The organism is Kitasatospora sp. NPDC049285 (assembly GCF_040678815.1).
GTDB lineage: Bacteria > Actinomycetota > Actinomycetes > Streptomycetales > Streptomycetaceae > Kitasatospora.
This window is the reverse complement of the sequence record NZ_JBFAQR010000054.1, coordinates 1-51,650: the sequence shown is the minus strand read 5'-3', so window position 1 is coordinate 51,650 and position 51,650 is coordinate 1. Positions and strand designations below refer to the sequence as shown.

Below are 51,650 nucleotides of genomic sequence, written 5' to 3'. Positions count from 1 at the left end.
CGGTGCGTCGAACTGCTCGACCTGGGGCACCTGTTGGACACCCCGGTGCGGCAGCTCTCGCTCGGCCAGCGGATGCGCGGCGACCTGGCCGCGGCGCTGCTGCACGACCCGAACGTGCTCTACCTCGACGAGCCGACCATCGGGCTCGACGTGGTCAGCAAGGCCAAGGTCCGGGAGTTCCTGCGCCAGGTCAACCGCGAGCAGCGCACCACGGTGCTGCTCACCACCCACGACCTCACCGACATCGAGCAGTTGTGCGGCCGGGTGATGGTGATCGACCACGGGCGGCTGGTGCTCGACGGCCCGCTGGAGCTGCTGCACGCCACGGGGGAGAGCGAGCGCACCCTGGTGGTCGACCTCGCGGAGGCCCGCCCGCCGATCGACCTGCCGGGCGTCCGGGTCGACCGGGTCGAGGGCCCGCGCCAGTGGCTGGCCTTCCCGGCCCGGCAGAGCGCCGCACCGATCGTCGCCGCGGTCGCCGAACGGTACCCGCTGGTCGACCTGTCGGTGCGCGAACCCGCGATCGAGGACGTCATCGCCCGCATCTACGCCGGCGCCGAGACCACCCGCACCGGCTGAGCCACCCGCCCGGGCCGCCCGACCGCACCCCGGGACCTGTGGGCGCCGGCCGGGCGCCGCGTCCGACGGGTCCTCGGGCGGGAGTGATTCGCCGGGGTGCGGGCCGGGGGTGGGGGGCGTGTGCCAGGCTGGCGGGGTGAGCGTGCAGGAGACGGGTTCAGGGGTCCGGTTCACCGCTGCGGACGAGGTGAAGCGGCGCGGGGTGCGGCGGATGAAGACCATCGCCACGGGGCTGCTCGGGCTGGCCACCGTGGTGTTCGGGCTGGCCACCTGGGCCGACGCGGCGGGGGCCGGGTCCTGGGCGGGGTACGTGGCGGCGGCGGCCGAGGCGGGCATGGTCGGCGCGCTGGCGGACTGGTTCGCCGTCACCGCGCTGTTCCGCCGGCCGTTCGGGCTGCCGATCCCGCACACCGCGATCATCCCGACCAAGAAGGACGCCTTCGGGCGCTCGCTCGGCGACTTCGTCGGCGACAACTTCCTGTCCGCGCCCGTGGTGCGGACCCGGCTCGGGGCGATCGGCATCGCCCGGCGGCTCGGCGAGTGGCTGGCCACCCCCGGCAGCGCCGAGCGGGTCACCCACGAGGCGGCGGCCGCGCTGCGCGGCCTGCTCGCGGTGCTGCGCGACGAGGACGTGCAGGCGGTGGTCGCCGAGGCGATCACCCGGCGGGCCGCCGCCACCTCGGTCGCCGAACCGGCCGGCCGGCTGCTCGGCCGGATCGTCGCCGACGGCGGCCACAAGGGCGTGGTGGACCTGGTCGCGGTGCGGGCCCACGACTGGCTGGTCGAGCACCACGCCGAGGTGGTCGCCCGGGTCACCGCCAAGACCCCCGGCTGGACGCCGAGGTTCATCGACCAGCAGGTCGGCGAACGGGTCTACAAGGAGCTGCTGCGCTTCGTCACCGACGTCCGCGACGACCCCGTGCACCCCGCCCGCGGCGCCATCGACAACTTCCTCGCCGACTTCGCCGAGGAGCTCCAGCACGACCCCGAGACCATCGCCCGGGTCGAGCACGCCAAGGCCGACCTGCTGGCCCGCCCCGAGGTGCAGGAGCTGATCGCCTCGTCCTGGGCCGCCGTGCGCACCCTGGTGCTGAACGCCGCCGAGGACGAGGACAGCGAGCTGCGCCGGCGGATCACCGAGGGCCTGCGCTCGTTCGGCCGCCGGCTGGCCACCGACCCGAAACTGCAGGCGAAGACCGACGGCTGGCTGCAGGACGCCGCCGAGTACGTGGTCTCCACCTACCGGGAGGAGATCACCTCGCTGATCTCCGACACCGTGGCCGGCTGGGACGCCGACGACGCCTCCCGCAAGATCGAGGCCAACGTCGGCCGCGACCTCCAGTTCATCCGGATCAACGGCACCGTGGTCGGCGCGCTCGCCGGGCTGGTCATCCACACCGTGGCCGTGGCGCTGGGCGGGTGACGCGGAGTCGGTCCGCGCCGCGGGTTAGCATGCGAGGTCTGTCCGGATCTGGGTGAGAAGAACGGGAGCCGTCACCGTGGCCGAGGGTGTCCAGGGGATCGAGGCGTTCATCGCGGGAATGCCGAAGGCGGAGCTGCACGTGCACCACGTCGGCTCGGCCTCGCCGCGCGTGGTGGCGGAGCTCGCCGCCCGCCACGAGGGGCGCAGCAAGGTCCCGGTGGACCCGCAGGCGCTCGCGGAGTACTTCACCTTCACCGACTTCGCGCACTTCATCGAGGTCTACCTGAGCGTGGTGGACCTGATCCGCGACGCCGAGGACGTCCGGACGCTGACCTACGGCGTCGCCGAGGACATGGCCCGGCAGAACATCCGCTACGCCGAACTGACCGTCACCCCGTACTCCTCGGTCAGCCGCGGCATCCCGGACGTCGCCTTCATGGAGGCGATCGAGGACGCCCGGCGCTCCGCCGAGAAGGACTTCGGCGTGGTGCTGCGCTGGTGCTTCGACATCCCCGGCGAGGCCGGGCTGGCGTCCGCGGAGGAGACCGCCCGCCTCGCCCTCGACCTGGCGCCGGAGGGCCTGGTCTCGTTCGGCCTCGGCGGCCCCGAGATCGGCGTGCCGCGCCCGCAGTTCAAGCCGTACTTCGACCGGGCCCGGGCGGCCGGCCTGCACAGCGTGCCGCACGCCGGCGAGTCCACCGGCCCGGAGACGGTGTGGGACGCGATCCGGGTGCTCGGCGCGGAGCGGATCGGCCACGGCACCCAGTCGGTCAAGGACCCGGCGCTGGTCGACTACCTCGGCGAGCACCGCATCCCGTTGGAGGTCTGCCCGACCTCCAACCTGGCCACCCGGGTGGTCGAGCGGATCGAGGAGCACCCGATCCGTCAGATGGTCGACGCCGGACTGGTCGTCACCGTCAACAGCGACGACCCGCCGATGTTCGGCACCGACCTGAACACCGAGTACGCGGTCGCCGCGAAGCTGCTCGGCCTGGACGCGGCGGGCGTCGCCGCGCTGGCCCGCAACGCCGTCGAGTCGTCCTTCCTGGACGTGTCCGGAAAGCGTCGGCTGACCGCCGAGATCGATGCCCACCTGGCCGCCTGGCAGGGCTGAACCCCAGGACGGAAACCGGTTGTTGGGGCTCGTACGGGTTCTTGTAGTCTGACGCCGCCATCAAGGCGATTTTCAGACTTCAAGACCTGGGGGGTCGGTGCTCCACCGCCGTCTCGTTGCGACCGCCGCGGCTCTCGCCGCCGGCTTCGCCTTTCTGCCGGGCCAGGCGTACGCCGCCGACCCGGCTCCGAACGCCGTACCCAACGCCGCGCAGGCTCCCGCCCAGGACGGGTGGGAGCTGCCCGGCGCCAAGACCTTCACCAGCCCCGCGAGCAACTCCTACCGCGTGCAGGGCCAGGCCGTCGCGGCCCGGCCCGCCGCGGTGCCGTCCTCCGGCCGGACGATCTACGTCCTCACCCACTACGGCTGCACCACGGACACCGGGACCGGCACCCAGGCGGCGCCGTTCTGCACCGTGCAGCGTGGCGTGGACGCGGCCGTCTCCGGTGACACGATCCAGGTCGACGGGAAGGACGAGGGGGCGACCCCGCCGGACGACATGGAGGCGGTGGTCGTCCACACCTCCGGCCTGACCATCACCGCAGGCACCAACCGCCCGCGGATGATGTCGTACAACGCGGCAGCGGGTAAGCCGGTCCTGACCCTGGACGGGGTCAGCGACGTGACGGTCCGTGGCCTGATGCTCATGGGTGGCAACGCTCCGGCCCTGGTGGTCCAGGGCTCCAGCCGGATCACCGTTGATTCCACCCATCTCTACGGGTCCGGTGCCAACGCCCTGACCATCGACGGCGCGTCCAGTTCGGTCGCCGTGACCAGGACGTACACCTCGATCTCCTACCCGCTCGCCGGTAACGCGGCGATCTCCGTGGCCGCCGGGGCGAAGGACGTGACCCTGGCCGGCAACCTGGTCGCCGGCTTCAGCACGGCCCGGAACAACTCGGGCTACGAGCAGACCGCTGGCATCGCCGCCACCGGGGTGCAGGGCCTGACCATCACCGGCAACACCGTCCAGCGCGGGTGCCTTGCGGGGATCGCCGTGGACGGCGCCTCGACGGCCGTGTCCATCCAGAACAACCTGCTGAACGAGTCGGCCGGCGTGGCGGCCTGCGACTCGGGCCAGGGCACCGTGACGGTCTCCGCAGAGTCCGCCTCGGCGACCACCACCGACTACAACGACTTCTACTCCGCGGACGCCTCGGGTGCCGGGCCCTACCGCTGGGCCGGCACCGCGTACCCGACCGTCGCCGCCTTCCGGGCCGCGCAGGCCCAGGGCGCTCACGACACCGTCGAGACGGTCGCCCCGCAGGCGGTCAACAGCGGCTGGGACGGGGACGTCGGCTACGCCTTGCAGACCGGCGCCGCCGCGATCGGCACCGCCAACCAGTCCGCGCCCGGTGCGCTGGCCACCGACTACTTCGGCCACGGCCCGATGGCCGACCGGGGCGCGGTGAGGTTCCAGAGCAACAACCCCGGCTTCGCGATGGCGCTGACCGCGAAGAACACCAGCGCGTACGGCGTCTCGCTGACCGTGGACGTGACCACTCAGCCCGTGGCCCAGGAGATCTGGATCCAGTGGGGCGATGGCAAGGCCGACAATCTCAGCTTCTACGGGAACCAGCCGGTGAAGGCGACGCCGGCCCATATCTACGACAAGCTCGGCGACTACACCATCACCGTGACCGACTACGACAAGGTCGGGAACACCATCGCCAACACGGTGAAGGTCTCCACGCTCGGCTCGCTGTTCACCGCGTACGGCCCGCAGCGGCTGCTCGACACCCGTGACGGCACCGGTGCGCCCAAGGGACAGGTCGCTCCGTACGGGACGGTCAAGCTCAAGGTCGGCGGCACCGGCACCATCCCGGCGAACGCGACCGCCGCGGTCCTCAACCTGACGGTCACCAACCCGGCGGCGGACGGCCACGTCACCGCCTACCCGGACGGCGGCCAGCAGCCGACCACCTCGAACGTCAACTACCGGGCCGGGCAGACCGTGCCGAACCTGGTGATCGTGCCGATCGGGGCGAACGGCTACGTCGACCTGTTCAACGGCGGGTGGGGCAAGGCCGACCTGATCGCCGACGTCACCGGCTACTTCACCGAGAGCGACGCCGCGGGCTACAGCCCGGTCGGGCCGACCCGGCTGGTCGACACCCGCTCCGGGCTCGGTGCCGCGCGCGGCCAGCTCGCTGCGTACGGGTCGCTCTGGGTGAACGTCGCGGGCGCCGCCCCGGGCCTGCCGAACGGCGGGATCACCGCGGTCGCACTGAACGTCACCGTCACCAACCCGAACAGCGACGGCCACCTGACGGTGTATCCGAGCGGACAGCAGCTGCCCACCGCCTCGAACGTCAACTTCACCGCCGGGCAGACCGTGGCCAACGCGGTCATCGTCCCGGTCGGCCCCGACGGCCACATCAAGGTGTACAACGGTGCCTGGGCCGGGGCCGACGTGATCGTCGACGTGGTCGGCTACTACGGCGCCGGCGCCCACGCCGCGTTCCTGCCGGTCGACCCGGAGCGGCTGTTCGACACTCGCGACCCGGCGACCTGGAAGGGCGGGCCGCTGAAGGGCCGCTACTACATCTACGCGCCGATGACGACGCGCGGCGACATCCCGGCGTTCGTCTTCAACACCACCGTCACCAACACCCGTGACTCCGGGCACCTCACCGTCGCGCCGGACCCGAACAGCCTGGACGCGTACAAGGGCCACTACGCGACGCCGCCGTCCCCGCCGAACGTCTCCACGCTCAACTGGCGGGTCGGCGACACCGTCCCGAACCTGGTGCAGGCCACGCCGGGCAACGGCATCGTCGACTTCTTCAACGAGAGCGACGGAGACATCGACCTGATCGTCGACATGTTCGGTTACTACCAGAACGGCTGACGCCCCGTCAGTGCGCAGTGCCGGGGCCCCCGGGGCGGTTCGCCGCTCCGGGGGCCCTTCGCGTCGTCAGGGCAGCCGGACCACGGTGGCGGTGGCGGCGGAGGCGCGGGCGGCCTCCAGGACGGTGAGGGTGGCGACGGCGTCGCGGGGGTCGACCGGGGGCGGGGTGCGGTCGGTGAGGGAGCGGGCGATGGCGGCGTAGTAGGCGGGGTAGTCGCCGGGGTCGGTGGCCAGCGGTTCGGCGTCGCCGTCGGTGCCGAGCAGCCCGTACGCGGCGGGGTCGTCGGCGCCCCACGCGCCGTCGGCGGCGGGGCGGCGGCCGGCGCGCAGCGCGGCCTCCTGCGGGTCCATGCCGAACTTGACGTAGCCTGCGCTGTCGCCGAGCACCCGCAGCCGGGGGCCGGCCAGCGGGGCGAGGGCGCTGGTCCACAGCTGCGAGCGGACGCCGCCCGCGTGGGTGAGGGCGAGGAAGGCGTCGTCGTCGACCACCGCGCCGTCCCGGCGGACGTCGATCTCGGCGTACACCGTCTCCACCGGTCCGAACAGCGCGAGCGCCTGGTCGACCAGGTGGCTGCCGAGGTCGTACAGGGTGCCGCCGACCTCGGCGGGATCGGCGAGTTCGCGCCAGCCGGGCTTGGGCTTGGGGCGGAACCGCTCGAAGCGGGACTCGAAGCGGTGCACCCGGCCCAGCCGGCCCTCCTCGATCAGCCGGCGGGCGGTCAGGAAGTCGCCGTCCCAGCGCCGGTTCTGGAAGACCGACAGCAGCAGGCCGGACTTCTCGGCGAACTCGCACAGGTCGCGCGCCTCGGCGCTGGTCGCGGCGAGCGGCTTGTCGACCACGGTGGACAGGCCGGCCAGCAGCGAGGTCCGGGTGAGCGGGACGTGGGTGCGGTTCGGGGAGGCGATCACCACCAGGTCGAAACGGTCGGCGTCCTCGAACAGCTGCTCGGGCGTGTCCAGGGCGCGGGCGCCCGGGTGGTCGCGGTGCAGCTGGGCGCGGCGGTCGGGGTTGGCGGTGACCACCGCGTCCAGCTGCAGTCCGGGAGTGGTGGCGATCAGCGGGGCGTGGAAGGCGGAGCCGGCCAGGCCGTAGCCGATCAGTCCGACGCGGAACGGGGCGTGGGGCGTGCTGCTCATGCCCCTAACTGAACCATCCCGCTCCCCCGGAGCGGCGGAGCCACCCGCATGGTCCGGGCCGCTGTTGGGGGCGGCCCGCGCGGGGCGGCTTCGTCGGGTCGGCGGGCGGGTCAGCGGGCGCGGCGGGCGTGCCGTGGGCGCCGGCGGTGCAGGACGCCGAGCGCCGCGCCGGAGAGCAGCAGCACCGAGCCGAGCGAGATCAGCACGCCGGTGGTGCCGGCCGAGCCGCCGGTCCGGGCGAGCTGTGCGGCGGCGGGAGCGGCGGCCGCGGTGGTGCTGATCGCGGTGGCGGGCGCGGTGGTGGTGGCGGGCGCGGGGGTGGTCGGTTCGGGGGTGGCGGGCGCGGACGTGGTCGCGGCCTCGTGGGTGTGGGCGGGGGCGCTGGGGACGGGCGCGGTGTTCGGGGTGGCGCCGGTGCCGTCGAAGACCACGTCGGAGCAGGAGTAGAAGGCCTCGGGGCTGTCCGAGCGCTGCCAGATCGCGTAGAGCAGCTGACGGCCGGTCAGCCCGGCGGCGACGGTGCCCGGCAGGATGTACTGCCCGTCGACGAGTTGCGGGTCGGTGACGGTGAGGAACGGGGTGTCGGCGAGGTCGGCCCAGCGCAGCGGGCGGCTCGGGTCGTAGCCGGGCCGGGTGAGGTAGAGCCGGAAGGTGCCGCGGTGCGGGGCGGTGGCCCGGAACCGGAAGGTGAACGGCCGGCCGGCGGGGAGGCTGGTCGCGGGCCAGTCGGTGCGCGGCAGGTCGAGCCCGGCGAACTCGGGGTCGCCGGCGCTGCACAGCTTGCCGTCCGGGATCCGCTCGCGGTGCCGGCCGTCCGCATCGCCGATCCGCACGCCCATCCAGTCGTACAGCCCCTGGGTGCCGCCCGCCGCGACCGCGGCCCGGCAGGCCGCCGACCTCGGCTGCTCCGGGCCCTCCAGGTAGCAGCCCTCGACCCGGCTGAGCGGGTTCTGCATCGAGCCGTGCGCGGCTGCCGGGGTGGTGGCCAGGCCGCTGAACAGTGCGGTGGCGGCCAGCAGGACGGCGGTGCGGCGGAGGGCGGCCATCGGCGGGCTCCTTGCGTCGAGCGGAGGGCGTGTCCGGGACGCTAGCCCTGCGGGGCGGCAGAATTGACGTGATGTCGGCTTGTTTAGGGACGGTTTAAGAGTGCGTTGAGGCGGCCCCGGCTTCGGTCTCGGCTTCGGCGTCGGCCTCTACCTCTGCTTCGGCGAAGAGGGTGCGCGCGGCGTGCAGGGTGTCGGTGTACTCGCGGACGGCGGCGATCCGGCCGTCGCGGACGGTGAAGACGCCCAGGCAGCGGTTGTCGTAGCGGTGTCCGTGGGCGGTGGTGCCGCGGGAGGTCCACTCGGCGACCACCCGGTCGCCCTCGGCGATCGGGGTGCCGGTCAGCGCGACCTTCACCGGCGTGCCGGGGGCGAACAGCGGGCCGGCCGCGCCGAGGAAGTCCTCGACGATCGCCTTTCGGCCGCGCCAGACCCCGCTGAAGGGCAGGTCGCCGCCGGGGTAGCTCCAGGTGGCGTCCTCGGTGAAGGCGGCGCGGACCGCGGCCAGGTCGCCGCGGGCGACGGCGGCCACGTACGCGGTGACCACGGTGCGCGGGTCGGTGCTCGGTTCGGGGCTCATGGGGTGCTCCTCGGGGTGGATCGGGTCGGTGGAGGGTGCGGACGGCGTGGCCGTGGAGCGGCGTTCGCGCCGGGCGGTGACGGGGGTCGGCGGTGCGACCAGTAGACGGCGGCGGGCGGTGGCCGGTCCAACAACCGGAACTGCCGTACGACAACCGCTGGTTGTCGGCGAGGATGGCGGGATGGACCCCGACCTCGCCCAGCTGCGCGCCTTCGTCACCGTCGCGGAGCAGCTGCACTTCCGGCGCGCCGCCGAGCAGTTGGCGATCAGTCAGCAGGGCGTGTCGAAGCGGATCGCCGCGCTGGAGCGGGAGTTGGGCGTCCGCCTGGTCGATCGGGGGCGTTCGGCGGTGGGCCTCACCGAGGCGGGGCGGCGGTTCCTCGAGCCGGCGCGGGCGGCGCTGGCCGCCGGGCGGGCCGCGGTGGCCGCGGCCCGGGAGGGGGTGGGCCCGGCCCGGCTGGACGTCTGGGGGCACCTGTTCGAGCCGCTCCGGACGGTGCGTGAAGTCCTCGGTGGGGACGGCGGGTTGCCGGTCGAGGTGGGGCCGGGACGCGACCTGGCGGGGGTGGCCGAGGCGGTGGAGCGGGGTGAGGCCGCTGCCGGGTTCGGGCGCTTCCACCCGCCCGCGGAGGGGGCCGGCCCGCCCGCGCGGCTGGCGCACCGCCTGGTGCGGCTGGAGCCGGTGGACGTGGTGCTGCCCGCCGGGCACCCGCTGGCCCGCCAGGCCCAGGTGCGGCCCGCCGACCTCGCCGCGCTGCGCCTGGTGCTGCCCGCCGCCCCGGCCCGGCTGGACTTCCTGGCCCGGTTCGCCGAGCGCTTCGGCGTGCCGGTACTGCCCGGCGAGGCCAACCTGGGCCTGGCCCACCTGCTGGACCGGGTCCGCGCCGCCCCGGAGGCCTGCACCCTGCTGCCCGCCGAACTGCCGCTCGCCGCCTCGCCCGGGCTGGTGGTCCGCCCGCTCGCCGACCCGGTCCCGCTGTACGCCTGGTCGCTGGTCTGGCACCGCGACCGCCCGCACCCCGCGGTCCCGGCGCTGCTGCGTGCCTTCGCCGACCGCGGGCGCGAGCGTCGCTGGCTGGAGTACCGCCCCGGACGCGACTGGCTGCCGGAGACCGACGCCCGCGAACTGGGCTGAGGAAACGCAACGGCACGGGCCCCCGGTGACCGGGGACCCGTGCGAGGCGGCGTCAGATCAGTTCGACCAGGTCCGCGATGGAGTCGACCACGCGGGTCGGGCGGTAGGGGAAGCGGTCCACGTCGGCGGCCTGGGTGAGGCCGGTGAGGACCAGGAAGGTCGACATGCCGGCCTCCATGCCGGAGACGATGTCGGTGTCCATCCGGTCGCCGATCATCGCGCTGTTCTCGGAGTGCGCGCCGATCGCGTTCAGGCCGGCCCGCATCATCAGCGGGTTGGGCTTGCCGACGAAGTACGGCTCCACGCCGGTGGCCTTGGTGATCAGCGCGGCGACCGCGCCGGTGGCGGGCAGCGCGCCCTCGGCGGACGGGCCGGTCTCGTCCGGGTTGGTGGCGATGAAGCGGGCGCCCGCGTCGATCAGGCGGACGGCCTTGGTCATCGCCTCGAAGGAGTAGGTGCGGGTCTCGCCGAGGACCACGAAGTCCGGGTCGCTGTCGGTGAGGACGTAGCCGACGTCGTGCAGCGCGGTGGTCAGGCCGGCCTCGCCGATCACGTAGGCGGTGCCGTTCGGGCGCTGGTCGGCGAGGAACTTGGCGGTGGCCAGCGCGGAGGTCCAGATGTGCTCGGCGGGGACGTCGAGGCCCATCCGGGAGAGCCGGGCGTGCAGGTCGCGCTGGGTGTAGATCGAGTTGTTGGTGAGCACCAGGAAGGGCTTTCCGGACTCACGCAGCCGCTTGATGAAGGCGTCGGCCCCCGGGATCGGCACGCCCTCGTGGATGAGGACTCCGTCCATGTCGGTCAGCCAGGTCTCGATGGGCTTGCGGTCTGCCACGGTAGGTGTCTCCTCGGTCTTGCGACGGTCGAACGATCTGTTGCATCGCTCCGACCGGACACCGCTGGCCGGTCGGGCGCCACTGGCTGCCCCAACGCGGCTCAGCCTAGTCGGCCCGGTCGGCGGCGTCCCCGGTACCCTGTGCCGGTCACGGGGCGGGCGTCGGGGAGGCGCCCGGCGGACGGGGGGAGTTCACGTGGAGGAGAAGCGCGTCACCTGGGCGGAGCTCTACTTCGACCTGGTGTTCGTGTTCGCGGTGACCCAGGTGTCGGGGCTGCTGCACCACCACCACGACTGGGCGGGCGTGGGCCGGGCGCTGGTGGCGTTCGTGCCGGTGTACTGGTGCTGGGTCGGCACCACGGTGCAGGCCAACATCCGGGACGTGGACAACGCGCGCGACCGCATCGGGATCTTCGCGGTGGGCCTGGCCGGGCTGTTCATGGCGCTGGCGCTGCCCGGCGCGTTCGGCCCGCGCGGGGTGCTGTTCGGCGCCGCGTACTGGGCGGCCCGGCTGGTGCTGCTCGGCCTGATGGCCCGTCAGGTGCGGCGGATCTGGATCGGCCCGTACGGGGTGGCGGGGTTCCTCACCGGGCCGCTGCTGCTGCTCGGCGGGCTGGCCGGCTCCCCGCTGCGCGAGACGCTGTGGGCGCTCGCCGCGGCCACCGACCTGGCGGCGCCGCTGGCGTTCCGCCGGCACCTGGCCCGGGTCGACTACCACCCCGGCCACCTGCCGGAGCGGTTCGGGCTGTTCCTGCTGGTGGCACTCGGCGAGTCGATCGTCGGTATCGGCGCCCCGGTGGCCGGCGCCCCGCTGCACGCGGGCCAACTGGCCTCCGTCGCCGTGGCGTTCGTGATCTCGTGCGCCCTGTGGTGGCAGTACTTCGGCTATGCCGCGGACGCCATGCGCTACGCCCTGGAGACCGCCGTCTCCCGCCGCGACGTGATGCGCCAGGTGTTCTCCTACGGCCACCTGGCGCTGATCGCGGGGGTGATCACGGTGGCGGTCGGCTTCGCCGAGACGGTCGCCCGGCCCGGCGGCGTGCTCGGCGACGGCGCGCTCGGGCTGCTGTATGGCGGCAGTGTGCTGTACCTGCTGAGCTTCAGCTACACCCGGAAGATGATGTTCGGGATGATCTCGCCGACCCGGCTGGCCGCCGCGGCGGTGGTCTCCGCGCTGCTGGCGGTGCTGCTGCTCACCCCGCTGCACCGGCTGCCCGCGCTGGCCGTGCTGGTGCTGCTGGCCGTGGTGCTGGTCGGCCTGAACGGCTGGGAGGCGCTGCGGGTCCGGCGGGCGCGGCAGGCTGTCGGCGCGAGCGAGTAGCGTTCACCACGCGGGCCTGGACGACGGGGCCCGGAGTCCGATGAGAGCGGTCGCCGTGCGGCGCGGCCGGTGGGAGGTACACGTGACGGAGCTGGCCGAGGCGAGCGTGGGCGGCGTCCTGGAGGTGCCGGAGTCCTGGCGGGCGGTGCTCGCCGAGGAGACCGGCAAGCCGTACTTCGCGCAGCTGACGGAGTTCCTGGCGGCCGAGCGCGCGGAGCACGAGGTGTTCCCGCCCGCCGGGCAGGAGTTCTCGGCGCTCGCCGCGACCGCGTACGAGGACGTCCGGGTGCTGATCCTCGGTCAGGACCCGTACCACGACAACGGCCAGGCGCACGGCATGAGCTTCTCGGTGCTGCCGGGCGTGAAGACGCCGCCGTCGCTGCGCAACATCTACAAGGAGCTGACCACCGACCTCGGCCTCACCGTCCCCGACAACGGGTACCTGATGCCGTGGGCCGAGCAGGGCGTGCTGCTGCTCAACGCGGTGCTCACGGTGCGCGCGCACGAGGCGAACTCGCACAAGAACAAGGGCTGGGAGAAGTTCACCGACGCGGTGATCAAGGCGGTCAGCGCCCGCGAGGAGCCCTGCGTCTTCGTGCTGTGGGGCGGCTACGCGAAGAAGAAGCTGCCGCTGATCGACACCGACCGGCACGTGGTCGTCCAGGGCGCCCACCCCTCGCCGCTGTCCGCGAAGCTGTTCCTCGGCAGCAAGCCGTTCTCGCAGATCGACGCGGCCCTGGAGGGCTTCGGCGGCAAGGCGATCGACTGGCAGATCCCGAACCTGAAGTAGCGGCGGACGCCACGCGCGGCGGGGGGTGAGGGTCACCCTGGGTCACCCCCGCCGCGCGGGCCCGTGAGCCCGTCAGTCCGTCAGGACGGGCGGTTCGGTGGCGGCGCGCAGGCGGTCGAGGCTGACGCCGTCGGCGAGTTCGACCAGGCGCAGGCCCTCGGGGGTGACGTCCAGGACGGCCAGGTCGGTGACGATGCGGTGCACCACGGCGCGGCCGGTGGCGGGCAGGGACAGCTCCTGCACGATCTTGGGGGCGCCGTCCCGGGCGGTGTGCTCCATCACCACGATGAGGCGGCGGGCGCCGTGCACCAGGTCCATCGCGCCGCCCATGCCCTTGACCATCCTGCCGGGGATCATCCAGTTGGCCAGGTCGCCGCGGGCCGAGACCTGCATCGCGCCGAGCACCGAGACGTCGATCCGGCCGGAGCGCACCATGCCGAAGGAGAACGCCGAATCGAAGTACGCCGCACCGGGGTTGACGGTGACGGTCTCCTTCCCGGCGTTGATCAGGTCGGGGTGGACGTCGGCGTCCGCCGGGTACGGGCCGACGCCGAGGACGCCGTTCTCGGAGTGCAGCACCACGTGCACGCCCGGCGGCAGGTGGCCGGGGATCAGCGTCGGCAGGCCGATGCCGAGGTTGACGTACTGGCCGTCGCGCAGTTCGCGGGCGGCCCGGGCGGCGAGCGCGTCGCGCGGGTCGAGCGTGGTGGTCATCAGGACTCCTTCGGGGCGGCCGGGCTGACGGTGCGTCGCTCGATGCGGCGGTCGGCGGGGTCGGCGGCGACCACCCGGTCCACGTACACGCCGGGCAGGTGGACGGCGTCGGGGGGCAGCTCGCCGGGCTCGACGATCCGGTCCGCCTCGACGACGGTGACCTTCCCGGCGGTGGCGCACAGCGGGTTGAAGTTGCGGGCGGCGGCGTGGAACACGCAGTTGCCGTGCCGGTCGGCGACCTCGGCGCGGACCAGCGCGAAGTCCGCGGTGATCGCCTCCTCCAGCAGGTACCGGCGCCCGCCGAACTCCCGCACCTCCTTGGGCGGGGAGGCCAGCGCGACCGCGCCGCCGCCGGGCGCGTACCGCCACGGCAGGCCGCCCTCCTCGACCTGGGTGCCCGCGCCGGCCGGGGTGAAGAACGCCGGGATGCCCGCGCCGCCGGCCCGCAGCCGCTCGGCGAGGGTGCCCTGCGGGGTGAGCTCCACCTCCAGCTCGCCGTTCAGGTACTGGCGGGCGAACTCCTTGTTCTCGCCCACGTAGCTGGAGGTCATCCGGGCGATCCGGCCGGCCCGCAGCAGCAGGCCCAAGCCCCAGTCGTCCACCCCGCAGTTGTTGGAGACCACCCGCAGTCCGGTGGTGCCCGCGGCGACCAGCGCGCCGATCAGGGTGGACGGGATGCCGCACAGGCCGAAGCCGCCGACCGCGAGCAGCGCGCCGTCGGGAATGTCCCCCACCGCGCGGGCGGGGGAGTCCAGGACCTTGTCCAAGGTGGTCACCTCATCGAGTGGGGGGCCGGCGGCGTCGCCGGCACCGCACCACCCTCACCGCAGGCCCCGGCGCTTTCCATGGCGGCCGCGGACATGGGCCGCACCCGGGTCATGTGCCCGCCGCACACCGTCGCCGGGCTGACGCCCCGACATGTCGGCGGCGCACACAGCCAGGACGGCCGATGCGTGCGTCCGTCACATGTCGCGCCCCGGGCGGCCCCCCTACGGTTCCGGCAATCCACCAGCACAGCCACGTCAGGAGCCGACCACCATGCCCGTCACGGACGCCACCCACAGACCCGTCCGCACGCTCGCCGCGCTGGCCGCCTGCGTGCTGCTCGCCGCCGGCTGCGCCAAGGCCGGCACCGCGGGCACCTCGACCGACGCGGGCGGGTCCAAGACCCCGGTCAAGGTCGGCCTGGTGTACTCCCGGACCGGCCCGCTGGCCGCCTACGGCAAGCAGTACCTGGAGGGCTTCAAGGCGGGCCTGTCCTACGCCACCAAGGGCACGAACGCGGTCGCCGGGCACCCGGTGGAGGTCGCCGAGCAGGACGACGCGGGCGACCCGGCCAAGGCGGTCTCCGCCGCCAAGGACCTGATCGGCAAGGGCTACAAGGTGCTGGCCGGCTCCACCGCCTCCGGCGTGGCGCTGCAGGTCGGCCCGATCGCCGCGCAGAACAAGGTGCTGTTCATCAGCGGCCCGGCCGCCGCCGACAAGGTCACCGGCCTGAACAAGTACACCTTCCGCTCCGGCCGGCAGTCCTACCAGGACACCAGGGCCGCCGCCTCCTTCATCGGCGACGCCAAGGGCAAGAAGGTCACCGTGCTGGCCCAGGACAGCGCCTTCGGCCAGGCCAACGTCGCCGCCGTCAAGGACGTCCTCGGCGGCGAGGGCGCCACCGTCGACGCGGTGCTCGCCCCGCCGTCCGCCACCGACCTGACCCCGTTCGCCAGCCAGGCCAAGGCCGCCAAGCCCGACCTGCTGTTCGTCGCCTGGGCCGGCGACACCGCCTCCGCGCTGTGGACCTCGCTCACCCAGCAGGACGTCTTCTCCGCCACCAAGGTGGTCACCGGCCTCGACGTGGCCGCCTCCTACCCGCTGTTCGGCCCCGCCGCCGAGCGGATCAGCTTCCTCAACCACTACTTCGCGGGCGCGGCCGGCGGCACCGAGGCCGAACTCGCGATGACCGACGCCGTCACCAAGGCCGGCTCCAAGCCCGACCTGTTCACCCCCGACGGCTTCACCGCCGCCCAGATGGTGGTGCACGCGCTGGAGACCGCCAAGGGCTCCGACGCCGACACCGACGCCCTGGTGAAGGCCCTGGAGGGCTGGAGCTTCGACGGGGTCAAGGGGCAGCTGACGATCCGCGCCGAGGACCACGCGCTGCTGCAGCCGATGTTCCAGGTCAAGCTGACCGGCACCGGCGCCGCCGCCAAGCCCAGCGTGGAGAAGAAGCTGACGGCCGACCAGGTCGCCCCGCCGGTCGCCAAGATGGCGGGCTGAACCGACATGAGCAGCCCCGCCCCGGTCCTGCGGCTGGACGGCCTCGGCTGGTCCGTCCGCGGCGTCCCGATCGTCCAGGACGTGAGCTTCGACGTCGCGGAAGGCGAGTTCGTCGCCTTCATCGGCCCGAACGGGGCGGGCAAGACCTCCCTGTTCAACCTGATCTCCGGCATCCACCCCGCCACCCACGGCTCGCTCGCCCTGGACGGCGCGGACATCACCGCCCTGCCGGTGCCCGCCCGGGCCCGGCGGGGCCTCGGCCGGACCTTCCAGACCTCCTCGCTGTGGCCCGGCCTCAGCGTCGCCGAGCACGTCCGGCTGGCCGCCCAGGCCGCCGCCGGACCGCGCGCCTCCTACCGGATCTGGCGGCGCGCCGACGCCTACCGGCAGCAGGTCGAGGAGACCCTGGAGCGCACCGGACTCGCCGCCCGCGCCGACGACCTCGCCGGCTCCCTCTCGCACGGCGGCAAGCGCAAGCTCGAACTCGCCGTGCTGCTGGTCGGCGGCCCCCGCCTGATCCTGCTCGACGAGCCGATGGCCGGGGTCAGCGCCGAGGAGGTGCCCGCCCTGGTCGAGCTGATCCGCTCGGTCCACCAGGACCAGGGCCGCACCGTGCTGATGGTCGAGCACCACATGGACGTGCTGCTCGGCCTCGCCGACCGGCTCGCCGTGATGCACCACGGCACCCTGCTGGCACTCGACACCCCCGAGGCCGTGATGGCCGACGCCACCGTCCAGGGGGCCTACCTCGGGGAGGCGCTGTGAGCCTGCTGACGGTCCGTGACCTGCGGGTGGTGATCGAAGGCCTGCACATCCTGCACGGGGTGGAGCTGGACGTCGCCGCCACCGGCGTCACCGCCCTGCTCGGCCGCAACGGCGCGGGCAAGACCACCACCGTCAAGGCCGTCATGGGCCTGGTCCCGCGCACCGGATCGCTGCTCTTCGACGGCGCCGAGACCGTGAAGCTGCCCACCCACCAGGTGGTCCGCCGCGGCATCGGCTACGCCCCCGAGGACCGCGGGATCTTCGCCGGCCTCACCGTCGCCGAGAACCTGCGCCTCGCCGAACGCGACACCGCCCCCGCCTACGACCTGGTGCACGAGCTGTTCCCCGAGCTGAAGCAGCGTCAGAAGCAGCCCGCCGGAACCCTCTCCGGCGGCCAGCAGCAGATGGTCGCCATCGCCCGCACCCTGCTCAACGGCAACCGGCTGATCATCGCCGACGAACCCACCAAGGGCCTCGCCCCGAAGATCGTCGCGGAGGTCGCCGACGTGCTCGCCCGGGTCGCCGGGACCGTCCCCGTGCTGCTGGTCGAGCAGAACCTCGCGCTGGTGCGCCGGGTGGCCGGCCACTGCGCCGTGCTCGCCGACGGCCGCACCGCCCACCAGGGCGACGCCCGCGCCCTGCTCGCCGACGAGGACGCCGCCCGCCGGCTGCTCGGCGTCGGCAGCCACCGTCCCGCTCCCGAGGTGACCCCCTGATGAACACCGTCGTCCTGCTCGCCTGCACCGGACTCGGGCTCGGCGCGCTGTACTTCCTGGTCGCCTCCGGCCTGTCGCTGATCTTCGGCCTGATGGACGTGCTCAACTTCGCCCACGGCGCGCTGCTGTCCGTCGGCGCCTACGCCTCCTGGTGGGCCGCCACCGACGGCGGCCTGGGCTTCTGGCTGGCCGTCCCGTTCGGCACGGTGGTCGGCACCGCCGCCGCCGTGCTGCTCGAACTCGCGCTGATCCGGCCGCTCTACGCCCGCCCCCGCGACCAGATCCTCGCCACCGTCGGCGTCGGACTCGCCCTGCCCGCCCTGCTGATGGGCATCTGGGGCGGCGACGCCCGGCCCTTCCCGCAGCCCGCGGCGCTGTCCGGGACGGTGCGCCTGCTCGGCGCGACCGTGCCCGTCAACCGCTTCGTGCTGGTCGCCGCCGCCGTGGTCGTGCTCCTGCTGCTGCGGCTGTTCCTGGCCCGCACCCGCTACGGGCTGATCGTCCGGGCCGGCGTCGAGGACCGCGCCATGGTCACCGCGCTCGGCATCGACGTCCGCAAGGCCTTCACGCTGGTCTTCGCGATCGGCGGCGCCGCCGCCGCGCTCGGCGGGGCGCTGGCCGGCCTCTACTTCGGCTCGGTCAACCCCGGCCAGGGCACCAGCCTGCTGATCTTCGCCTTCGTGGTCGTCGTGATGGGCGGCACGGGCTCGGTCACCGGGGCCGCCGTGGCCTCCGTCGCGGTCGGCCTGGTCCAGCAGTTCGCCAACTACTACTCAGCTGCGGGCCTCGGCGACCTGTCCGTCGTGGTCCTGCTCGCCGTGCTGCTGCTCGCCAAGCCGCGCGGACTCACCGGGAGACTCGCATGACCGCCCTGCTCAAGCGGTGGTGGCCGCTCGCCCTGCTGCTCGTCCTGCTGATCGCGCCCTACGGCGCGCTCCCGCTGCCAGGACTGCTCGACGGCCCGCTCGGCAGCCCCGGCAGCCTGCAACTCCTGGCCCTCTGCCTGGTCTACGGCGCCCTCGCCAGCGGCTACGACCTGCTGCTCGGCCGCACCGGACTGCTCTCCTTCGGCCACGCCCTGTACTTCGCCACCGGCCTGTACGCCACCGACCTGGCCATGCTGGAGCTCCGACTCCCGTTCGTGGCCGCCGCGGTGTTCGGCGTCGCCTGCTCGGTGGCGCTCGCCCTGCTGCTCGGCTCGATCTCGCTGCGGGTCACCGGCATCGGCTTCTCCATGGTCACCCTCGCCTTCGCCCAGGCCGGCGCGATCCTGGTGCAGCGCAACCCCGGCGGCCTCACCGGCGGCGAGGAGGGCCGCTCGGCGCCCGCCGACCGCCTCCCCGGCGCGCTGATCGGCATCCAGAACACCGCCAACCTCTACTGGATCGCCGTCGCCTACCTGGTGCTCACCCTCGCCGTCGTGCACTGGACGGTCGCCTCGCCCACCGGACGGATCTGGGCCGGCATCCGCGAGAACGAACGCCGGGTCGAGGTGCTGGGGCTGCGCCCGTACGGCTTCAAGCTGGTCGCGTTCACGGTCGCGGGCGCCCTGGCCGGCGCGGGCGGCGTGGTCTACCTGCTGCTCACCGGCGGCGCCACGCCGCAGGCCGCGAGCTCCGACGCCACCCTGGCGCTGCTGGTGATGGTCGTCCTCGGCGGCTCCGGCACCCGCTGGGGCCCGCTGCTCGGCGGCGTCCTCTACACCTGGGCCGCGCACCGCCTCGGCGACCTCGCCAACTCCGCGTCGATCGCCGAACTCCCCGCCGTGCTACGGGTTCCGCTCTCCCAACCGCTGTTCCTGCTCGGTAGCCTCTTCGTCGCCGTGGTCTACCTGCTCCCCGGCGGCCTGGCCCGCCTGCCCGCCCGGATCCGTTCCGGCCGGGCCGCGCGGACCGCCCGGCCCGCCGCCACCGCCGTCCCGGAAGGCGCCGCATGACGCACCCGCAGTCCCTCACCGTCCCCGTCGCCGACGGCGAGCTGGCCGTCCTGCACTGGCCCGCGACGGTCCCCGACGCCCCCGTGGTGGTCGCCGTCCACGGCATCACCGCCAACGCCCTCGCCTGGGGTCCGCTGGCCCGCCTGCTCGACGGCCGGGTCTCGCTCTACGCCCCCGACCTGCGCGGACGGGCCGCGAGCCGGGACCTGCCCGGCCCCTACGGCCTGGCCCGGCACGCCGAGGACGTCGCCGCGCTGATCCGCCGGCTCGGCGACGCGCCCGTCCGGCTGGTCGGCCACTCGATGGGCGCGTGGGTCGGCGCGCTCACCGCCGTCCGGCACCCGGAGCTGCTGACCGACCTGGTGCTGGTCGACGGCGCGGTGAGCTTCCCGCTCCCCGCGGGCGTCCGCGAGGAGGACGCCCTGGCGGCCGTCCTCGGCCCCGCGCTGGCCCGGCTCTCGATGACCTTCGCCGGCCGCGACGCCTACCGCGACTTCTGGCGCGCGCACCCCGCGTTCGGCGCGTGGACCCCCGAGATCGACGCCTACGTCCAGCGCGACCTGATCGGCGCCGAACCCGAGCTGGTCTCCTCCTGCGTCGGCGAGGCGGTCCGCACCGACGGCGCCCAGGTCCTGCTGGACCCCGAAGCCGCCGACGCCGTCCACCGCCTCACCGTCCCCGCCACCCTGCTGTACGCCGAGCGCGGCCTCCTGAACGAGCCTCAGGCCCTCTACGACCAGGGCCGGTTGGCGAAGGTCGCGATCCCGACGGAGCTGGTGCCGGACACCAACCACTACACGATCCTCTGGTCGGACCGGCTGGCCCAGGTCGTGCGGTAGCCGCCGGCGCGCCCTACGCCGTCCCGAGGAAGGTCTGCCAGCCGCCCGTCGGGGCCTGGCCCACGCCCAGGGTGCGGAGCTTGCGGATGGTGGACTGGTCCTGCACCTCCAGCCACTCGACGAGCTGACGGAAGGACACCAGCCGGACGTCCGGCTTGCCGGCGATCTGCTTCAGGGTCTCCTCGACCGCGTCCATGTAGATGCCGCCGTTCCACTGCTCGAAGTGGTTGCCGACGAAGAACGGGGCGCGGTTGGTGGTGTAGGCGCGGTTGAAGCCCGCCAGGTACGAGTCACGGGCCTGGTCGCGCCACGCCGGGTACTTGGACGCGTCGCCCTTGGTGGAGCCGCCGGACTGGTTCGCCAGGATGTTGTAGTCCATCGACAGCACCTGGAAGTTGTGGCCCGGGAACGGGATGCCCTGGAGCGGGAAGTCCCAGATCTTGCCGTCCTGGACCTTCTGCGGCCAGATCTGCAGGCCGCCGGGGGAGCTGGCGTCGTACTTCCAGCCGAGCTTCGCCGCGGTCGGCAGCAGCGCCTTCTGGCCCTCCAGGCAGGGGGTGCGGCCGCCGATCAGCTCCTTCTTGTAGTCGAAGGGCAGCGGGTCGACGTCGGTGAAACCGGTGTTGGTCTTCCACTGGGTGACGAACGAGACCGCCTGCTCGATCTCGCTCTCCCAGTCCTCCGGCGTCCACTTGTTGACGCCGTTGCCATCCGAACGGGTGGAGCAGAAGTGCCCGTTGAAGTGGGTGCCGATCTCGTGGCCGGCCAGCCAGGCCTGGCTGATCAGCTTGATGGTGTTGCGGACGGCGTTGGCGGACAGGAACGGGATGTCCGAGGCGCCGACCGAGTGCTTCGGCGGGTGGTACAGCGAGGCCTTCTCCTTCGGCAGCGTGTAGATGCCGGACAGGAAGAAGGTCATGGTCGCCTTGTACTGCTCGGCGAGCTTGAGGAACCGGGTGAACTGGCCGTCGTCGGTGGCGCCCGCGCCGTCCCAGGAGAAGACCACGAACTGCGGGGGAGCCTCACCGGGCTTGAGCTTCTCCGGGGTCGGCTGGTTGGGCTGCGCGCCGGTGTCGGCGCTCGAGCCGTCGCCGAGCGGGGTGCCCTTCACGGGGGACGTCCCGGAGGACGGCTGGTTGGAGGCGCCGGCGTCGGAACCGGGGCGCCCGGTGCCACCGCCCCCGCCGCTCGAACAGGCGGTGACGGCCCCGAGTGCCGCGGTGGCCGCCGTGGCGGACAGCACTGTCCTGCGCGAGATGGTGCTCATGGTCTCCCCTGCCGCGGTGGGTCCGGGCCAGAAAAGCTCCGGGGGCCGAACCGCGGCTCCCGGAGGTCAAGTGCTGGCAAAATCGGACAATTTGACGTTAGCGCCACCCAAGGATGGCACGGCTCAGGTGGCCCGGCCAACGCCGCCCCACCTGTCGGACACCACGCCGGGGACGGCCGTCGCGGCTGCACGCCGCACCGCCTTGTTGCCGTTCTGGGACAGAGCAGGTCACTCGGCTCCGGCGAGCGCCGCGAGCTCCCGGCGGCGGCGCCGGACCAGCTGCGCGATGCCGCTGGAGATGGCGGTGGCGGCCAGGCAGGAGATCGCCAGGCTCAGCCACGCGGTGTCGAACCAGTGCGAGTTGAGCCAGCCCAGCGTGACGATGTACGCGGCCCACAGCACGGCGGCCACCGCCGACCAGCGCAGGAAGGTCCACGGGCGGCCGGGGGAGTGCCCGACCGCGAGGTCCAGGACGGTGCGCCCCGCCGGGACGAAGCGGGCCACGATGACGATCGCCGCGGCGGCCCGGCTGGTGCGGCCCGTGAAGGCGCGCTGCACCCGCTCGACGCTCGCGGCCAGCTTCGGCCGGCGCTCCAGCCGGCGGCTGACCGCGGGGGCGCCGCGCCGGGCCAGGTGGAGCAGCAGCAGGTCGCCGAGGAACGAGGCCGCGGCCACCCCGGCGGCCAGCAGCAGCGGGGCGTTGTGCACCTGCGAGGTCTTCAGCACCGCGAGGATCACCAGGGTGCCGCTCGGCAGGAACGGCAGGAAGGCGTCGCCGAGTACCGCGGCCAGGGCCAGGCCGCAGTACCAGGCCGGGCCGATCACGGCGTTGGCGTCCAAGGTGGTTCTCCCTCCAGCCCGCCCGGGGGAGAGGCAGCTGCAACGGGGCCAACGCTAGCGCGAGAGAATTTCATGCCATGAAGCACCCCCGGTGTGGCGCGTCACACTCCGGGCCCGGGAACCACGAGAGCCCCTGGGGCGGGGTTGCCGCTCCAGGGGCTCATGGGGATCGAACGACGCTGGTCGAGCCCGCCGATCTGTCGCTGGTCGCGGAACCGGTACGTGCTCCGCTGATCACCAGACTGCCGCATGGCCACCCCCGGATCGACCGTTCGACCTGGCGACAACTCGCTCTGGCGTGAAGTCGCCACGGAGCGTGGCCTCCTGTCGGACCGTCAGCGAAACCGTGCGCTTCGGCGGGAACAACCGCGGCCGGTCGCCGGGTTGTCCCCCGACGACCGCCCAGGCACCCGGCCGGGGCACCAGGAGGACGCAGCGCATGAGCATCGCACCGGAGCCGACCGACCCCACCGAGCCCGCCGCCGACCCGATCCGCGGCCGCACCGCCGGGAACGCTCCCGCGCCGCTCTCCATCCTGGACCTGGCCACCGTCGGCACCGGCTACAGCCCCGGCGAGGCACTCGCCGCCACCACCGAGCTGGCCCGCAGCGCCGAGCAGTGGGGCTACCACCGGTTCTGGGTCGCCGAGCACCACGGCATGCCCGGCGTGGCCAGCTCCGTCCCCGCGGTGCTGCTCGCCCACCTCGGCGCGCACACCTCCACCCTGCGGCTCGGCTCCGGCGGCGTGATGCTCCCCAACCACGCGCCGCTCGCCATCGCCGAGCAGTTCGGCCTGCTGGAGGCCCTGCACCCCGGCCGGATCGACCTCGGCCTCGGCCGCGCCCCCGGCACCGACCAGGCCACCGCCCGGGCGCTGCGCCGCGGCGAGTCGGAGGGCCCCGGCGACTTCCCGCGCCAGCTCGCCGAACTGATCCACTTCCTGGACGGCGACTTCCCCGACGGCCACCCCTACGCGACCCTCGCCGCCGTGCCGCGCTCCGCGAGCCGACCGCCGACCTGGCTGCTCGGCTCCTCCGGCTTCAGCGCCCAGCTCGCCGCCCGGCTCGGCCTGCCGTTCGCCTTCGCCCACCACTTCAGCGGCGGCAACACCGTCGCCGCGCTCGACCTGTACCGCGACGGCTTCCGCCCGTCCGCGGTGCTGGACAAGCCCTACACCCTGATCGGGGTCGGCGCGGTCGCCGCCGAGGACGGCGAGCGGGCCCGCCGGCTGGCCCGCTCCGCCGGGCTCGCCACGCTGCGGCTGCGCCAGGGCCGCCCCGGCCCGATCCCCACCCCCGAGGAGGCCGCCGCCCACCCGTACACCCTCGCCGAGGAGGACTTCCTGGACTCCTGGCTGGCCAACGTGGTGCTCGGCACCCCCGAGGAGGTCGCCGCCGGTCTGGAGGCCCTGCGGCACCGCACCGGCGCCGACGAGCTGATGGTCACCTCGCACATCCACGGCCACCGCAACCGGCTGGAGTCCTACCGCCTGATCGCCGAGGCGTACGGCCTGACCGGCTGAGGGTCCGTCACCGGCCGAGCGCCGCGAGCTGCTCGGTGATCCGCTCGGCGGACCAGCGGTCCACCCAGGCGGCGAACTCGCCGGTGTAGTCGCGCGGGGTGGACTCCACCCGCATGATCAGCGCCAGGTAGATCCGGTACAGCGCGAGCCGGGCCCGGGCGGCGGCGTCGATCCGCAGCCCGGGCTCCACCGAGCGGTAGCCGGCCAGCAGGTCGGGGTCGTCCTCGGGCGTGCCGAGCGGGTCCAGGCCGACCAGCTCGGCCAGGGGATCGCCGAAGAACGCCCGCTCGCCGTCGATCACCCCGGTCAGCTCCCAGCCGTCCTGACCCTCCGTCAGCAGCAGGTTGCCCTCCCAGGCGTCGAAGTGCACCAGCGCCGGGCGCCGCACCTCGGCCAGTTCCGCCGCGAACTCCGCTGGCAGCGCACGCAGCCGCCCGGCCGGGGCGGGCAGCTCCACGCCGTAGCGGGCGGCGTCGTCCAGGACCGCGCCGAGCATCGCGGCGAACGCCTCCGGCCAGCCGTCGGCGGCCAGCGCGGCCTGCGGCTGCGGGTAGCCGAAGCGCGGGCCGGTGACGCGGGCGAGCCGGGCCGCCCAGGCGCCGAGCCGGCGGCGCAGCGGGGCCCGGTCGGCGGGGGCGAGCCGCTCGCGCAGGCTGTCCCAGGTGCTGCCCTCCAGGTACTCCAGCAGCAGCCACTCCCGGCACTCCGCGTCGCCCTCCGGGTCGTGGTGGAGCACCCGGGGCACCGCGAGGCCCGCGTCGGCGGCCAGCGCGTGGAACAGCCGCTCGGTGCCGAGCAGTCCGCGCTCGTGGCTGAGGCCCGGAGTGCCGGGCGGCGGCGCGCACTTGAGCACCAGACGCCGCCCGTCGGCGAGTTCGAGCAGCTGGGCGGCGTTGTACAGGCCGCCGGTCAGCGGCGTCCGGGACACCACCGCCGCACCGTCGAGCACCCCGGCCAGCCGCTCCATGCCCGCCCCTCCCGCTGAGCGCCGGGGGCGCCTAGCCGCCCGGCTGTCCGCGCAGTATCGCGGCGATCAGCTCCGGCGCGCCAGGGCGGGCGAAGTACCAGCCCTGCGCGGTGTCGCAGCCGGTCTGGCGCAGCCGTTCGGCCTGGGCGGCGCTCTCGATGCCCTCGGCGGTCACGGTCAGGCCCAGGGCGTGCGCCAGCCGCACCATCGCGCCGACGATCTGCTCGTCCGCGGCGCGCCGCCCGTCCGCGGCGGGCGAGGCCTCCCGGAACGCCTCGATGAACGTTCCGTCCAGCTTCAGCACGTGCACCGGCAGCCGGGAGAGGTACGCCAGGTTCGAGTAGCCGGTGCCGAAGTCGTCGATGGCGATCCGCACACCCATGTCGGCGAGCGCCTGCAGGGCCTGCAGCGGCCGCCCGCCGGGGCCGAGCAGCGCCGACTCGGTGATCTCCAACTGGAGCAGCCGGGGCGGCAGTCCGGTGCGCTCCAGCACCTCGGCGACGTCGGCGACCACGTCGGAGTCCCAGATCTGCCGGGCCGCCAGGTTGACGCTGACGAAGGCCTCCGCGGCCGGGAACTCGGCCAGCCAGTGCCGGGCCTGACGGCACGACTCCTCCAGCACCCACTTGCCGAGCGGCACGATCGCGCCGGACTCCTCGGCGAGCGGGATGAACCGGTCCGGCGACAGCAGCCCGTAGCGCGGGTGCCGCCAGCGCACCAGCGCCTCCGCGCCGCGCACCGCGCCGTCCGTCAGGCCCACCAGCGGCTGGTACTCCACGGTGAACTCGCCGCGCTCCACCGCCGGTCGCAGCGCGGTCGCCAGCAGGTGGCGGGTCAGCTGGTCGGCGCCGCGGTCGCGGTCGTACAGCGTCCAGCGGGCCCGGCCGTCGGCCTTCGACCAGTACAGGGTGGAGTCCGCGTCGCGGATCAGGTCGGTGGGCGTGGAGCCGCGCACCGGCCGCTCCACCACGCCGATCGACGCGGTCACCGTCAGCCGGTGCCCGGCCACCTCGAACGGGCGCTCCAGCTCCTCCATCAGCCCCGCCGCCAGCCGGGTCAGCTGCTGGTGCCCGGCCGACTCGGCGACCAGCACGGCGAACTCGTCGCCGCCCAGCCGGGCCACCAACTGCCCCTCGCCGGCCGCGAAGCCGTGCTCCAGCCGGGCCGCGACGGCGACCAGCAGCTGGTCGCCGACGTGGTGGCCGAGCGTCTCGTTGATCGCCGCGAAGCCGTCCAGGTCGACGTAGCACAGCCCGACCCGCCGCTCGCTCTCCGGACGGCCCGGACCGGCCGGCTCGGCGGGCTTGAACGCCGCCTCCAGCCGCTCGTAGAACAGCGCCCGGTTCGGCAGCCGGGTCAGCGGGTCGTGCAGCGCCTGGTACGCCAGCCGGTCGCCGAGCTGCCGCTGCTCGGTGATGTCCTCGACCATCACCAGCGTGTAGTACGGGGCGCCCCCGCCGTCCCGGATCAGCGAGACGGTGACCCGGCCCCACACCTCGCGCCCGCCGCGGTGCTTGAGCCGCTTCTCCACCCGCATCCGGTCGCGCTCGCCGCGCACCAGTTCGCGGTAGAGCCGGCGGGGGGTGTCCTCGGGGTCGATGATCTCGTGGATGTGCATCCGGGGGAGCTCGGCGACCTCCCGGCCGAGCATCGCGGCGAACACCGGGTTGCCCTCGATCACCAGGTCGTCGGTGTCGATCAGCGCCATCCCGAAACCGGCGTCCGAGAAGGCCGCCCGGAACCGCGACTCGCTGGCCCGCAGGGCCTCCGCGAGATGCCCGGCGTCCGCGTGCAGGGGTGCGCCGCAGGTGGCGCAGGCCTCCGAAACGGTTCCCGGGCGCGGCGTCTCGGGCTGCCCACCCCGATGGTGTGCGTCGGCCCTCACGTTCCGGCCCGGCACGGCACGCTCCCGTCCGCTGCTGCCACTGATCAGGCCGGCGCCCATGACGGCGGCGACCGGCCGCAGTGCCCGGGTGCGCCCGGCGACCGCGGTCGGTGACCGCGGCGTCCGGCGGCCTCGGGCCACGTCCGCCGATCATAGGCCGCCCGTGTAACTGTGCGCGACCGCCGCCAGGGTGATTCGCCCGGTTCGTGAAGGGATGTCCCTTACATTCTGTGCGATGCCCCCGGAGTGCACCGATCCGGGGCACCCCGGGGGCGCGCACGTCCACTCACGCGCTGTGCCGGTGCGTGAGCCTGACGGCGGGTCAGGCCAGGCTGGCGGTGATCGTGATGGTGGTGCCGGTCAGCGCCTTGCTCACCGGGCAGTTCGCCTTGGCGTCCTCGGCGGCCTTCTGGAACCCGGCCTCGTCCAGGCCCGGCACCTCGCCGACCACGGTCAGGTGGATGCCGGTGATCCCGGTGCCCGGCTGGAAGGTGACGTCCGCCTTGGTCTCCAGCTTCGCCGGCGGGGTGCCGGCGCCGGCCAGGCCGTGCGAGAGGGCCATCGAGAAGCAGGCCGAGTGGGCGCCGGCGATCAGCTCCTCCGGGCTGGTCTTGCCGTTCGGGGTCTCCGCCCGGGCCGGCCAGGACACCGGGAACTCGCCGATGCCCGAGGAGTCGAAGGTCACCAGGCCCTTGCCGTCGAGCAGGTTGCCCTCCCACTCGGTGTGCGCGGTGCGGGTCGTTGCCACGATCAGGTACCTCCTGTGAGTGCGGACTGCCGGTCGAACTGCTGTGTCCGCGGCCGGACTTCCGGTCGCGGCCCGCCCAGCCTACGGCCCGGGGCGGGCCCGGCGGGCCGCCGCGCCGAGACTGCCCGCGGCGGGGCGGCCCGGGCGCGCCGGGCGTCCAACCGCCGTCCCACATGCCGGAACGCGGGTCGAATACAAGGGGGTTCGCCACGTCGTCCCTGTTAGATTGGCCGGGGCCCGAGCCCGAGATCCCACCCGCAAGCCCCGGAGCCATCCCCCATGACGGACCAGCCCACCTCCTCCCCGGAGGAGATCGACAACGCCGTCCGCGCCGAGCTGACCCGCCTGCGCGAGTCCATCGACAACATCGATGCCGCCGTCGTCCACATGCTCGCCGAGCGCTTCAAGGCCACCCAGCGCGTCGGCCGCCTCAAGGCCGACCACCGCCTCCCCCCGGCGGACCCGGCCCGCGAACGCCAGCAGATCAAGCGCCTGCGCGAACTCGCCGTCAGCGCCAACCTCGACCCGGTCTTCGCGGAGAAGTTCCTCACCTTCATCATCGCCGAGGTCATCCGCCACCACGAGGCCATCGCCAGCGACACCCACGCCGAGGCCTGACGCTCGTCGGGCCGTTGACGCGGGGTTGTCTGCGGGGCGTAAAACCCGGATTTCGCGGTCCTCCGCGCGCGGGTTAGCGTGGCGTCCTTCCGGAAGAGGGCGGTGTCGGGTGGTCGAGGAGACTGCGCCGGTGGTGCGGCAGCTGCGCAAGCGGCGGCCGTGGTACGTGGAGCTGCCGGTGATGGTGGCGGTGGGCCTGGTGATCGCGGTGGTGATCAAGACCTGCCTGTTCCAGATGTTCTCGATCCCGTCCGGGTCGATGGAGAACACCCTGCAGATCGGCGACCGGGTCGCGGTGAACAAGCTCGCCACCCTGACCGGCTGGAAGCCGAAGCCCGGCGAGCCCGTGGTGTTCAAGGACCCCGGCGGCTGGCTCCCGCCCACGCCGAAGGACACCAACCCGGTGACCCGCACGGTCCGTTCGGGCCTGAGCACGGTCGGCCTGCTCCCGCCCGGCGACAACTACCTGGTCAAGCGGGTGATCGCGACCGGCGGCCAGAGCGTCTCCTGCCAGGGCAGCACCCTCACCGTGGACGGCAAGGCGGTGGCCGAGCCCTACCTGCACCCCGGCGACGACTCCTGCGCCGGCCTCGACTTCGGCCCCGTCAAGGTCCCGGCCGGCTACGTCTGGGTCGAGGGCGACCACCGCAGCGACTCCGCCGACTCCCGCTACCACCGCACCGACCCCGGCGGCGGCGCCGTCCCGGTCGGCAACCTGGTCGGCCCGGCCTCCGCCGTCGTCTGGCCGCTCAACCACCTCAGCTGGTTCGGCTGGGCCGGTCGCTGACTTCCACCCCGCCGGGCCGACACCGCACGTACGATGATCACGTGTTCATCCTCGAACTGACCTACACCGCCCCGCTGGAGCGGATCGACGCCCTGCTGCCCGCGCACGTGGAGTGGCTGGAGCGGCACTACGCGGACGGCGTCTTCCTGGCCTCCGGCCGCAAGGTGCCGCGGGACGGCGGCGTGATCCTCGCCGCCGCAGGGGACCGCGCCGCGATCGAGGCGGTGGCCGCCACCGACCCGTTCGCGCGGGAGGGCGCCGCCGCGTACCGGATCACCGAGTTCGTCGCGACCACCACCGGGCCGGAGCTCGCCGCGCACCGCCGCACCCTGCCGGCCTGACGGTCCGTCGGGCGGCGGGCTACTTCCGACTCGCCGACTGCGCGGCGAACGCGCCCGCCAGCACCAGCGCGCCGCCGGCCAGCTGCGGCAGGCCCAGGTGCTCGCCGAGCAGGACCCAGGCGAGCACGGTGGCCACCACCGCCTCCAGGTTGGCGACCACGCCCGCCACCGGCGGCGACAGGTACTGCACCGACACCACGCCGGTCAGGTAGGCGAGCACGGTGGCGATCAGCACCATCCACAGCGCGGGCACCAGCGCGGGCAGTTGGTGCCCGTTCATCGTGACGTCCCGGGCGAGCACGCCCCAGTCGGCCTCCCACGGCCGGGCGAAGGCGGTCAGCAGCACCGCGCCGATCAGCAGGCCGAACGCGGAGACCGCCAGCGGGTCGACCGGGCGCTCGCCCCGCCGGCCGGCGTCGGCGAGGACGAAGTAGCCCACCTGGCAGCAGGCCGCGCCCAGTGCGAAGGCCACCCCGAGCGGGTCGAAGCCGAGGCCGTTCCAGACCTCGACCACGCAGGCCAGGCCCGCGACCGCGACGCCCGCACCGGCCATCGCCCGCCGGGAGACCGGGCGGCGCTGCACCAGCCGGACGTAGCCGATCAGCAGCGGCGGCCCCAGGTACTCGATCAGCAGCGCCACGCCCACCGGGATGCGCGAGATCGCCGCGAAGTAGCAGGCCTGCACGCCCGCGACGGCGAGCAGCCCGAAGCCGAACAGCACCCCGGGACGCCGCAGCACCGCGTGCCGGTGCTTCCAGGCGACCGGCAGCAGCACCAGCGCCGCGCCGGCCACCCGCAGCCAGACCGTGTGCAGCGAGGAGAGCCCGGCCTCGATCAGCGGCTTGGCGGCCGTGCCGGACCCGCCGAACGCGAACGCCGAGACCAGGGCCAGCCCGAGCCCGACCGAGGCGGCCCGCCGCGCGGGCGGGGCGACGCCGCCGGGGGCGTCCAGCGGGGCGGTGACGGGCGGCGGAGAGACGACGGAGGGGTCCGAGCTGCTGTGCATCGCCGCATTGTGCCAGCTCGGACCCCTCCGCCGTAAGGCGCTAACCCGCTGATTGGTCCTGATTGCCCAGCAGGCCGCCGGTGGCGTCCGCCCCGGCACTGGCCGACGGCGACGGGGTGCGGCTCCCGCCGCCGCTCGGCCGGGCCGACGGCGACCGCGTGGGCCGCTGCTGCGCGTAGTCGCCGACGGACGGCCCGGCGGTGGCACTGCTGCGGTCGCTCGCCGACGGCGACGGGACGGCCGAGGCGCTGCCGCTGCTGCCGCCGTCGGTCGGCTCGGCGCTCGGCGAGGCCGAGCCGCTGGGGGAGGCGGACGGGACGGAGCCGGCCGAGGGCACCCGGGCCGGGCCGGCGAAGTCGCTGGTCGGCTGCCCGGCGAGCGCGGACTTCATGTACGCCGTCCAGATCTGCGCCGGGAACCTGCCGCCCGCCGCGCTGCCCGCCCCGCCGACGCCGTCCAGGCTGACCTGCTTGCCGGTGGTCGGGTCCTGCCCGAACAGGCCGACCACGGTGACCAGTTCGGGCGTGTACCCGGCGAACCAGACCGACTTGGAGTCGTCGGTGGTGCCGGTCTTGCCGGCCGCCGGGCGGTTCAGCGCGCCGGCCCGGTAGCCGGTGCCGCCCTGGTCGTCGATGACGCCCTGGAGGATCGCGGTGGTGGACCGGGCGGCGTTCTTGCTGATCGCCTGGGTGGTCTTGTGCCCGGGCAGCGCCACCTGCTCGCCGCCCAGCTCCAGGCCCTTCACCAGCCACGGGGTGATCTGCTGCCCGTCGTTGTCCAGGGCCGCGTACACCCCGGCCAGCTCCAGCACGCTCGGGGTGGCCGAGCCGAGCGGGATCGACGGCACCGCCTTCAGCCCCGGGGTGTCGGCGGGCAGCCCCAGCGCGACCGCGGTGGAGCGGACCTTCTCCAGCCCGGTGTCCTGCGCCAGCTGCGCGAAGACCGAGTTCACCGACCAGTCGGTGGCCTCCTGCAGGCTGATCTGGCCGTAACTGCGCTCGCCCTCGTTCGGCGGCGCGTACGGCACGCCCTTGGCGCCGCGCACCGAGCGGCGGTTGGTGCCGTCGTAGACGGTGTCGGCGCTGATCCGGTCGCCGTACTGGGTGCGCGCCCCGGAGTCCAGGGCGGCCGCCAGGGCGATCGCCTTGAAGGTGGAGCCCGCCTGGTAGTCGGTGCGGGTGGCGTTGTCGATCCAGTGCTTGGTGGCGTCCGCGCCGCCGTACAGCGCCAGCACCTGACCGGTCTTCGGGTCGACCGAGACCGCGCCGGCCTGCGCCGCGGCGTCCACCTTGCGGCTGTCCGGCTTGAGGCTCGCGGTCAGCTGGTCCTGCACCGCGTCCTGCAGCTGCTGCTGCCGCTTGGAGTCGACGGTCAGCGCGATGGTGTAGCCGCCCTGGGCGAGCTGCGCCTCGCTGATGATGCCGTTGTCGGTCAGGTACGAGCTGGCGGCGGCCACCAGGTAGCCGGCCTGCCCGGACAGCCCGGGCGCCGACTTCGGGGCCAGCACCTCGGGGAAGGCGGTCTGGGCGCGCTCCTCGGCGCTCAGCCATTTTTGCTGCACCATGCCGTCGAGCACGTAGTTCCAGCGAGCCGTCGCCTTCTGCCGGCCGGCCTCGCTGGCGGAGGAGACGTCGTAGGCGCTGGGCGCGTTCAGCAGGGTCGCCAGGTACGCGCCCTGGGCCGCCGTCAGCTGGGCGGCGTCGACGCCGAAGTAGGCCTGCGCGGCGGCCTGGATGCCGTACGCGCCGCGGCCGTAGTACGAGGTGTTGAGGTAGGAGGAGAGGACCTCGTCCTTGCTCTGGGTGGCGTCGACCTTGATCGCGATGAAGATCTCCTTCACCTTGCGGCTCACGGTCTGCTTCTGGTTCAGGTAGGCGTTCTTCACGTACTGCTGGGTGATGGTCGAGCCGCCCTGGGTGGAACCGCCGGACGCGGTGTTGAAGGCCGCCCGGGCCATGCCCTTGAGGTTGACCGCGCCCTCGCTGTAGAAGTTGCGGTCCTCGGCGGCCAGCGCGGCGTGCTGCGCGGCGGGGGAGACCTTGTCCAGCGCGACGTTCTGCCGGTTGGTCTGCCCGGTCCGGGCCAGCACGGTGCCGTCCGAGTACAGCCAGGTGTTCGACTGGGCGGTGGCCGCCGCGTGCGCGTCCGGCACCTTCACCAGGACCACGCCGAGCGCGAACAGGCCGACGCCCAGCACCACCGACGCGGCCAGCCCGAGCAGCGTCATCCGCCAGGTCGGTATCAGCCGACGCCAGCCGGTCCGCTTCGTTCGTTCACGAGGCTTTCGAGGCAACGGAGACCTTCCCGCAGTCCCCGGACGGGCTGCTCGCTCGGGCGACGGCATGAACCTCGCCAGCCTTACTGATCGACTTGTCAGATGTTAGGGACCTATGTCCCATTTCTCCTAAGACGATCTTTAAATCCGCCTTACAGTCGAGAACTCCCCTCCTGTCCGGCCGAGTAGGGTGCCGCCATGAAGCGGCCGAACCTCCTCTACGTCACCGACCTCAGCTATCCGGCGCAGGGCCGCCGCTACGGCGACGAGGACACCGCCCTCGCCGCCCGCCTGCGCGAGGACTTCGACCTCGCGCTGTGCCACCCGCTCGACGCCGCCGCCCTGATGGACGCCTTCGACGCCGTCGTGGTGCGCAACAGCGGCCCGGTGCTGAACTACCCCGCCGAGTACGCGGCCTTCCGCGCGGCGGCGCGGGAGCGCGGCACCCGCGTGTACAACGAGCCGACCGGCCGCGGGGACATGGCCGGGAAGCAGTACCTGCTCGACCTCACCGCCGAGGGCCTCCCGGTGATCCCCACCGTCGACCGCCTCGCCGACCTCGACGTCCTCGGGCCCGCCGCCGCGTACGCCGTGAAGCCCAGGCTCGGCGCCGACTCCATCGGCCTGGTCTTCGCCACCGCCGAGGAGCTCCCCGGCCTCCCGCTGGACGGCATGCTGATCCAGCCGCGGATACCCCTGCGGTACGAGGTCTCCTTCTACTACCTCGACCGCGCCTTCCAGTACGCGCTGTACGCCCCCGACCCGGCCCGCCGCTGGGAGCTCGCGGTGTACGACCCGACCGCCGAGGACCTCGCCTTCGCCGACCGGATCATCGCCTGGAACACCATGGAACGCGGCATCCAGCGGGTCGACGCCTGCCGCACCCCCGAGGGCGCCCTGCTGCTGGTCGAACTCGAGGACCTCAACCCCTACCTCTCCCTCGACCTCGTGCCGCCGGCCGTCCGGGAGTCCTTCACCGCCGCCTTCAAGACCGCCCTGCACGGCCTGATCGCCGCGTAGGCCCCGGGAACGCCGAAGGCCCCCCGCTTCCGCGAGGGGCCTTCGACCGTCTGTGCGCCGCCAGGGACTCGAACCCCGGACCCGCTGATTAAGAGTCCGATGGACGACGAGTCGGACGGTGACGAGTGATGTCGCACCGTACCGTTTTCGCAGGTCAGCAGCTGTCGGGTTGTATCGGTCACAACCGGGTTCGCCTGGCGTGGTTCAGCGCAGCCGTTAGCCCGGTGCTAGCACGGTTGCGCCGCGTGGCCCTTGCCGTGGTGCTGGGGCGACGGCCATGAGGACCGACCACTCCACTGACTACTACGCCGTGCTCGGCGTCCGGCCAGATGCCGACCTGGTCACCATCCGCCGGGCCTACCGGGCTGCGGTGCGCCACGCCCACCCGGACGGTCGCCCCGAAGGTGACGCCACCCGCGCTCACGACGACATGGTGCGCATCAACCAGGCGTGGGAGATCTTGAGCGACCCGGCCAAGCGGGCTGACTACGACGCCAGCACCACCAGCTCGGCTGGCTCGCGGCCGAAGCCGCCTCCACCTCCTCCTCCACCAGCACCACGTCGGGCACTCTGGACACCGCCGGCGGTCGACTTCGGAGTGGCCTTTACGGGCCAGCGGTCCGCCGAGCGGGTCGTGACGGTGCGGTTCGAGGACGGCTCCACCATCCGGCGTGCCACGGTGCTGGATGAGTCAGGGCTGTTCTGGTTCGTGGGGCCGGCTGAGTTCCGCGACGTCTCCGAGGTGACGCTGTACCTCTACAGCCAGCGCATCCCGACCGATGCACCGATCGGCGTCATGACTGACCAGCTCCGAGTTCAGCTCGATGAGGTCATGGCCAGCATCACGCTCACGGCCCAGCTCGCCGAGCCGATCCGCAAGCCAGCCGCGCCGAAACCGTCGCCGCCTCCTACGAGGCAGGGAGCACGGGCCCGACGCGGATACCGGTACTGGGCCCGCTGTGTGGTAGCTGTGCTGGTGCTGGTCCTCGCCGTGGCTGTAGGAGTGATGGCGAGCAATGTGCTGAGCGGGATCGGCGGCGGCTCGGGCGACCAAGCGGCTCTGCCAACTGCCAGCGCTGGGCCCAACCGCTTCTGCTCCGTCCCGTCCGACGACGGCCAAGTGCTCTCGTACTACGCCACGGTGCCGGGCACGACCACCAAGACTGGTGTGGAGCTGTGGGAGTCATCACCGCAACGCAAAGCCGATCCGTGGGTGGACTGGTGGACGCCAGATTTTCCGTATTGGGAGCGGGCCAACAAACACCACATGACGGTGAATGGGCAACTCTACAAGCCGTACGAGCGCATCGAGATAGACCGCTCGGAGATAACCGGCTGGCAGTCGCTGTCAGGCTTCTTCGTCCGAAACGGCCTGGATTCAAAGGCGGAGGCGGCTGGGCGACAGAGCTTTCTTGGAGGGTGGGTGGACCAGTTGAGCGCACCCGAATGCAAATAGATCTAGCTTTGAATTTCAGGATAAACCCAAAGCCTGTCGTAGATGAGTCGATGCACGGTGCGTAGCGTTAAGTAAAGATAACCGGGCGGGCGGTCCAGAGTCTCCTGAAAAGCCGTAGCAGGCCTGACGACCCGCTCATAGGTAGCTCGCAAGAAACTTTCCAGCGAGTCTGGGTGAAGTCGAGAAAGAACTCGGGACGTTCGATCCGGGAAGGATGAAAAACGGTGGTTTATCGATTGAGAAAACTGGAACACGCCTGATGGGTCCGCGGTGGGCTCGGTTAGCACATATGCATCGCTAGACTCGGCGAGGACACCGAGGAGAAGATGCTGCCCGGCTTCACTGGAGGCAAATTCGTTAAGCCTATCCGTTCTGGCGGGGTAGCTCCAAGCCATGGCCGCTAGGGCTAGATGCGGGCCATTGACCAGCCACTGCTTCTTCTTCAGATGCGGTTGCAGATCCTCGACAAATTCCACCCCATAAGGACTTAAGGCTTGAATGAGAGGATCAGTGAAAGGCGGTTTTTTCTCTATGGTCCACCGGCCGTACTCTTCCGTATGAACTACTAGTTCGCCATTTATTATCGGGTACTTACAGGTACGGTCGACGATGCAACGGAGGAAGTGAACATTCGGCCCAAAGTCGCAACCTTCCAAATTCTTGTAGAGCTGGCCCACTGTGTTCTCGCAAGGGACTATGTAGATCTGTTTGCCAGAGAGGTCTAGGGAAGACCTTTCGGACAGGAGTCGCCCGATCAGATCGGTTTGCGTTTCAAGGGCGCCCTCCCTTAGGGCTGTTGTGAGCAGAATATCGTCGGGATGCATCACAACTGCTCGTATGGCGTCGAGATCAGAGGAGTCGAGGACCCTGGGAACGCTAATTTCTTTCAGGTCGCTGCCGGGGAAGACTTGCCTGTAGTACTTCTGGCGAGACTTCAGCAGTGCGAGCTTGCACTGCGGACCGCCTACCGCTCGCTGCACCAGCGTTACGTCAATCTCAGGGATAGCGGCAGTAGTGCAAACCACAAGCCCTAGGCCCAGACCTCCAGCTCCAAGATGGAGATGCTGCATGTTAAATTCCTTCTCGCTCAGCCAGAACCTGTGGTAGGTTTTGTTACTATTGGAGAAAGAACGACCTGACACTTCGAGATGTTTCTCCAAGGTTCAGGTCGGGCGGCGTATCGAGGACGATACGCCGCATCGGGCCGTTATTCCGGGACGGGAGGCAGGCCGCGAAGCTGATCGGCGTGTGAGCGTGCCCAATCAACGGCATCTTTGCAGGACTGACACTTGCCGCTAAGGTGATTAACAACAAGCTGGCGATCTGCATCCGCCATCGAAGCCCCTATGCCGAATGCCGACAGCCATTGTGGTGACGGGTGCTCCTCGCGTGACTCCGAAACGACGAAAAACTTTGCCCTGACTTCTTCTGCGGATAGAGGAAGCTGATCGGTGAACTGCGCACGATGAGCTGATCTGCGGTGCCAGAGCCTCCTGCCTATAGTTTCTGGCAGAAGATTACGTCGTGGCCCATCCGGAGATTGCGACATTTGCATCACCTTGGCCAGGTAGTGTGTCGTGAGGTGCCGCGCAAACCGGCACAGTCGATGTGAATATTTTGCGGTGATCTTTCTCAAGGTACCTCCCACTCTTGACGGCCCGCAAAATGATCATCGCATGCGCATTGCGTAGCCTGTCAAGTACCCTCTGTAGTATTGGGCGCTCAGTTCTTCGTGGATGTCGAACTTTGCCAGTCGATCATGAATGCGATCAATGGGCAGGCGGGTAAGGGACCGGTGAGAATCGTCTGCCCTTTAGATGTTCCGCCGACACCAACTGCGGATGTAGCAGGAGTGTTCGCCACACCAGCGATAGATCACCTGGGCGTTCATGCGCAGGGAGGGGTTGTGCTCGCTGCGGGCCTGGATCAAGGGGCCGAGCACCTGCACCAGCTTGTTGACCGTGTTGAGCGGTAAGCCGGCTGCGGAGGCCAAGGACTCGGCATCTGTGGCGCGGCCGGCCGCGATGGCCCCGGCGATCCGGGCAGCGGTGGCTCCGCCACGAGGCCGGCTGAAGTACGCGTAGATCGACCAGGGGTTGGTCTTGAACTGATGGGCCGCGTTCGCCGCCGGTAGAGGGTGCCGATAGGCGGCAGCTTGAACGCACCGGATGAGCGGCCCGGTGCCGTCGGCCTTCTGGACGATGGCCACGACCTCGGGCTGAAGAATGGCTTCTTGGAAGTGCTCCTGCTCGGTGGTATGGCCCTGAGCAGCGAAGATAACCGGGCCAGTACGGTCGCAGACCCGGAGCAGGGATAAGACGTCGAGGCCGTCGAAGTCGTGCTCGACCCGGTAGTCGTTCCACGTCAGGTCGATCACGATGACGTCGAAGCGGACCTGGTGCTCGACGGCCTTCCGGATCTCGGCTTCGCTGGTGGCCACCACTACGGTGGCACCGGGGATCTGCTGTTCCAGGATCGGCACGACGATCCGGCCCAGGGCTGAGGCGATGAGCACGCGCAGACCCTCCACGGCAAGATGTTGCGGTTAGTCCGGCTTCGCCGCAACATGTGCCCTCCGCTGTGACTGGCCCGGCTGGGCTCGGCACCGTAGCGAAGCAACTGGCAGAGGTTGTACTTCAAGAGCTCTGAAGAGGGCGTGAGCCTGGTGGTGTCTTCAGTTGACGGCTCCTTGGCCGTCACGCAGCACCAGTAGGGGACATCGCCATGCCTGCTCAGCCCAACCCGACTGCCACCGATCTGGCCGGCCTCAAGTCCACCATCGCCGCCTACGACGCTCTACGGGAATCCGCTCACGCCGATGCTTCGGCCGTCATCACGGCCAGCTCGCGCCTGCGGGCCTTCATCGTCACCAAGCAGATGCTCTCGACCGAGGCCAGTGAGCTGCTGGAAGCGGCGTACAGCGAGGTGACCGAGGTCCTGGCCATCGCCTACGCGCTGGCTGGAACCCTGGCCGACTTCACGCCCGAGCAGCCGTCGTGATGCCCGACCGCGGCACGCTGCTGCGGGTGGTCGCCCTGGCGGTGGGCGTCATCATCGCCGGCCAGCTGCTCCAGCACTTCATCGGCTACCTCGTGCTGGGGCTGGTGGTCTGGGCGATCATCAGCCGACTCATCCGCCGACCATAGCGAAGTGTTCGGGTATTTGGCCCGAACAAAGTGGTGTCGCACCTTCTGCCCGCGGGCCGCAAAATGACCGATCGCAGTGCTGAATAGCCCGCCGAAACGGCATCCCCCAACAGATAGAAAAGGCTTGGCTAAGCCTTAAGGCTATTGACAAATGGGGCAATTTCATGCTAATATTTAACTGTGGGTTGAGCGAGCAGTCATCAATCTACACAACCGCCACAAAGTTCGCCTCGGCGGATTTTTGTGGCTCTGGGGGGTATGTGCCAGGTGAGACGTTGCAGAATTGCAGCGTCTCGGGCTCCGGTGCCACTCATGAACGCTCTTCTTATGCTGGAGGGCGTCCATGAGCGACACAACCTCGCTGGTCGCCAGCGCTGCGCTTTTTAGCGCCACTACCGCATTCATCCTGATTCTGCGCCTGCGCGATCAACAAGCCCGAGACGCTGGCCGGTTGACCTACCGGCTCGAATTCCCGCGTGACCTGTCTATCCAGCAGGTCACTGCCTTTCTGCACGCCTTGACGCGGTTGCGCCCGGAGCGAGGCTGGCTGTTCGGCCGCGACTCCGCCGTGTTCGAGACGGTGGGCCTCGTCGGCCGCATCGAGTACCGGCTGCGGCTGCCCGAGCACCAGGCCGACGTGCTGCTGCGCCAGCTGCGCGGCATCGTGTCGGGTCTGCGCACCACCGAGCTGGTGGCCCCGGCGTTGCCGGAGGCCCGTTGGCTGCGGCGCATTCACCTCACCACGACGGCCCGCCCCCTGCGGACGGACGCGGCTGAGGTGTTCGCCACCAGCCTGCTCAGCACCTTCCAACCGATCGGCCGGGGCGAGACGCTGCTGTACCAGCTCGTCGTTGCTCCCGTGCGGACGCCAGCGAAGCCGTTGGCCCACCACCGGGCTGAAGGGGAACTGCTACCACCGTGGCTGCAAGAGGTGGCGCGGCTGTTCACGGCCGCCCCACCGCCCAAGCCGAACAGGCAGGTGTTGGCCGACTTCGCCGCCAAGACCGCCGAGCCCTGGTTCGCCGTCGTCGGTACGGCTGGAGCCACTGCGCCGAACCAAGCCCGGGCCCACTTCCTGGTCGGCCGGCTCATGGCCACCCTGCACCAGCTTGACCAGAATGGCGCGGCGTTGGTGCCGCGCTGGTTGCCCCGGCGCGCGGCCAAGCTGCTGGCCAACGCCACTACCGGCTGGCCGGCGGCACCGATGCACGTCAACGCTCGCGAAGTCGCCACCATGATCGGCTGGCCGTTGGCCGGCCCCACCGTGCCGGGCTTGAGCCTGCGGGGTGGTCGAGTCTTTCCGCCGAGCCGCCAGCTGACCTCGCAGGGCCGAGTGCTGGGCACCGCCGTCTACGATGGCATGCAGCGACCCATCGCGGTCACCGCCACCGACGGGCTGATGCACCAGCTCGTTACCGGACCAACTGGTTCCGGTAAGAGCACGCTGCTGCTGGGCCAGCTGACCCAGGACATCCAGGCCGGCCGCGGCGTCATCCTGCTCGACCCCGGTGGTGATCTGGCGCGCGACGTAGCCGACCGCATCCCCGAGCACCGGGTTCACGACCTGATCTACCTCGACGCGGCCGACGACCGGCCGGTGGGCGTCAACCCACTGGCCTGTGCCAAGGAAGATGCTGAGCTGGTGGCCGACCAGGTGCTGGAGCTGATCCGGGCCAACGCCGACAGCTGGGGACCGCGGCTGGAGGAAGTCCTCAAGTCGGCCTTGGTGCTGCTGGCCGCCACGCCCGGCATGACGCTAGTCGAGCTGCAGCCGGTGCTGACCAACGACGCCTTCCGTGCCTCGCTGCTGGCCCGCCTCGATCCTGCCTTCGCTCCGACCGTAGGAGCGTTCTTTTCCCGCTTCAACGCGTGGAGCGAAGGCGAACGAGGCCAAGCGGTGTCAGCGGTCATCAACAAGGTGTCACCCCTGACCGATCGCCGCCAGCTGCGGGCCATGCTCGGCCAAGCGCGGCCGGCCTGGACCATGCAGCAGGTCATTGACCAGGGCAAGATCCTGCTCGTGGCCTTGCCTTCGGGGTTGGCCGGCTCGTACGCCGTGGACCTGCTCGGTGGGCTGCTGGTCGGGATGGTCTGGAACACGGCCATGCGCCGGGCAGCCGTCAGCCGTGAGCAGCGCCGGCCGACGTTCCTCTACATCGATGAAGCTGCGCGCTTCCTGCGCAGTGGGGCTGACCTGTCCGACATGTTGGCTCGGGCCCGTGGACACTTCCTCGGCATCGTGGCTGCCCTCCAGCACATCACCCAGGTGCCGCCGCACCTACGAGCCGCCTTGTTGAGCGAGGCCCGCACCAAGGTGGTGCTCCAGCCTGGGGCGGACGACGCCACTACGCTGGCCCGGTCGCTTGGGCCGCTGGTGAAGCCCGAGGACCTGCTGACGCTGGAGCCGCGCACCGCCGTGGCGGCCGTCGTGACGAACGGCCAGGTGAGCGAGCCGGTGACCATCGCCACCAGCGCTCCGCCGCCGACCACGGGTTTCGGCCAGCAGGCCCGCGCCTACTCGAGGCAGGCCTTCGGACGTGACCGTGCCGAAGTTGAGCAGGAGATCGCTGAACGCCGGCAAGCCCGTCCGGCCAGTGGTGCCGAGAGCCCTCGCGGCAGCGGGTAGAGCGAGGCGGCGGGTGTTCGAAACCCTGCCAAAAGCCCGCCTGGCCTCATCGGCCGTCATACCTGGTCAGAGCCCTGATCCCAGACCTTAAGCGAGCCGACTATCTCCCTCTCGCTTCATCATCTTTAGCTCACTGGAGAACTCCTTATGTCCCAAGCGCCCAAGCCGTCGGTCCGTCGCATCACTGCCTCACGCCTCGCCGTGCTGGCCGACAGCCTCACGTCTGGGGAGCTGGCCGTGTTGCGGGTGCTGGGCACCGTGCACCTGGCCACCGCGGCGCAAGTCGCCCGGGTCGCCTTCGCTGACTACCAGCCGACGACTGCTCGTCCCCTGGCTCACCGGAACCTGCGACGACTGATCGACTGCGGACTGGTGCGGCGCTACCGCGATCTGTCCCGCCAGCGCTGGCCGGGCAAGCCGGGCTACGTGCACGTGCTGACGCCCGTCGGCACCAAGCTGATCGGCGCGACCAACGTGCCCGGGGCCGGCAAGCGCCGCGACTGGCGACCAGCCGATGCCTTCCTGACCCACCGGCTGGCCATCACCGAGCTGTACGTCCGCTTGGCCGAGCGGGCACGGGACGGCACCTCGGAAGTGATCGAGTTCCAGGCCGAGACGGCCGCCTGGCGGGTGTATCGCAACCCCATGACCTACGGGCAGGAGTACTGCCGCCCCGACGCACTGGTCAGACTCCGCGTCGAAGACCAGCCGCGACTGAACTGGTTCGTTGAGATCGACCGCGCCACCGAGCCACCGAAGCGGTTGGACGAGAAGTGCCGCGTGTACCGGGCGTACGAGTTGACCGGGGTGGAGCAGGAACGACACCGCGTCTTCCCTGGCGTCATGTTCATCGTCCCTGATGAAGCCCGAGCCGCCGTCATCCGCCACGTGGTCACTCAGCAGCCAGCCGATGCCCAAGGGCTGTTTGTCGTCACCACCGAGGCGGCGGCCGTCGAGGCGCTGCACCAGCCCCTTCCCGCTGCCACTACGAGCAACACCTAAACAAGGACGCACCGTACTAATGCTGAACTTCGTCAAGCGAAATTACGATATTGAGGCTCATGCCGATCGCCTACTTCAGCGCTCGGTCAGCCGGGAAGTCGCCACCCGCTACCTCCTGGTGCCGTATCGAGCCACAGCCACTGGGCTCCTGGAGGACGAAAAGAGCGCACTGGTGATGCTCGCGACTGTCCATGCCGCCACCGTGGCGCAGTTAGGTCGCTACGTGTTTCCCGCTGAGGCCGACGTCGCCAAGCGCACCCGTAAGGCCAGCCTCTGTGCCAAGCGGCTGGAACAGCTCCATCTCATAAAGCGCGAAAAACGACCTTTGGTCATGGGCTATGTCCTTATCCCTACCGAGGTCGGCCGCTGGCTCAGTGGCGTTGCTGCCGATACACGGGTTGCCTTGTCGCCGACCGCCGCGCCGTACGGGACGGCCTTACGGCATCGGTTAGCCGTGACCGAGCTGTTTGTACGGCTCGCTGATAACGCCCGCCGAGGAGGAGTCAGCCCGCTGCGCTTTCAGGCTTATCCCGATGCTTGGCGGAAGTATCACGGCCTTGACCGAGAGGACGTAGAAGACGAAATTCTGGTCAAGCCAGACGCGATGTTCTCGGTGGCCAGAGGGGGTGCGGAACAACCTTGGCTCGTAGCTGCGTATCACAACGATGAGAAAGGCGGCCGGATTTCAACGGCATGTGCTAACTTCTATCAATATGCCTGCTTCTGCCAGCAGCGCCTGGATAGCCGGCTGCCCCGCATTCTGCTGCTTGCCCCGACGGCCGATGAGGTCGCCCGTATCCAGGCCGTGGTCGGCAACCGGCCAGAGCGAATAAGAAATTTGTTCACAGTGGCCACGCCAGCCGACGCCATTTCGCTCCTCGGCTTCACGTAGCTCGATTCCACAATATATGCAACCAGAAGGGGGCTGGTTCCTGCTTGTGCCATACAAGCTCACGTCCGGTCACGCCAACCTAACTGCCACATGTGGCATGGAGACGACCCCCGATGAGAACATACTACGCACCTGCCTATTACTACGGCGAGCAGTCATACTGCGCCGATTGCATAAGGGAATTATTCACCCCCAACGACATTGACCTCTTCGGCACACAATGGCCCAGCGCCGAGCAATGCCTCGATCACGAAGCGAAGCGGTTGGATATCAACCGCCTCGATGAGAACAGCTTCAGCACATACCGCTTTCCGAAGGTGATGCCTGAGTGGGAGCGCACGGACAACGAGCGCTGCTACCGCTGCCAGGCCCGCTTGTAGCGGCCGTCCACCCCGACTGGCCATCGCGATGGCCAGTTCGGCGGGCGTCTGCCCGGGGCCACTGAGTGCTGAGCCCGTCTCCGAATCAGCGCTTGCACCTTGCAACGAAGTGGAGTCAGCCATGTCCGAGCTGACCGTCCAAACCCTGCGCGAGATTGCACCCGAAGGGCTGGCGGGGCTGTTGCCGGCTGCTGTCCAGATCGACGGACGAGCTGGTGTCATCCTGCGCCAGCTCGGCGATCACCGCGTTGAGCTGTACCACGCCGCCCAGATCGTCCAGGTTGCCGTAGCCGCTCTCGACTTCGAGCCCATCACCGACCCGGCCGCCCAAGCCGCCGCGCTGGCTGAGGCCGTCGAGGCCTTGACCATCTGCCGGCGGGTGGCCTTCGAGGCTCACGCCGAGCAGCGCCAGGCCCACACTGAGCAACTCGCCGCGATCCGGCAGTACGCCATCGCCGCCCGGGAGCAGGGCGTCATCGACCAGCAGGGACTGGACGCCTTCCTGGAGGAGTTCGGGTTCGAGCCGTACGGCTGCCGTACCAAGGTCACCTACACCATCTCCGGCAGCTACGAGGTCAACAGCAGCCCGTTGGCCGCGATCCGCGAAGCCGAAGCGCACCTCGGCCCCGACCTGATGGGCGTGCTCGATGTCGCCGATCAGGAGGTGGACTTCGTGCTCAACGTCGCCACCGAGGAGCTGTAGTGGCTGCCCCACACCAACCGGAGCCCGTGCCCGCCAGCACGGGCTCCACCTTCCTTCACCACATCGAACGTCCACCTGGCCCGCCGAGCAGCACCCTCGGCCGTCCGGGCGGGCGTTTGCCCGGGGCCACGAGTGCTGGGCCTCAAACCGGAATCAGCACTTGCACTTTCATGTATGAAGGAGCGTCAGCCATGTCTGAGCTGACCGTTGAAATACTGCGCGAGATCGCGCCGCGGGACCTGGCAGCCATGCTGCCCGCCGTCGTCCAGATGGGCGACCAGACCGGCGTCATCCTGCGCCTGCTCGACCCGGCCACTGGCCTGGTCGAGCTGTTCCAGGCCGGCCGTGTCACCACTACCGCCACCACCTCGCTGGGAGCCGACTTCGTCACCGACCACGCTGTCCAGGCTGAACAGCTGCACGGCGCGCTGAAGCTGGTGCAGGAGACCGCCCTGCAGAAGATCGTCGAACAGGACCGAGCGCACGAGGTTCAGCTGGAGGAGATCCGCGAGTACGCGATCGAGCGGCACGAGGAGGGGCTGATCTGCCGCGGCGGGCTGGACGAATTCCTGGCCGCCTTCGACTTCGCGCCCTACAGCACCAGAGTCAAGGTCGAGTACACGATCTCCGGCTCCTACGAGGTCGACAACAGCAGCATCGACGCTGCCGAGGACGACGCTCAGCACTACCTGACGCCGGACCTGTCCGAGCTGGACAACGTCGATACCGACTCCTCCTCGTATGACGTGCACATCAGCACGGTGACCGAGCTGTAGGCCGTCATGGACCTGCTGCTGCGTATCACCTTCGCCTCCGGCTGTAAGGAGGTGGACCAGGAGCTCGCCCGCCGCTGGCTGGCCGAGCAGATCCGGTTCTTCACCGGTCTGGCTGTGGCCGGCTACGCCGATGCCGTCCACCCGGCCAGCACCTTCGAGGTTGCTGCGCTCGAGTACGTCGACGTCGAGCAGCCCACCGGCGGAACGGAGTGGTCACCGTGATCATGATTGAGGCGGCCCGAGTTGCGGTGGAGGCGTACGTTGACCAGTTTCCGGATGGGGACTGGGAGCACATCGAATCCATCGAGACCCAGATCAGCGACCTGCTCGCCGACCTGTACCACCTGGCCGTGGCCGAAGGCCTCGACTACGAGGTGCTGGTCGACCGGGCGCTGCTCAACTTCACCGCTGAGCAGGCCGGCGAACCGTGATGAGCACCTACACGGTGACCGTCGCGGGCGTCGAACGCTACGACGGCGAGAAGCCGTACACCTACGTCCTCGACTACTGCTGCGCCCTCGACGCCGTCCTCCACGTGCTGGCGCGTCACCGCTGGGAGAACGAGGACACCGACGTGGTGCCCGTAGAAGTGCTCATCGGCGAGCCCAGCCCCAACTGCGGCTACGGCTGGAACGACCTGCGCGGTCGTCTGCGGTAGCCCCTCCTTCAACCAACCGGCAGCTCATCAACCCCAGGTGGGCTGCCTTTCTCATGCTCAAGATCAAGGAAAGCAACCATGCCTGCCAACGTTGACTCGATGTTCTCGGTCCGGGAGATGCCCTGGCACCGCGAAGGCCTGGTCCTCGATCAGCACCCCACCACCTGGGAGGAGGCTCGGCAGCTTGCCGGCCTCACCTGGAACCCCACCACCGAGCCGGTGTTCGAGCTGGTCGGGGTAGATGAGCACGGCCAGTCGCTGTACCAACCTGTTGAGGGCTGGCAGCGCATCGTGCGGTCCGACACCCACGCCACGCTGTGGATCAACCGGGAAAGCTACACGGTCATCGACCACCAGGAGATGGGCGAGATCGTAGAAGCCGTCCTGGCCCAACCCAACGTGAAGTGGGAAACGGCCGGCGCGCTGGACGGTGGCCGCTCGGTCTGGTGCCTGGCGCTGCTGGACGAACCGATCCAGCTGCCCGGCGATGACTCGCTGACCCTGCCGTACCTCGGCATCACCAACCGACACGGTCAACCCGGCGGTTGCAACCTGCGCGCCACGGCGGTGCGCATCGTCTGCGCCAACACCTTCCGCGCGGCCGAGCTGGAGGGTGAGCGTACCGGCACCACCTTCTCGTTCGTCCACAAGCGCCGCTGGCGCGACCGGCTCGAAGAAGCCCGCCGAGCCGTCACCGGGGCCAGGCGAGAACTGAAGGCGTACGAGGAACTGGCCACTGAGCTGCTGGGCATCCGCGTCACCCCCAAGCAGCGCGAGCTGTTCGTCCGGGAGTTCATCCCCATGCCGCCCGAGGGGCTGGTGACTGACCGAGTCGCCAGAAACGTCGAGGAGGCCCGTAAGGCCGTTCGGGACATTCTGGCGTCTCCGACTACCGCTCCGATTTCGGAAAGCGCCTACGGCCTCGTACAGGCCGCTGGCGAGTACCTGGACCACGTACGGCGGTGCCACAGCTGGGAAACCAAGCTCAACCGGACGCTCATCAAGCCCGAGCCGCTGAAGGCTCAGGCGCTGAAGCTCGCGCGAGAAGTCGTCCGGGCGTAACACATCAACTGCCCGGCCCAGTTATCTGGTCCGGGCAGGTTTCTTTATTTATCAAGGAGGTTCCACATGCCCAACCTTTCTCGGAGTCATGCTCAATCACTGGACGAACTCCGGTCTATCCTGCGCGACGAGTACGGTCGGCGCTTCAGCTCGAAGGAAGTCGCTGAGGTCGCCGACTGGCTCACTCGCTTTTATACCGCCCTCACCAAGCTGGCCGTGCAGCGTCGAGTGGCTGAGCATGAAGCCGCGAAGCGTCGTGCTAATGCTTGACTCCCCATGGGAATGTCGCATAATGCGCGCACGGGGAACTTTCAGTAACTATCCGGCAATGCCGGAGAAGGAGGTTCTACGAGTAGCAACTTAACACAAGTCGTCATCCTGGTGAGGGTGTCGAGCAAAGAACAAGAGCAAGAAGGGTACTCACTCGAAGCGCAGGAGCGTTACCTGCGCGACTACTGCGAGCGAGCCGGCTTGAAGGTCGTCAAAGTCTTCTTCATCTCGGAAAGCGCATCCAAAGCGGTGCAGCGCAAGACGTTTAACGAGGCTATGGCCTACTTGAAGAAGCAGAACATCCTCCACTTTGTGTGTGAGAAGGTCGACCGCCTGTTGCGCAACCTGACGGACGCCGTCATGGTCGAAGCGTGGCTGGAGACGGACGAGCGCCGTCGGCTGCATTGCCCTAAGAACTCGCTCGTACTCCACAAGAACTCGTCCTCGCAGGACAAGTTCGTCTGGGGTATGCATGTTGTGGTCGCTAAGAATTACACCGACAACTTGAGCGAGGAAGTCCGCAAAGGGCAGACAGAGAAGCTGCGCCAAGGCTGGCTGCCAGCGCCGCCACCACCCGGATACGAAACCGTGCTGGATGGGGGTCGGAAGCTTCATCGGCCGATGGCAAAGATGACGCCGCTTATCGTGGAGATGTTCAAGCTGGCAGCGACCAAGCACTTCACCATAACGTCGTTAGCCGATGAGATGACCCGGCGCGGCCTGCTGATCGACGGCAAGCCGCTGAAGCGCGACCGGGTCTTCCGGATGCTGCACAACCCGTACTACATCGGCGTGATCCGGTGGAACGGCAAGCAGTACCCCGGCAGCCACGACCCGATGATCGCGGTGGAGTTGTTCGAGAAGGTGCAGCGGGCGTTGTCGCGCAGCAGCCACGAGATCCAGCGGTACCGGACACATCACCCGCTGTTCCAGGGCCTGGTGACCTGCTCGGCCTGCCAGGGCTTGCTTGTCTGGGAGAACCAGAAAGGCTCCTGGTACGGCAAGTGCCCGAAGCCGCGGGCGTGCAGCCGGCGACGCTTCGTCCGGCAAGAGCTGGTCGAGCGGCAGGTGGTCAGCGCGATGAGCGGGCTCCGGGCTCCACGGCCACGTCTGGCCGCATGGCTCAAGGCAGAGATCGAGGCCGGCCTACGAGCGCAGCTGTCGCTCCAGGAGGTCGCCCAGGAAGGGCTGAAGCAAGAAGTCGAGCGAATCAAGGCCAAGCTGACCGTCCTGTACGACGACCGGCTGGATGGCCGCATCAGTGCAGGTGACTACGACGTGAAGGCCGTATCGCTACATGCCCAGCAAGCTGATATCTCAAGGCAGTTGAGGGCGATGGAGGCCGACGACACGTCGTACCTCGACAAGGCATTCAGCTTCGTGGAGATGACCCAGCAGGCGGCCGACGAGTTCCGGCAGTCGCAAGACAACGACCGGAAGCGGGAGCTCATGGGTGAGTTGTTCGACAGGCTCACCCTCGACGGTGAGCAGCTTGAACCGACGTACAACCAGCGTGCGAGGTGGCTGCTGGCCGAGGTCCTGCCGCTGGACGGGCCCAATAGCGATAAATTCGAACCTGGCAATTTAGGCTGTACAGAAACGAAAAAAGCCCCTACTGGGACTCTTCGTTTCTCTTGGCGGGCAGCTGCGAATACTATTCGAGCACTGTTCGACCAGTGACGTCAATAGCTAATTAGCCTTTGATGCTTCGCATCTTTCCACGTTTCCCCGTGTGGAGTAGATGCGGCGCATAGCTGCCGAGCTGGCGGCCCTTAAGGTCGCCAGCTCTCAAGATATATGAACATCGAGCCCCTTTCAATAGCCAGGCGGTTGGGCAGATTGGCGATGAGCGAGCAAGTTGGTCGGCTCCGCAGCTTCGATGTCTCGGGTGATCAACTTCCTGGATCTCGTGCGGCAGGCTCTTTTGCGGGTGTATCTTCACCTGGGCGGGTGACCAGTGCTTTGAGTCTGGGGGTAGATGTGCTCAACCTTGCGCAATCCAGGAAGTCATTCCATGAGGTCCGGAGGCTGCCTGACCAGAATATCTGGAAGACGCTCTTTCAGTCGCAGGGCAACACGGAGCTGCTCAAGAACCCTCGGTTCGCCGAGTATCTGGAGACCGTGCCTGAACGGTCAAATTGCCCGGAAATTGCTGCCGTGGCCGAGGATCTCATCAACCTGCTCCCAGGGCCGTGGAAGGCGCGCGTTCGGAATATCTACGTAGGTAGAAATCTATTCGGTGCTGCCAACGCTGAAGCATGGCGATCGGGCGAGGTGGGCGTAGTTGAAATGAACTATGGCATCACGGCCGCCGCAATGATTTATGCGGTCCTGTACAGCAAGTACTTCGCCATGATCGAGACTCTCGGCTCAAAGATCGACTGGGACGACCAGGATGACGAGGATAATGAGATTTTGCTGATGATCCTTGAGGAGGTCGAGCGCGGCGGTTTCGAGCCCATCCTTGTGGCGGAACAGTCTAGAGCCAGCTGGCTTCGGCAGGGATCAATTCGCGCTGCCCATCCGCTCTTGCGAGAGCTTCCAGCAGGCCGCAGCCAAGAAAGTTACGCCAAGGCTGTCGTGTCCATCGAAGAGTTTGTGATTGCGCATGAGTTTGCCCATCACCTTCTCGGTCACACAGATGATGGATATCGACAAGCTGCCCATATCAACAAGGCCTTAGATGACGCCTTGAAGCAGTATAGTGCTCCGATGGGCAGTGAGGAGCTGAATGCGGCTCAGGTCGATGAGTTGCGAGCGGATGCTCTGGCGGTGCTTATCATTACTGGCGAGCTTGCTGGGGTGCGATCAAGGGAGCGAACCTACCGCGCCACCATCGGCTCGATTATCGGCCTCACTGCACTGGCGCATATCAATGACTCCTGGATAGCTGGCAGCGGTTCTCAAGAGACTCATCCCGACTTCTTGACTCGCTACGAAGCGATAGTTCAGATCATCCGAGCCATGAATCGGGATACCGAATTTGGCGCCATCGGCGATCACCCGCTGGGGCTGCTTGGCCAGCTTTCTGGGTGGGTCTCCATGGTATTGGATACGTGGCTTTCGCGGCACAAGGTTGAAGGTCATACACCCATTAACGCTCTTAGGCTTGCTCATTGGGTTTTTGAGCGGTCGGAGCAACTGTACGCGGAGTTGCGGGAGCGCGGAATAACACCGAAATAGGTGTGGAGCCGGGCGGATGGCATAAGGGTCGCAGAGCTGGCCCCACAGGAGCGGGTCGGCTTAGCCGGATGCATGGCCCTAATGGGCCGCAATGCCTCGTGCATCTGCAACCTAAGAACCCCCGCAGCGACAGCTTCGGGGGCTCTTCTTTGCTCCTCGGGCTGAATCAGATCAGTTGCGCGACGGCCTTACAGTTCCCGCAGCCCGACCAGTACTCGGCCCATAAGGAGTGGGTCGTCAAGCCGTAGCTGCTCGTTGGTGAGGGGCTGGAGTGGCTTGGCTCGACCCGCGCGGTTCGACACTGGCCGTGGAACGGCTGTCGAGGGCTCAGCCGGTGGCTCCTGCGTGCTGGGCGTCAGCTCGGCCCAGACCACCTTGCCGCCGCTCGGCGGGTAGTAGAAGCCCCACTGGCTGCTCATCTCTTCGACCAAGAAGATGCCGCGCCCGCTCTGGGCATCTTCGCTGACGTGCTGAAGCACCGGCGGGCGTGGGTCACGGTCGGCGACCTGCACCAGGATGGCCTGTCCATTCAGATGAAGGTCCAGCCCGAAGGCGTGCACTTTCGAGAGCTCGGCTGAGGTCAGCCGCTCCGGCTGCTTCGAGCCGGGGTGTTGAACCGCGTTGGTGGCCAGCTCCGACACGACCACCAGCACCTTGTCGGTCAGGTCGGGCGGCATCCGCCAGCGGGTCAGCATGTCGCGAGTGTGGCGCCTGGCCCAGCCGACGGCGTTGGGGGTGTCGGCCAGCAACAGGTAGCTTCGGGGCGCAGTGGGGACTTGCGGCATTGCAGACGCCTCCCGGCGAGGCGGTGGCCCGGTGCGCCCAGACCACCGCGCTGGTTGGGGCGGAGCTACTTCGTGGCGATGACGTAGATGCTGGCCCACTCGCGCTTCGGGTTGGCCAGGGTGGGGTCGAAGGGCCAGCGCTTCACGGTGGTGAAGCCGGCCTCGGTGAACAGTTGGGCCAGCTTCTCGAAGTCGTACGCCCACAGGTGCGGGGTGTAGCTAGGGTCGTCGTCCTGGTCGCGGAAGACGTAGTTGATGAGGTCGAGGAAGGTGTTGATGTCCCCAACGCAGCTGCGCTTGGAGTACCAGCGGTCGATCATCTCGGTGGCCCCGGCCGGGGCAGCCGGGTAGCGGTTGAGCACGTAGGCGGCGTCCGGCATACCGGTGATGATCTGGCCACCGCTGCCAAGCACACGGAAGGCCTCGCGGGCGAAGCCCTTGGCCGACCGCGGGTAGTCGAGGTGTTCCAGGATGTGCTCGTTGAACAGCAGCTCGACGCTGTTGTCCTTCAACGGGAGGCCTTCACGTACATCCCAGAGCAGGTCGGCCGGTGGCACCAAGTCGATGTTGAAGAAGCCGTCGATCTGGTGGTTGCCGCCGCCGATCTGCACCTTGGTCGGCTGCTCGTCCAAGCCGTTCGGGTAGGCCCGCTGGCTGGCCCGGTGGTAGCGGCTGAGCTCGACTTCCTTGAGGGCAGCTCGCAACGTGCGCGTCAGACCATGGCCCAGGGCGGGGTCGGCCAGCAGCGCGGTCATCTGCTCGCCGAGCAGGTCAATGGACGATATGCCGGAAATGTTCCGCGGCATGGCAAACGTCTCCCATCTGGCAGGTGATGGCGATGGCGGGCGTCGAGCCGCAGGAGCGCGGCGGCGCGAAGTGGGTCAGGCCGCAGTGGCGGCGGACCACTGGTTGTTGCGCATCAGAGTGGCGCGGAGATCAACCAGGCGGGGAGCAACGGTGAGGTCCAGTTGCTCGGTCGGGTGGAGGTGGCCGGCCTCGTCGGCTTCAGCACGCCAGACCCGGTACTCGAGGTCCGGATAGGCCGGGTTGATGCCGATCTCGCCCTTGGGGATGGTGCCGTTGAACGGCACGGGGATGTCGAGGTGGTTCCAGTAGTTCCAGGCCTGGAGCGCCTTGACCTGGTCGAAGTAGAAGTAGAAGTCCGGTGAACGGCCGAAGGTGCGAAGCTCGCGGTGGATGAGGTGGCCGAGCAGGGGACCGAGCTGGCTGCTGAGGCTGTCGAACTCCCACTTGGTGTGACGCCAGCGGTCCGGCACCTGGCCCGGGGTGAAGAGGCGGGCGGCTACCAGATGGCTGATGCGGTCGGTGAGGTAGGCCGCCGCCGCGTTCGGGTCGAGCGTACGGTCGACGTTCTGCAGCATGTCGGCA

General features: G+C 70.1%; 51 protein-coding genes and 1 pseudogene. 34 read left to right on the top strand and 18 right to left on the bottom strand.

Annotated elements, in window-relative coordinates; translation table 11 throughout:
• The 4 genes from AB0K51_RS27285 to AB0K51_RS27270 all read left to right on the top strand — a co-directional run.
• Positions 1-579: ATP-binding cassette domain-containing protein (locus AB0K51_RS27285; RefSeq protein WP_363459799.1), on the top strand; the 579-nt coding region annotated here is incomplete at its 5' end.
• A gap of 142 nt (positions 580-721) precedes the next feature.
• Positions 722-2,002, top strand: a complete 1,281-nt coding sequence (locus AB0K51_RS27280; RefSeq protein WP_363459802.1) for a DUF445 family protein — start codon at positions 722-724, stop codon at positions 2,000-2,002.
• A 76-nt stretch (positions 2,003-2,078) separates the two neighbouring features.
• A complete protein-coding gene (locus AB0K51_RS27275) occupies positions 2,079-3,116 on the top strand; it encodes an adenosine deaminase (RefSeq protein ID WP_363459798.1) in 1,038 nt (345 codons plus the stop codon).
• A gap of 97 nt (positions 3,117-3,213) precedes the next feature.
• Positions 3,214-5,967, top strand: coding sequence for a right-handed parallel beta-helix repeat-containing protein (locus AB0K51_RS27270; RefSeq protein ID WP_363459797.1), 2,754 nt, complete (start codon positions 3,214-3,216; stop codon positions 5,965-5,967).
• Positions 5,968-6,033: 66 nt separating this feature from the next.
• Here the strand turns inward: AB0K51_RS27270 and AB0K51_RS27265 are convergent, their stop codons facing one another.
• From AB0K51_RS27265 to AB0K51_RS27255, 3 genes are all read right to left on the bottom strand, one after another.
• Positions 6,034-7,104 (bottom strand): Gfo/Idh/MocA family oxidoreductase, encoded by a 1,071-nt coding sequence (locus AB0K51_RS27265; protein WP_363459796.1) that lies wholly within the window; start codon positions 7,102-7,104, stop codon positions 6,034-6,036.
• Positions 7,105-7,214: 110 nt separating this feature from the next.
• The gene (locus AB0K51_RS27260; protein ID WP_363459795.1) at positions 7,215-8,150 is read right to left on the bottom strand and encodes a lytic polysaccharide monooxygenase; all 936 of its coding nucleotides are present in this window, start codon (positions 8,148-8,150) and stop codon (positions 7,215-7,217) included.
• A gap of 94 nt (positions 8,151-8,244) precedes the next feature.
• Positions 8,245-8,727, bottom strand: a complete 483-nt coding sequence (locus tag AB0K51_RS27255; RefSeq protein ID WP_363459794.1) for a nuclear transport factor 2 family protein — start codon at positions 8,725-8,727, stop codon at positions 8,245-8,247.
• Between the two features lie 181 nt (positions 8,728-8,908).
• On the opposite strand from AB0K51_RS27255, the gene AB0K51_RS27250 reads away from it, so the two are divergent.
• Entirely contained in the window at positions 8,909-9,862 is a 954-nt protein-coding gene (locus AB0K51_RS27250; protein WP_363459793.1) for a LysR family transcriptional regulator, read from the top strand.
• Positions 9,863-9,914: 52 nt separating this feature from the next.
• Here AB0K51_RS27250 and AB0K51_RS27245 read toward each other — a convergent pair whose 3' ends face one another.
• A complete protein-coding gene (locus AB0K51_RS27245; protein ID WP_363459792.1) occupies positions 9,915-10,694 on the bottom strand; it encodes an HAD-IIA family hydrolase in 780 nt (259 codons plus the stop codon).
• A 196-nt stretch (positions 10,695-10,890) separates the two neighbouring features.
• Here AB0K51_RS27245 and AB0K51_RS27240 point away from each other — a divergent pair, with 196 nt between their 5' ends.
• Together AB0K51_RS27240 and AB0K51_RS27235 are read left to right on the top strand one after the other, a co-directional pair.
• Positions 10,891-12,015, top strand: a complete 1,125-nt coding sequence (locus AB0K51_RS27240; RefSeq protein ID WP_363459791.1) for a low temperature requirement protein A — start codon at positions 10,891-10,893, stop codon at positions 12,013-12,015.
• An 82-nt stretch (positions 12,016-12,097) separates the two neighbouring features.
• A complete protein-coding gene (locus AB0K51_RS27235; protein ID WP_363459790.1) occupies positions 12,098-12,805 on the top strand; it encodes a uracil-DNA glycosylase in 708 nt (235 codons plus the stop codon).
• Between the two features lie 72 nt (positions 12,806-12,877).
• Here the strand turns inward: AB0K51_RS27235 and AB0K51_RS27230 are convergent, their stop codons facing one another.
• On the bottom strand, positions 12,878-13,519 hold the full coding sequence (locus AB0K51_RS27230) for a 3-oxoacid CoA-transferase subunit B (protein WP_363459789.1): 642 nt from the start codon (positions 13,517-13,519) through the stop codon (positions 12,878-12,880).
• Positions 13,519-14,286, bottom strand: coding sequence for a CoA transferase subunit A (locus AB0K51_RS27225; protein ID WP_363459801.1), 768 nt, complete (start codon positions 14,284-14,286; stop codon positions 13,519-13,521). Before AB0K51_RS27225 ends, AB0K51_RS27230 begins: the two co-directional genes overlap by 1 nt.
• Before the next feature lie 271 nt (positions 14,287-14,557).
• Here AB0K51_RS27225 and AB0K51_RS27220 point away from each other — a divergent pair, with 271 nt between their 5' ends.
• From AB0K51_RS27220 to AB0K51_RS27195, 6 genes are read left to right on the top strand one after another with little or no spacing between them, the layout of a single operon-like run.
• Positions 14,558-15,790 carry a substrate-binding domain-containing protein gene (locus tag AB0K51_RS27220; RefSeq protein WP_363459788.1) on the top strand — a complete coding sequence of 411 codons (1,233 nt, stop codon included), beginning with the start codon at positions 14,558-14,560 and terminating at the stop codon, positions 15,788-15,790.
• A gap of 6 nt (positions 15,791-15,796) precedes the next feature.
• Complete coding sequence (locus AB0K51_RS27215) at positions 15,797-16,555, top strand: ABC transporter ATP-binding protein (RefSeq protein WP_363459787.1); 759 nt, start codon at positions 15,797-15,799, stop codon at positions 16,553-16,555.
• Positions 16,552-17,271, top strand: a complete 720-nt coding sequence (locus tag AB0K51_RS27210; protein ID WP_363459786.1) for an ABC transporter ATP-binding protein — start codon at positions 16,552-16,554, stop codon at positions 17,269-17,271. The genes AB0K51_RS27215 and AB0K51_RS27210 overlap by 4 nt, the downstream gene beginning before the upstream one ends.
• Positions 17,271-18,137: a branched-chain amino acid ABC transporter permease gene (locus AB0K51_RS27205; RefSeq protein WP_363459785.1), complete on the top strand. Its 867-nt coding sequence runs from the start codon at positions 17,271-17,273 to the stop codon at positions 18,135-18,137. The genes AB0K51_RS27210 and AB0K51_RS27205 overlap by 1 nt, the downstream gene beginning before the upstream one ends.
• On the top strand, positions 18,134-19,207 hold the full coding sequence (locus AB0K51_RS27200; RefSeq protein WP_363459784.1) for a branched-chain amino acid ABC transporter permease: 1,074 nt from the start codon (positions 18,134-18,136) through the stop codon (positions 19,205-19,207). The genes AB0K51_RS27205 and AB0K51_RS27200 overlap by 4 nt, the downstream gene beginning before the upstream one ends.
• Positions 19,204-20,046, top strand: a complete 843-nt coding sequence (locus tag AB0K51_RS27195; protein WP_363459783.1) for an alpha/beta hydrolase — start codon at positions 19,204-19,206, stop codon at positions 20,044-20,046. Before AB0K51_RS27200 ends, AB0K51_RS27195 begins: the two co-directional genes overlap by 4 nt.
• A gap of 13 nt (positions 20,047-20,059) precedes the next feature.
• Here AB0K51_RS27195 and AB0K51_RS27190 read toward each other — a convergent pair whose 3' ends face one another.
• Both AB0K51_RS27190 and AB0K51_RS27185 read right to left on the bottom strand, forming a co-directional pair.
• Positions 20,060-21,313: a hypothetical protein gene (locus AB0K51_RS27190; protein ID WP_363459782.1), complete on the bottom strand. Its 1,254-nt coding sequence runs from the start codon at positions 21,311-21,313 to the stop codon at positions 20,060-20,062.
• Positions 21,314-21,541: 228 nt separating this feature from the next.
• A complete protein-coding gene (locus AB0K51_RS27185; RefSeq protein ID WP_363459781.1) occupies positions 21,542-22,153 on the bottom strand; it encodes a VTT domain-containing protein in 612 nt (203 codons plus the stop codon).
• A gap of 439 nt (positions 22,154-22,592) precedes the next feature.
• On the opposite strand from AB0K51_RS27185, the gene AB0K51_RS27180 reads away from it, so the two are divergent.
• Positions 22,593-23,675, top strand: a complete 1,083-nt coding sequence (locus AB0K51_RS27180) for an LLM class flavin-dependent oxidoreductase (protein ID WP_363459780.1) — start codon at positions 22,593-22,595, stop codon at positions 23,673-23,675.
• A gap of 7 nt (positions 23,676-23,682) precedes the next feature.
• Here the strand turns inward: AB0K51_RS27180 and AB0K51_RS27175 are convergent, their stop codons facing one another.
• From AB0K51_RS27175 to AB0K51_RS27165, 3 genes are all read right to left on the bottom strand, one after another.
• A complete protein-coding gene (locus AB0K51_RS27175) occupies positions 23,683-24,642 on the bottom strand; it encodes an aminoglycoside phosphotransferase family protein (protein WP_363459779.1) in 960 nt (319 codons plus the stop codon).
• 31 nt (positions 24,643-24,673) lie between these two features.
• Positions 24,674-26,587: an EAL domain-containing protein gene (locus tag AB0K51_RS27170; RefSeq protein WP_363459800.1), complete on the bottom strand. Its 1,914-nt coding sequence runs from the start codon at positions 26,585-26,587 to the stop codon at positions 24,674-24,676.
• A 262-nt stretch (positions 26,588-26,849) separates the two neighbouring features.
• The gene (locus AB0K51_RS27165) at positions 26,850-27,275 is read right to left on the bottom strand and encodes an OsmC family protein (protein WP_363459778.1); all 426 of its coding nucleotides are present in this window, start codon (positions 27,273-27,275) and stop codon (positions 26,850-26,852) included.
• Between the two features lie 279 nt (positions 27,276-27,554).
• Here AB0K51_RS27165 and AB0K51_RS27160 point away from each other — a divergent pair, with 279 nt between their 5' ends.
• The 3 genes from AB0K51_RS27160 (at position 27,555) to AB0K51_RS27150 (ending at position 29,021) form a co-directional block, all read left to right on the top strand.
• The gene (locus tag AB0K51_RS27160) at positions 27,555-27,893 is read left to right on the top strand and encodes a chorismate mutase (RefSeq protein WP_363459777.1); all 339 of its coding nucleotides are present in this window, start codon (positions 27,555-27,557) and stop codon (positions 27,891-27,893) included.
• A 109-nt stretch (positions 27,894-28,002) separates the two neighbouring features.
• A complete protein-coding gene (lepB, locus tag AB0K51_RS27155; RefSeq protein WP_363459776.1) occupies positions 28,003-28,680 on the top strand; it encodes a signal peptidase I in 678 nt (225 codons plus the stop codon).
• A 41-nt stretch (positions 28,681-28,721) separates the two neighbouring features.
• A complete protein-coding gene (locus AB0K51_RS27150; RefSeq protein WP_363459775.1) occupies positions 28,722-29,021 on the top strand; it encodes a YciI family protein in 300 nt (99 codons plus the stop codon).
• A 19-nt stretch (positions 29,022-29,040) separates the two neighbouring features.
• Here AB0K51_RS27150 and AB0K51_RS27145 read toward each other — a convergent pair whose 3' ends face one another.
• Together AB0K51_RS27145 and AB0K51_RS27140 are read right to left on the bottom strand one after the other, a co-directional pair.
• Positions 29,041-30,027, bottom strand: coding sequence for an EamA family transporter (locus tag AB0K51_RS27145; protein ID WP_363459774.1), 987 nt, complete (start codon positions 30,025-30,027; stop codon positions 29,041-29,043).
• Between the two features lie 40 nt (positions 30,028-30,067).
• Entirely contained in the window at positions 30,068-32,254 is a 2,187-nt protein-coding gene (locus AB0K51_RS27140; protein WP_363459773.1) for a transglycosylase domain-containing protein, read from the bottom strand.
• Positions 32,255-32,500: 246 nt separating this feature from the next.
• Here AB0K51_RS27140 and AB0K51_RS27135 point away from each other — a divergent pair, with 246 nt between their 5' ends.
• Positions 32,501-33,322 (top strand): hypothetical protein, encoded by an 822-nt coding sequence (locus tag AB0K51_RS27135; protein WP_363459772.1) that lies wholly within the window; start codon positions 32,501-32,503, stop codon positions 33,320-33,322.
• Between the two features lie 277 nt (positions 33,323-33,599).
• Positions 33,600-34,778, top strand: coding sequence for a J domain-containing protein (locus AB0K51_RS27130; protein WP_363459771.1), 1,179 nt, complete (start codon positions 33,600-33,602; stop codon positions 34,776-34,778).
• A gap of 2 nt (positions 34,779-34,780) precedes the next feature.
• Here AB0K51_RS27130 and AB0K51_RS27125 read toward each other — a convergent pair whose 3' ends face one another.
• Both AB0K51_RS27125 and AB0K51_RS27120 read right to left on the bottom strand, forming a co-directional pair.
• Positions 34,781-35,848, bottom strand: coding sequence for a hypothetical protein (locus AB0K51_RS27125; RefSeq protein ID WP_363459770.1), 1,068 nt, complete (start codon positions 35,846-35,848; stop codon positions 34,781-34,783).
• A gap of 743 nt (positions 35,849-36,591) precedes the next feature.
• Positions 36,592-37,308: a hypothetical protein gene (locus AB0K51_RS27120; RefSeq protein ID WP_363459769.1), complete on the bottom strand. Its 717-nt coding sequence runs from the start codon at positions 37,306-37,308 to the stop codon at positions 36,592-36,594.
• A gap of 194 nt (positions 37,309-37,502) precedes the next feature.
• Here AB0K51_RS27120 and AB0K51_RS27115 point away from each other — a divergent pair, with 194 nt between their 5' ends.
• The 15 genes from AB0K51_RS27115 (at position 37,503) to AB0K51_RS27045 (ending at position 49,476) form a co-directional block, all read left to right on the top strand.
• Positions 37,503-37,778: a hypothetical protein gene (locus tag AB0K51_RS27115; RefSeq protein WP_363459768.1), complete on the top strand. Its 276-nt coding sequence runs from the start codon at positions 37,503-37,505 to the stop codon at positions 37,776-37,778.
• Positions 37,778-37,924 carry a hypothetical protein gene (locus AB0K51_RS27110; RefSeq protein WP_363459767.1) on the top strand — a complete coding sequence of 49 codons (147 nt, stop codon included), beginning with the start codon at positions 37,778-37,780 and terminating at the stop codon, positions 37,922-37,924. The genes AB0K51_RS27115 and AB0K51_RS27110 overlap by 1 nt, the downstream gene beginning before the upstream one ends.
• Before the next feature lie 343 nt (positions 37,925-38,267).
• Positions 38,268-40,550, top strand: a complete 2,283-nt coding sequence (locus AB0K51_RS27105; protein WP_363459766.1) for a hypothetical protein — start codon at positions 38,268-38,270, stop codon at positions 40,548-40,550.
• Between the two features lie 147 nt (positions 40,551-40,697).
• Positions 40,698-41,552, top strand: a complete 855-nt coding sequence (locus AB0K51_RS27100) for a replication-relaxation family protein (protein ID WP_363459765.1) — start codon at positions 40,698-40,700, stop codon at positions 41,550-41,552.
• Positions 41,553-41,571: 19 nt separating this feature from the next.
• A complete protein-coding gene (locus AB0K51_RS27095) occupies positions 41,572-42,444 on the top strand; it encodes a replication-relaxation family protein (RefSeq protein ID WP_363459764.1) in 873 nt (290 codons plus the stop codon).
• Positions 42,445-42,557: 113 nt separating this feature from the next.
• Positions 42,558-42,824: a hypothetical protein gene (locus AB0K51_RS27090; RefSeq protein ID WP_363459763.1), complete on the top strand. Its 267-nt coding sequence runs from the start codon at positions 42,558-42,560 to the stop codon at positions 42,822-42,824.
• A gap of 121 nt (positions 42,825-42,945) precedes the next feature.
• Positions 42,946-43,527: a hypothetical protein gene (locus AB0K51_RS27085; protein ID WP_363459762.1), complete on the top strand. Its 582-nt coding sequence runs from the start codon at positions 42,946-42,948 to the stop codon at positions 43,525-43,527.
• A gap of 191 nt (positions 43,528-43,718) precedes the next feature.
• Entirely contained in the window at positions 43,719-44,303 is a 585-nt protein-coding gene (locus AB0K51_RS27080) for a hypothetical protein (protein ID WP_363459761.1), read from the top strand.
• 6 nt (positions 44,304-44,309) lie between these two features.
• Positions 44,310-44,525 (top strand): hypothetical protein, encoded by a 216-nt coding sequence (locus AB0K51_RS27075; protein WP_363459760.1) that lies wholly within the window; start codon positions 44,310-44,312, stop codon positions 44,523-44,525.
• Positions 44,522-44,734, top strand: coding sequence for a hypothetical protein (locus tag AB0K51_RS27070; protein WP_363459759.1), 213 nt, complete (start codon positions 44,522-44,524; stop codon positions 44,732-44,734). The genes AB0K51_RS27075 and AB0K51_RS27070 overlap by 4 nt, the downstream gene beginning before the upstream one ends.
• Positions 44,734-44,961 carry a hypothetical protein gene (locus AB0K51_RS27065; protein WP_363459758.1) on the top strand — a complete coding sequence of 76 codons (228 nt, stop codon included), beginning with the start codon at positions 44,734-44,736 and terminating at the stop codon, positions 44,959-44,961. The genes AB0K51_RS27070 and AB0K51_RS27065 overlap by 1 nt, the downstream gene beginning before the upstream one ends.
• Before the next feature lie 78 nt (positions 44,962-45,039).
• Complete coding sequence (locus AB0K51_RS27060; RefSeq protein WP_363459757.1) at positions 45,040-46,023, top strand: DUF932 domain-containing protein; 984 nt, start codon at positions 45,040-45,042, stop codon at positions 46,021-46,023.
• A gap of 66 nt (positions 46,024-46,089) precedes the next feature.
• Positions 46,090-46,293, top strand: a complete 204-nt coding sequence (locus tag AB0K51_RS27055) for a hypothetical protein (protein WP_363459756.1) — start codon at positions 46,090-46,092, stop codon at positions 46,291-46,293.
• Between the two features lie 111 nt (positions 46,294-46,404).
• Positions 46,405-47,973, top strand: coding sequence for a recombinase family protein (locus AB0K51_RS27050; RefSeq protein WP_363459755.1), 1,569 nt, complete (start codon positions 46,405-46,407; stop codon positions 47,971-47,973).
• A gap of 165 nt (positions 47,974-48,138) precedes the next feature.
• On the top strand, positions 48,139-49,476 hold the full coding sequence (locus AB0K51_RS27045) for a hypothetical protein (RefSeq protein WP_363459754.1): 1,338 nt from the start codon (positions 48,139-48,141) through the stop codon (positions 49,474-49,476).
• Between the two features lie 188 nt (positions 49,477-49,664).
• On the opposite strand, the gene AB0K51_RS27040 is transcribed toward AB0K51_RS27045, so the two are convergent.
• The 3 genes and pseudogenes from AB0K51_RS27040 to AB0K51_RS27030 all read right to left on the bottom strand — a co-directional run.
• Positions 49,665-50,261: an ATP-binding protein gene (locus tag AB0K51_RS27040; protein ID WP_363459753.1), complete on the bottom strand. Its 597-nt coding sequence runs from the start codon at positions 50,259-50,261 to the stop codon at positions 49,665-49,667.
• A gap of 65 nt (positions 50,262-50,326) precedes the next feature.
• Positions 50,327-51,067, bottom strand: a complete 741-nt coding sequence (locus AB0K51_RS27035; RefSeq protein WP_363459752.1) for a methyltransferase domain-containing protein — start codon at positions 51,065-51,067, stop codon at positions 50,327-50,329.
• A 75-nt stretch (positions 51,068-51,142) separates the two neighbouring features.
• Positions 51,143-51,650: pseudogene (locus AB0K51_RS27030) on the bottom strand (hypothetical protein); the annotation flags it as partial.

What these genes read in the sequence shown, in the direction of transcription:
- AB0K51_RS27130 (WP_363459771.1), top strand. Translation starts at nt 33,600, where the DNA reads ATGAGGACCGACCACTCCACTGACTACTACGCCGTGCTCGGCGTCCGG.
- AB0K51_RS27170 (WP_363459800.1), bottom strand. Translation starts at nt 26,587, where the DNA reads ATGGGCGCCGGCCTGATCAGTGGCAGCAGCGGACGGGAGCGTGCCGTG.
- AB0K51_RS27045 (WP_363459754.1), top strand. Translation starts at nt 48,139, where the DNA reads ATGAGCGAGCAAGTTGGTCGGCTCCGCAGCTTCGATGTCTCGGGTGAT.
- AB0K51_RS27180 (WP_363459780.1), top strand. Translation starts at nt 22,593, where the DNA reads ATGAGCATCGCACCGGAGCCGACCGACCCCACCGAGCCCGCCGCCGAC.
- AB0K51_RS27105 (WP_363459766.1), top strand. Translation starts at nt 38,268, where the DNA reads ATGAGCGACACAACCTCGCTGGTCGCCAGCGCTGCGCTTTTTAGCGCC.
- AB0K51_RS27040 (WP_363459753.1), bottom strand. Translation starts at nt 50,261, where the DNA reads ATGCCGCAAGTCCCCACTGCGCCCCGAAGCTACCTGTTGCTGGCCGAC.
- AB0K51_RS27195 (WP_363459783.1), top strand. Translation starts at nt 19,204, where the DNA reads ATGACGCACCCGCAGTCCCTCACCGTCCCCGTCGCCGACGGCGAGCTG.
- AB0K51_RS27140 (WP_363459773.1), bottom strand. Translation starts at nt 32,254, where the DNA reads ATGACGCTGCTCGGGCTGGCCGCGTCGGTGGTGCTGGGCGTCGGCCTG.
- AB0K51_RS27190 (WP_363459782.1), bottom strand. Translation starts at nt 21,313, where the DNA reads ATGAGCACCATCTCGCGCAGGACAGTGCTGTCCGCCACGGCGGCCACC.
- AB0K51_RS27125 (WP_363459770.1), bottom strand. Translation starts at nt 35,848, where the DNA reads ATGCAGCATCTCCATCTTGGAGCTGGAGGTCTGGGCCTAGGGCTTGTG.
- AB0K51_RS27250 (WP_363459793.1), top strand. Translation starts at nt 8,909, where the DNA reads ATGGACCCCGACCTCGCCCAGCTGCGCGCCTTCGTCACCGTCGCGGAG.
- AB0K51_RS27085 (WP_363459762.1), top strand. Translation starts at nt 42,946, where the DNA reads ATGTCCGAGCTGACCGTCCAAACCCTGCGCGAGATTGCACCCGAAGGG.
- AB0K51_RS27205 (WP_363459785.1), top strand. Translation starts at nt 17,271, where the DNA reads ATGAACACCGTCGTCCTGCTCGCCTGCACCGGACTCGGGCTCGGCGCG.
- AB0K51_RS27265 (WP_363459796.1), bottom strand. Translation starts at nt 7,104, where the DNA reads ATGAGCAGCACGCCCCACGCCCCGTTCCGCGTCGGACTGATCGGCTAC.
- AB0K51_RS27215 (WP_363459787.1), top strand. Translation starts at nt 15,797, where the DNA reads ATGAGCAGCCCCGCCCCGGTCCTGCGGCTGGACGGCCTCGGCTGGTCC.
- AB0K51_RS27160 (WP_363459777.1), top strand. Translation starts at nt 27,555, where the DNA reads ATGACGGACCAGCCCACCTCCTCCCCGGAGGAGATCGACAACGCCGTC.
- AB0K51_RS27095 (WP_363459764.1), top strand. Translation starts at nt 41,572, where the DNA reads ATGCTGAACTTCGTCAAGCGAAATTACGATATTGAGGCTCATGCCGAT.
- AB0K51_RS27110 (WP_363459767.1), top strand. Translation starts at nt 37,778, where the DNA reads ATGCCCGACCGCGGCACGCTGCTGCGGGTGGTCGCCCTGGCGGTGGGC.
- AB0K51_RS27135 (WP_363459772.1), top strand. Translation starts at nt 32,501, where the DNA reads ATGAAGCGGCCGAACCTCCTCTACGTCACCGACCTCAGCTATCCGGCG.
- AB0K51_RS27060 (WP_363459757.1), top strand. Translation starts at nt 45,040, where the DNA reads ATGCCTGCCAACGTTGACTCGATGTTCTCGGTCCGGGAGATGCCCTGG.
- AB0K51_RS27175 (WP_363459779.1), bottom strand. Translation starts at nt 24,642, where the DNA reads ATGGAGCGGCTGGCCGGGGTGCTCGACGGTGCGGCGGTGGTGTCCCGG.
- AB0K51_RS27230 (WP_363459789.1), bottom strand. Translation starts at nt 13,519, where the DNA reads ATGACCACCACGCTCGACCCGCGCGACGCGCTCGCCGCCCGGGCCGCC.
- AB0K51_RS27055 (WP_363459756.1), top strand. Translation starts at nt 46,090, where the DNA reads ATGCCCAACCTTTCTCGGAGTCATGCTCAATCACTGGACGAACTCCGG.
- AB0K51_RS27115 (WP_363459768.1), top strand. Translation starts at nt 37,503, where the DNA reads ATGCCTGCTCAGCCCAACCCGACTGCCACCGATCTGGCCGGCCTCAAG.
- AB0K51_RS27075 (WP_363459760.1), top strand. Translation starts at nt 44,310, where the DNA reads ATGGACCTGCTGCTGCGTATCACCTTCGCCTCCGGCTGTAAGGAGGTG.
- AB0K51_RS27255 (WP_363459794.1), bottom strand. Translation starts at nt 8,727, where the DNA reads ATGAGCCCCGAACCGAGCACCGACCCGCGCACCGTGGTCACCGCGTAC.
- AB0K51_RS27035 (WP_363459752.1), bottom strand. Translation starts at nt 51,067, where the DNA reads ATGCCGCGGAACATTTCCGGCATATCGTCCATTGACCTGCTCGGCGAG.
- AB0K51_RS27200 (WP_363459784.1), top strand. Translation starts at nt 18,134, where the DNA reads ATGACCGCCCTGCTCAAGCGGTGGTGGCCGCTCGCCCTGCTGCTCGTC.
- AB0K51_RS27145 (WP_363459774.1), bottom strand. Translation starts at nt 30,027, where the DNA reads ATGCACAGCAGCTCGGACCCCTCCGTCGTCTCTCCGCCGCCCGTCACC.
- AB0K51_RS27220 (WP_363459788.1), top strand. Translation starts at nt 14,558, where the DNA reads ATGCCCGTCACGGACGCCACCCACAGACCCGTCCGCACGCTCGCCGCG.
- AB0K51_RS27100 (WP_363459765.1), top strand. Translation starts at nt 40,698, where the DNA reads ATGTCCCAAGCGCCCAAGCCGTCGGTCCGTCGCATCACTGCCTCACGC.
- AB0K51_RS27260 (WP_363459795.1), bottom strand. Translation starts at nt 8,150, where the DNA reads ATGGCCGCCCTCCGCCGCACCGCCGTCCTGCTGGCCGCCACCGCACTG.
- AB0K51_RS27065 (WP_363459758.1), top strand. Translation starts at nt 44,734, where the DNA reads ATGAGCACCTACACGGTGACCGTCGCGGGCGTCGAACGCTACGACGGC.
- AB0K51_RS27080 (WP_363459761.1), top strand. Translation starts at nt 43,719, where the DNA reads ATGTCTGAGCTGACCGTTGAAATACTGCGCGAGATCGCGCCGCGGGAC.
- AB0K51_RS27090 (WP_363459763.1), top strand. Translation starts at nt 42,558, where the DNA reads ATGAGAACATACTACGCACCTGCCTATTACTACGGCGAGCAGTCATAC.